Annotated in this window: 54 protein-coding genes (2 of these 54 running past the window's edge); 32 read left to right on the top strand and 22 right to left on the bottom strand. The window is 67.1% G+C overall.

The window, feature by feature from the left end; genetic code table 11:
• The 3 genes from AAG688_RS09390 to AAG688_RS09380 form a co-directional block, all read left to right on the top strand.
• On the top strand, positions 1 to 714 hold the 3' portion of the coding sequence (locus AAG688_RS09390; RefSeq protein WP_411834971.1) for a UbiD family decarboxylase. Its footprint begins 774 nt before the window's first position; 714 of the gene's 1,488 nt are visible here — the last part of the coding sequence; its start codon lies beyond the left edge, outside the window; it ends in the stop codon at positions 712 to 714.
• Positions 715 to 817: 103 nt separating this feature from the next.
• Positions 818 to 1,816, top strand: coding sequence for a peptidase U32 family protein (locus AAG688_RS09385; RefSeq protein WP_411832000.1), 999 nt, complete (start codon positions 818 to 820; stop codon positions 1,814 to 1,816).
• 4 nt (positions 1,817 to 1,820) lie between these two features.
• Positions 1,821 to 2,705, top strand: coding sequence for a U32 family peptidase (locus AAG688_RS09380; RefSeq protein ID WP_411831999.1), 885 nt, complete (start codon positions 1,821 to 1,823; stop codon positions 2,703 to 2,705).
• A gap of 78 nt (positions 2,706 to 2,783) precedes the next feature.
• Here AAG688_RS09380 and AAG688_RS09375 read toward each other — a convergent pair whose 3' ends face one another.
• The 5 genes from AAG688_RS09375 to AAG688_RS09355 all read right to left on the bottom strand — a co-directional run bounded on the left by AAG688_RS09375 (position 2,784) and on the right by AAG688_RS09355 (position 8,795).
• The gene (locus AAG688_RS09375) at positions 2,784 to 4,226 is read right to left on the bottom strand and encodes an L-aspartate oxidase (RefSeq protein WP_411831998.1); all 1,443 of its coding nucleotides are present in this window, start codon (positions 4,224 to 4,226) and stop codon (positions 2,784 to 2,786) included.
• Positions 4,223 to 5,248, bottom strand: coding sequence for a quinolinate synthase NadA (gene nadA, locus AAG688_RS09370; protein WP_411831997.1), 1,026 nt, complete (start codon positions 5,246 to 5,248; stop codon positions 4,223 to 4,225). Before nadA ends, AAG688_RS09375 begins: the two co-directional genes overlap by 4 nt.
• Positions 5,249 to 5,446: 198 nt before the next feature.
• Positions 5,447 to 6,286 carry an SCP2 sterol-binding domain-containing protein gene (locus tag AAG688_RS09365; protein WP_411831996.1) on the bottom strand — a complete coding sequence of 280 codons (840 nt, stop codon included), beginning with the start codon at positions 6,284 to 6,286 and terminating at the stop codon, positions 5,447 to 5,449.
• Between the two features lie 116 nt (positions 6,287 to 6,402).
• Entirely contained in the window at positions 6,403 to 6,819 is a 417-nt protein-coding gene (locus AAG688_RS09360; protein WP_411831995.1) for a putative zinc-binding protein, read from the bottom strand.
• Positions 6,820 to 6,821: 2 nt separating this feature from the next.
• Positions 6,822 to 8,795 carry a pyridoxal phosphate-dependent decarboxylase family protein gene (locus AAG688_RS09355; protein WP_411831994.1) on the bottom strand — a complete coding sequence of 658 codons (1,974 nt, stop codon included), beginning with the start codon at positions 8,793 to 8,795 and terminating at the stop codon, positions 6,822 to 6,824.
• 201 nt (positions 8,796 to 8,996) lie between these two features.
• Between AAG688_RS09355 and AAG688_RS09350 the strand changes: the two genes are divergently transcribed.
• From AAG688_RS09350 to AAG688_RS09305, 10 genes are all read left to right on the top strand, one after another.
• Entirely contained in the window at positions 8,997 to 10,010 is a 1,014-nt protein-coding gene (locus AAG688_RS09350; RefSeq protein ID WP_411831993.1) for a N(4)-(beta-N-acetylglucosaminyl)-L-asparaginase, read from the top strand.
• On the top strand, positions 10,007 to 10,768 hold the full coding sequence (locus AAG688_RS09345; protein WP_411831992.1) for a copper homeostasis protein CutC: 762 nt from the start codon (positions 10,007 to 10,009) through the stop codon (positions 10,766 to 10,768). The genes AAG688_RS09350 and AAG688_RS09345 overlap by 4 nt, the downstream gene beginning before the upstream one ends.
• A 449-nt stretch (positions 10,769 to 11,217) precedes the next feature.
• On the top strand, positions 11,218 to 14,544 hold the full coding sequence (locus AAG688_RS09340) for a GH92 family glycosyl hydrolase (RefSeq protein WP_411834970.1): 3,327 nt from the start codon (positions 11,218 to 11,220) through the stop codon (positions 14,542 to 14,544).
• 350 nt (positions 14,545 to 14,894) lie between these two features.
• Positions 14,895 to 18,041, top strand: coding sequence for a TonB-dependent receptor (locus AAG688_RS09335; RefSeq protein WP_411831991.1), 3,147 nt, complete (start codon positions 14,895 to 14,897; stop codon positions 18,039 to 18,041).
• Positions 18,042 to 18,331: 290 nt separating this feature from the next.
• Positions 18,332 to 20,764: a GH92 family glycosyl hydrolase gene (locus AAG688_RS09330; protein ID WP_411831990.1), complete on the top strand. Its 2,433-nt coding sequence runs from the start codon at positions 18,332 to 18,334 to the stop codon at positions 20,762 to 20,764.
• 76 nt (positions 20,765 to 20,840) lie between these two features.
• Entirely contained in the window at positions 20,841 to 21,986 is a 1,146-nt protein-coding gene (locus AAG688_RS09325; RefSeq protein WP_411831989.1) for a LacI family DNA-binding transcriptional regulator, read from the top strand.
• Between the two features lie 73 nt (positions 21,987 to 22,059).
• Entirely contained in the window at positions 22,060 to 23,352 is a 1,293-nt protein-coding gene (fucP, locus tag AAG688_RS09320) for an L-fucose:H+ symporter permease (RefSeq protein WP_411831988.1), read from the top strand.
• Between the two features lie 8 nt (positions 23,353 to 23,360).
• On the top strand, positions 23,361 to 24,356 hold the full coding sequence (locus AAG688_RS09315; RefSeq protein WP_411831987.1) for a carbohydrate kinase family protein: 996 nt from the start codon (positions 23,361 to 23,363) through the stop codon (positions 24,354 to 24,356).
• Positions 24,340 to 25,551, top strand: a complete 1,212-nt coding sequence (locus AAG688_RS09310) for an AGE family epimerase/isomerase (RefSeq protein WP_411831986.1) — start codon at positions 24,340 to 24,342, stop codon at positions 25,549 to 25,551. Before AAG688_RS09315 ends, AAG688_RS09310 begins: the two co-directional genes overlap by 17 nt.
• A 33-nt stretch (positions 25,552 to 25,584) precedes the next feature.
• On the top strand, positions 25,585 to 28,233 hold the full coding sequence (locus AAG688_RS09305) for a beta-mannosidase (protein ID WP_411831985.1): 2,649 nt from the start codon (positions 25,585 to 25,587) through the stop codon (positions 28,231 to 28,233).
• Between the two features lie 64 nt (positions 28,234 to 28,297).
• Here the strand turns inward: AAG688_RS09305 and AAG688_RS09300 are convergent, their stop codons facing one another.
• Positions 28,298 to 30,637: a GH92 family glycosyl hydrolase gene (locus AAG688_RS09300; RefSeq protein ID WP_411831984.1), complete on the bottom strand. Its 2,340-nt coding sequence runs from the start codon at positions 30,635 to 30,637 to the stop codon at positions 28,298 to 28,300.
• Positions 30,638 to 30,742: 105 nt separating this feature from the next.
• Positions 30,743 to 31,183 carry a helix-turn-helix domain-containing protein gene (locus AAG688_RS09295; protein ID WP_411831983.1) on the bottom strand — a complete coding sequence of 147 codons (441 nt, stop codon included), beginning with the start codon at positions 31,181 to 31,183 and terminating at the stop codon, positions 30,743 to 30,745.
• Positions 31,184 to 31,316: 133 nt separating this feature from the next.
• Between AAG688_RS09295 and AAG688_RS09290 the strand changes: the two genes are divergently transcribed.
• From AAG688_RS09290 to AAG688_RS09235, 12 genes are all read left to right on the top strand, one after another.
• Entirely contained in the window at positions 31,317 to 31,553 is a 237-nt protein-coding gene (locus AAG688_RS09290) for a hypothetical protein (protein WP_411831982.1), read from the top strand.
• A 214-nt stretch (positions 31,554 to 31,767) separates the two neighbouring features.
• Complete coding sequence (locus AAG688_RS09285; RefSeq protein ID WP_411831981.1) at positions 31,768 to 31,908, top strand: hypothetical protein; 141 nt, start codon at positions 31,768 to 31,770, stop codon at positions 31,906 to 31,908.
• Complete coding sequence (locus AAG688_RS09280) at positions 31,905 to 32,096, top strand: hypothetical protein (protein WP_411831979.1); 192 nt, start codon at positions 31,905 to 31,907, stop codon at positions 32,094 to 32,096. The genes AAG688_RS09285 and AAG688_RS09280 overlap by 4 nt, the downstream gene beginning before the upstream one ends.
• Complete coding sequence (locus tag AAG688_RS09275; protein WP_411831978.1) at positions 32,093 to 32,227, top strand: hypothetical protein; 135 nt, start codon at positions 32,093 to 32,095, stop codon at positions 32,225 to 32,227. Before AAG688_RS09280 ends, AAG688_RS09275 begins: the two co-directional genes overlap by 4 nt.
• Complete coding sequence (locus tag AAG688_RS09270) at positions 32,217 to 32,957, top strand: hypothetical protein (protein ID WP_411831977.1); 741 nt, start codon at positions 32,217 to 32,219, stop codon at positions 32,955 to 32,957. Before AAG688_RS09275 ends, AAG688_RS09270 begins: the two co-directional genes overlap by 11 nt.
• Before the next feature lie 58 nt (positions 32,958 to 33,015).
• Positions 33,016 to 33,297, top strand: a complete 282-nt coding sequence (locus tag AAG688_RS09265) for a hypothetical protein (RefSeq protein WP_411831976.1) — start codon at positions 33,016 to 33,018, stop codon at positions 33,295 to 33,297.
• A gap of 241 nt (positions 33,298 to 33,538) precedes the next feature.
• A complete protein-coding gene (locus tag AAG688_RS09260) occupies positions 33,539 to 33,805 on the top strand; it encodes a hypothetical protein (protein ID WP_411831975.1) in 267 nt (88 codons plus the stop codon).
• 599 nt (positions 33,806 to 34,404) lie between these two features.
• Positions 34,405 to 35,397, top strand: a complete 993-nt coding sequence (locus AAG688_RS09255; RefSeq protein ID WP_411831974.1) for a hypothetical protein — start codon at positions 34,405 to 34,407, stop codon at positions 35,395 to 35,397.
• Positions 35,397 to 35,714 carry a DUF2523 family protein gene (locus tag AAG688_RS09250; RefSeq protein WP_411831973.1) on the top strand — a complete coding sequence of 106 codons (318 nt, stop codon included), beginning with the start codon at positions 35,397 to 35,399 and terminating at the stop codon, positions 35,712 to 35,714. The genes AAG688_RS09255 and AAG688_RS09250 overlap by 1 nt, the downstream gene beginning before the upstream one ends.
• Positions 35,711 to 36,856, top strand: coding sequence for a zonular occludens toxin domain-containing protein (locus tag AAG688_RS09245; RefSeq protein ID WP_411831972.1), 1,146 nt, complete (start codon positions 35,711 to 35,713; stop codon positions 36,854 to 36,856). Before AAG688_RS09250 ends, AAG688_RS09245 begins: the two co-directional genes overlap by 4 nt.
• On the top strand, positions 36,856 to 37,509 hold the full coding sequence (locus tag AAG688_RS09240) for a TraX family protein (RefSeq protein ID WP_411834968.1): 654 nt from the start codon (positions 36,856 to 36,858) through the stop codon (positions 37,507 to 37,509). Before AAG688_RS09245 ends, AAG688_RS09240 begins: the two co-directional genes overlap by 1 nt.
• Before the next feature lie 128 nt (positions 37,510 to 37,637).
• Positions 37,638 to 38,048 carry a hypothetical protein gene (locus AAG688_RS09235; protein ID WP_411831971.1) on the top strand — a complete coding sequence of 137 codons (411 nt, stop codon included), beginning with the start codon at positions 37,638 to 37,640 and terminating at the stop codon, positions 38,046 to 38,048.
• 36 nt (positions 38,049 to 38,084) lie between these two features.
• Here AAG688_RS09235 and AAG688_RS09230 read toward each other — a convergent pair whose 3' ends face one another.
• Positions 38,085 to 38,426: a DUF3653 domain-containing protein gene (locus AAG688_RS09230; protein WP_411831970.1), complete on the bottom strand. Its 342-nt coding sequence runs from the start codon at positions 38,424 to 38,426 to the stop codon at positions 38,085 to 38,087.
• A 291-nt stretch (positions 38,427 to 38,717) separates the two neighbouring features.
• On the opposite strand from AAG688_RS09230, the gene AAG688_RS09225 reads away from it, so the two are divergent.
• Both AAG688_RS09225 and AAG688_RS09220 read left to right on the top strand, forming a co-directional pair.
• Positions 38,718 to 39,089: a DUF3653 domain-containing protein gene (locus AAG688_RS09225; RefSeq protein WP_411831969.1), complete on the top strand. Its 372-nt coding sequence runs from the start codon at positions 38,718 to 38,720 to the stop codon at positions 39,087 to 39,089.
• A 215-nt stretch (positions 39,090 to 39,304) separates the two neighbouring features.
• Positions 39,305 to 39,565 (top strand): hypothetical protein, encoded by a 261-nt coding sequence (locus AAG688_RS09220; protein WP_411831968.1) that lies wholly within the window; start codon positions 39,305 to 39,307, stop codon positions 39,563 to 39,565.
• Here AAG688_RS09220 and AAG688_RS09215 read toward each other — a convergent pair.
• The 11 genes from AAG688_RS09215 to AAG688_RS09165 all read right to left on the bottom strand — a co-directional run bounded on the left by AAG688_RS09215 (position 39,562) and on the right by AAG688_RS09165 (position 44,583).
• Positions 39,562 to 40,668, bottom strand: a complete 1,107-nt coding sequence (locus AAG688_RS09215) for a zonular occludens toxin domain-containing protein (RefSeq protein ID WP_411831967.1) — start codon at positions 40,666 to 40,668, stop codon at positions 39,562 to 39,564. The genes AAG688_RS09220 and AAG688_RS09215 overlap by 4 nt on opposite strands.
• On the bottom strand, positions 40,668 to 40,952 hold the full coding sequence (locus AAG688_RS09210; protein WP_411831966.1) for a DUF2523 domain-containing protein: 285 nt from the start codon (positions 40,950 to 40,952) through the stop codon (positions 40,668 to 40,670). The genes AAG688_RS09215 and AAG688_RS09210 overlap by 1 nt, the downstream gene beginning before the upstream one ends.
• The gene (locus AAG688_RS09205) at positions 40,945 to 42,168 is read right to left on the bottom strand and encodes a virulence factor TspB C-terminal domain-related protein (RefSeq protein WP_411831965.1); all 1,224 of its coding nucleotides are present in this window, start codon (positions 42,166 to 42,168) and stop codon (positions 40,945 to 40,947) included. The genes AAG688_RS09210 and AAG688_RS09205 overlap by 8 nt, the downstream gene beginning before the upstream one ends.
• Before the next feature lie 118 nt (positions 42,169 to 42,286).
• Positions 42,287 to 42,418 (bottom strand): major capsid protein, encoded by a 132-nt coding sequence (locus tag AAG688_RS09200; protein ID WP_411831964.1) that lies wholly within the window; start codon positions 42,416 to 42,418, stop codon positions 42,287 to 42,289.
• A gap of 7 nt (positions 42,419 to 42,425) precedes the next feature.
• Positions 42,426 to 42,629 (bottom strand): hypothetical protein, encoded by a 204-nt coding sequence (locus tag AAG688_RS09195; protein WP_411831963.1) that lies wholly within the window; start codon positions 42,627 to 42,629, stop codon positions 42,426 to 42,428.
• A gap of 3 nt (positions 42,630 to 42,632) precedes the next feature.
• Positions 42,633 to 42,911 (bottom strand): single-stranded DNA-binding protein, encoded by a 279-nt coding sequence (locus AAG688_RS09190; protein WP_411831962.1) that lies wholly within the window; start codon positions 42,909 to 42,911, stop codon positions 42,633 to 42,635.
• A complete protein-coding gene (locus AAG688_RS09185; protein WP_411831961.1) occupies positions 42,908 to 43,762 on the bottom strand; it encodes a replication initiation protein in 855 nt (284 codons plus the stop codon). The genes AAG688_RS09190 and AAG688_RS09185 overlap by 4 nt, the downstream gene beginning before the upstream one ends.
• Positions 43,759 to 43,944 (bottom strand): hypothetical protein, encoded by a 186-nt coding sequence (locus AAG688_RS09180; RefSeq protein WP_411831960.1) that lies wholly within the window; start codon positions 43,942 to 43,944, stop codon positions 43,759 to 43,761. The genes AAG688_RS09185 and AAG688_RS09180 overlap by 4 nt, the downstream gene beginning before the upstream one ends.
• Positions 43,941 to 44,111 (bottom strand): hypothetical protein, encoded by a 171-nt coding sequence (locus tag AAG688_RS09175; RefSeq protein WP_411831959.1) that lies wholly within the window; start codon positions 44,109 to 44,111, stop codon positions 43,941 to 43,943. Before AAG688_RS09175 ends, AAG688_RS09180 begins: the two co-directional genes overlap by 4 nt.
• The gene (locus AAG688_RS09170; RefSeq protein WP_411831958.1) at positions 44,108 to 44,362 is read right to left on the bottom strand and encodes a hypothetical protein; all 255 of its coding nucleotides are present in this window, start codon (positions 44,360 to 44,362) and stop codon (positions 44,108 to 44,110) included. Before AAG688_RS09170 ends, AAG688_RS09175 begins: the two co-directional genes overlap by 4 nt.
• The gene (locus AAG688_RS09165; protein ID WP_411831956.1) at positions 44,359 to 44,583 is read right to left on the bottom strand and encodes a hypothetical protein; all 225 of its coding nucleotides are present in this window, start codon (positions 44,581 to 44,583) and stop codon (positions 44,359 to 44,361) included. Before AAG688_RS09165 ends, AAG688_RS09170 begins: the two co-directional genes overlap by 4 nt.
• 141 nt (positions 44,584 to 44,724) lie before the next feature.
• On the opposite strand from AAG688_RS09165, the gene AAG688_RS09160 reads away from it, so the two are divergent.
• The 3 genes from AAG688_RS09160 (at position 44,725) to AAG688_RS09150 (ending at position 47,389) form a co-directional block, all read left to right on the top strand.
• Positions 44,725 to 45,315: a DUF3693 domain-containing protein gene (locus AAG688_RS09160; RefSeq protein WP_411831955.1), complete on the top strand. Its 591-nt coding sequence runs from the start codon at positions 44,725 to 44,727 to the stop codon at positions 45,313 to 45,315.
• 991 nt (positions 45,316 to 46,306) lie between these two features.
• Positions 46,307 to 46,813, top strand: coding sequence for a hypothetical protein (locus AAG688_RS09155; protein ID WP_411831954.1), 507 nt, complete (start codon positions 46,307 to 46,309; stop codon positions 46,811 to 46,813).
• A 120-nt stretch (positions 46,814 to 46,933) separates the two neighbouring features.
• Positions 46,934 to 47,389: a hypothetical protein gene (locus AAG688_RS09150; protein ID WP_411831953.1), complete on the top strand. Its 456-nt coding sequence runs from the start codon at positions 46,934 to 46,936 to the stop codon at positions 47,387 to 47,389.
• A 43-nt stretch (positions 47,390 to 47,432) separates the two neighbouring features.
• Here the strand turns inward: AAG688_RS09150 and AAG688_RS09145 are convergent, their stop codons facing one another.
• The 3 genes from AAG688_RS09145 to AAG688_RS09135 all read right to left on the bottom strand — a co-directional run bounded on the left by AAG688_RS09145 (position 47,433) and on the right by AAG688_RS09135 (position 54,322).
• Entirely contained in the window at positions 47,433 to 48,344 is a 912-nt protein-coding gene (locus tag AAG688_RS09145) for a 5'-nucleotidase (RefSeq protein ID WP_411831952.1), read from the bottom strand.
• A gap of 94 nt (positions 48,345 to 48,438) precedes the next feature.
• Positions 48,439 to 49,209, bottom strand: a complete 771-nt coding sequence (locus AAG688_RS09140) for an NAD kinase (protein ID WP_411831951.1) — start codon at positions 49,207 to 49,209, stop codon at positions 48,439 to 48,441.
• A gap of 100 nt (positions 49,210 to 49,309) precedes the next feature.
• Positions 49,310 to 54,322 carry an NAD-glutamate dehydrogenase gene (locus tag AAG688_RS09135; RefSeq protein ID WP_411831949.1) on the bottom strand — a complete coding sequence of 1,671 codons (5,013 nt, stop codon included), beginning with the start codon at positions 54,320 to 54,322 and terminating at the stop codon, positions 49,310 to 49,312.
• A gap of 366 nt (positions 54,323 to 54,688) precedes the next feature.
• On the opposite strand from AAG688_RS09135, the gene AAG688_RS09130 reads away from it, so the two are divergent.
• Entirely contained in the window at positions 54,689 to 55,336 is a 648-nt protein-coding gene (locus tag AAG688_RS09130) for a TetR/AcrR family transcriptional regulator (RefSeq protein WP_411831948.1), read from the top strand.
• 34 nt (positions 55,337 to 55,370) lie between these two features.
• Positions 55,371 to 55,971, top strand: the 5' end (the start) of a protein-coding gene (locus AAG688_RS09125; protein ID WP_411831947.1) for an efflux RND transporter periplasmic adaptor subunit. The gene runs 629 nt beyond the window's last position; only the first 601 of its 1,230 coding nucleotides appear in the window; it begins with the start codon at positions 55,371 to 55,373; its stop codon lies beyond the right edge, outside the window.

Here is a 55,971-nt window from a genome sequence, read left to right as displayed (position 1 = left end):
GGGCTGGACGCGCCGGCCGGCGCGGAGATCCTGCTGGAGGGCTTCATCCATCCCGGCGACACCGCGCTGGAAGGCCCGTTCGGCGATCACACCGGCTACTACAACGCGCAGGGCACCTTCCCGGTGCTGACCATCGAGCGCATGCGCCTGCGCCGCGACGCCATCTACCACGGCAGCTACATGGGCCGCGCGCCGTTCGACGAGCCCTCGGTGCTGTCGATGGCGCTGAACGACGTGTTCGTGCCGATCCTGCGCAAGGTGTTCCCCGAGATCGTCGATTTCTACCTGCCGCCGGAGGCCTGCTCCTACCGGGTGGCGGTGGTCAGCATCCGCAAGCAGTACCCGGGCCATGCGCGCCGCGTGATGATGGGGGTGTGGTCGTACCTGCGCCAGTTCACCTATACCAAGTTCGTGATCGTCACCGACGAGGACATCGACGTGCGCGACTGGGCGCAGGTGATCTGGGCGGTGTCCACGCGGGTGGACCCGGCGCGCGACAGCATGCTGGTGGAGAACACGCCGATCGACTACCTGGATTTCGCCAGCCCGGTGTCGGGGCTGGGATCCAAGCTGGGACTGGACGCCACCCGCAAGTGGGCCGGCGAGAGCGACCGCGAATGGGGCCGGCCCATCACCCTGGATCCGAAGGTCGAACTGCGCGTCGAGGCGCTGTGGACGCAACTGATGAAGGCGCATGCCGACGAAGCGGGGTAGGGGCCACCCGGCGATGCTGTCTCCGGAGCCGAGAGCAGCGGAGCAAGCTCCGCTCTACAAAGGCGGCGAATGGACCTGAAAGATTCGATCGAGGTGATGAACCATGCAACTTGTATGTCCCGCCGGTAACCTGCCCGCGCTGCGCACGGCCATCGACGCCGGTGCCGACGCGGTCTACGCGGGTTTCCGCGACCAGACCAATGCGCGCGCGTTTCCCGGATTGAACTTCGACGACGGCGAGATCCGCGACGGCGTGGCCTACGCGCATGCGCGCGGCCGCAAGGTCTACATGGCGCTCAACACCTACCCGGACAGCGCGCGGCTGGCGCACTGGCACCGGGCGGTGGACCTGGCCGCCGAGCTCGGCGCCGACGCCATCATCGCCGCCGAGATGGGCGTGCTGGACTACGCCTGCCGCACCCATCCGACGCTGGCGCGGCACCTGTCGGTGCAGGGTTCGGCCACCACCGCGCCGGCGCTGCGCTACGCCTACGAGCGCTTCGGCATCAGCCGCGCGGTATTGCCGCGGGTGCTGTCGATCCAGCAGGTCGAGCGTTTGTGCCAGTCCGCGCCGGTGCCGCTGGAGGTGTTCGCCTTCGGCAGCCTGTGCATCATGGTCGAGGGCCGCTGCCAGCTGTCCAGCTACGTCACCGGCGTGTCGCCCAACCGGCACGGCGTGTGCTCGCCGGCCAGCTTCGTGCGCTGGGAGGAACACCCGCAGCAGGAGCGCAGCGTGCGCCTGAACGGCATGCTGATCGATCGCTTCGCCAAGAGCGAACCGGCCGGCTACCCGACCGTGTGCAAGGGCCGCTACGACGTCGGCGGCGAGATCTTCCACGCGCTGGAGGAGCCGACCAGCCTCAACACGATGGACCTGCTGCCGCGGCTGGCGCAGGCCGGCGTGGCCGCCCTGAAGATCGAGGGCCGCCAGCGCGGCTCGGCCTACGTGGGCGCGGTCACGCGCGCCTGGCGCGAGGCCATCGATCGCCATGCCGCCGCACCGGAGGGATGGAAGACCGAGGAGTCGTGGCGCAAGGCGCTGGCCGCGCACGCCGAAGGCCAGCAGACCACGCTCGGCCCCTACCACCGCGCCTGGCATTGAACGAATGAAACTGAGCCTTGGACCCCTGCAGTATTTCTGGCCGCGCGAGCGCACCCTGGCGTTCTACCGCGAGGCCGCCGATTGGCCGGTGGACATCATCTACCTGGGCGAGACGGTGTGCAGCAAGCGGCGCGAACTGCGCACCCGCGACTGGCTGGCGCTGGCCGAAGAACTGGCCGGGAGCGGCAAGGAAATCGTGCTGTCCAGCCTCGCGCTGATCGAGGCCGAGTCGGAACTGGGCGCGCTGCGCCGGCTGGTGGAGAACGGGCGCTTCCTGCTGGAGGCCAACGACCTGTCGGCGGTGCAGCTGTGCCGCGAGCGCGGCCTGCCGTTCGTCGCCGGTCCCACGGTCAACGTCTACAACCACCGCGCGCTGGCGCTGCTGATCGAAGATGGCCTGCGGCGCTGGGTGCCCGGCGTCGAGCAGGGCAGGACGCTGCTGCAGGAAATGCGCGAGGCGCTGGCCGCCGACGGCCAGGCGATGCCGGAGCTGGAGATGCTGGCCTGGGGCCGGCTGCCGCTGGCGTTCTCGGCGCGCTGCTTCACCGCGCGTGCGCTGGACATACCCAAGGACGACTGCGGCTTCCGCTGCATCGACTATCCCGATGGCCTGCCGCTGGCCACCCGCGAGGGCGAGCCGTTCATGACCATCAACGGCATCCAGGTGCAGGGCATGGAAATCGTCGACATGGCGCCCGAACGCGACGAACTGGCCGCTTGCGGCGTGGACATCCTGCGGCTGTACCCGCAGGCGCAGGAAATGGCCGACATCGTCGCCCACTTCCGCCGCATGCTGGATTCGCCGGTGCCGCCGCCGAGGCTGGGCGCGCGCAACGGCTACTGGCACGGCAGGCCGGGCAAGGCGTCGCTGGCGGATCCCGCACCTTGACTTCTACCGTGGGAGCGACGTAAGTCGCGACGACGGCTTGGCGAGGACCACGGTCGCGACTCACGCCGCTCCCACCGGTCAACCGTCGCTGCGGTAATGCGCGCCCAGGCTGGATTTCCTCGCCAATGCGGCTGCCAGCATCCGCGTCGACAGTGCTCCCTGCCAGCTCGTGCGCAATGCCGGGTGGCAGGCGATTTCGTCCAGTGCCGCCTGCTGGCCGGCGCCGTCGCGCAGCGGGCCCAGCGCGCGCCAGTTGAGCTCGCGCAGTTGTTCCAGTGCCTCGGGCGTGGCCGCCGGGCCGCGTTCGATCAGGCGATGCGGGCCGCCGCCATGCACGCGCGCCGGCATGGCGGCCAGCCGTTCGCCCAGCAGGCGGCCGAACACCACGCCTTCCAGCAGCGAGTTGCTGGCCAGTCGGTTGGCGCCATGCACGCCGTTGCAGGCGACCTCGCCGACCGCATGCAGGCCGGGGACGCTGCTGCGGCCGTCGATGGCGGTCGCGATGCCGCCCATGTGGAAGTGCGCCGCCGGCGTGACCGGGATGCGCTGCCGCCGCGGATCGATGCCGTGCGCCAGGCAGATGGCGTGCACGGTGGGAAAGCGCTGCGGCCAGTCCGGCGCCAGCGCGGTGGCGTCCAGCCAGGCGTGGCCACCGGCCTGCAACGCCTGCCAGACCCGCCGGGCGACCACGTCGCGCGGGGCCAGGTCGGCGAGCGCATGCACGCCGGCCATCAACGGCTGCCCGGCATCGTCCAGCAGCCGGGCGCCGGCGCCGCGCAGCGCCTCGGTGATCAGCGGCAACGCGCCGGGACGCCCGCTGGCGAGCGCGGTGGGATGGAACTGCACGAACTCCAGGTCGCGGACCCGCGCGCCGGCGGCGATCGCCAGCGCCAGCCCGTTGCCGTCGGCGCCCGGCGGATTGGTGGTGGCGGCGAACAGCGCGCCGATGCCGCCGGTGGCCAGCACCAGATCATCGGTTTCGATCGTTTCCCCGCCGCCCTCGGCGTCGTGCGTGCGCACGCCGGCAACGCGGCCGCCGCGCAGCAGCAGCGCATCCACCTCGCAGGGATCGCGCCAATGCACATGCGCCGCCTGTCGCGCCGCATGCGCCAGCGCCTCCAGCATCCGTGCGCCGCTGGCGTCGCCGCCGGCATGGACGATGCGGTGGCAGCGATGGCCGCCTTCGCGGCCCAGCACCAGGCCGTCGCCGTCGCGATCGAAGGCCACGCCCTGCGCCTGCAGCCACTCGACCGCATCCGCCGCGTGCTCGACCAGGTAGCGGATCGCCGCGCGATCGTTGTGGCCGGCACCGGCCTCCAGCGTGTCGCGGGCATGCGCATCGGCATCGTCGCCGGGGGCGAGGGCGGCGGCGATGCCGCCCTGCGCCAGCGCGGTGGTGCAGCCAGGATCGGCCTGCGCGCGCCCAATCAGATGCACCGGACGCGGTGCGGCCGCCAGCGCGGTAGCCAGCCCGGCGACGCCGCAGCCGACGACGACGACCGGAGACGGCGCGCGGTTCACGCGCGATCGCGCCGACCGACCGCCAGCATGCGTTGCAGCGCGCCGCGCGCGCGCGCGGCCACGTCGGCGGGCACGCTCACCTCATGCTTCAGATCCAGCAGGCAGGCGTGGATGTTGGGCAGGGTGATCTTCTTCATGTGCGGACACAGGTTGCACGGCTTGATGAATTCCACCGCGGGGAAGCGCGCGCGCAGGTTGTCGGCCATCGAGCATTCGGTGATCAGCGCGACCCGCTCGGGCTTCTCCTTCTCCAGCCAGGCGCCCATCGCGGTGGTGGAGCCGACGAAATCGGCCTCGGCCTGCACTTCCGGCGGGCACTCCGGGTGCGCGACCAGGCGCGCGTCGTAGCGTTCGCGCGCGTGCCGGGCCTGCTGCGCGGTGAACTGCTCGTGCACCTCGCAGCGGCCGTCCCACAGCACCAGCTCGATGTCGGTCTGCGCGGCGACGAAGCTGCCGAGGAAGCGGTCGGGCAGGAAGATCACCTTGTCCGCGCCCATCGCCTCGACCACCTCGACCGCGTTGGCCGAGGTGCAGCAGGCGTCGGATTCGGCCTTCACCGCCGCGCTGGTGTTGACGTAGCTGACCACCGGCGCGCCCGGATGGCGCGCGCGCAGGGCGCGCACGTCCTCGGCGGTGATCGAGGAGGCCAGCGAACAGCCGGCTTCGGGATCCGGGATCAGCACGGTGCGGTGCGGGGCGAGGATCTTGGCGGTCTCGGCCATGAAGTGGACGCCGCACAGCACGATCAGTTCGGCGTCGCAGTCGGCCGCGGCCTGCGCCAGCGCCAGCGAGTCGCCGGTGACGTCGGCCACGCCGTGGAAGATCTCCGGCGACTGGTAGCTGTGCGCCATGATCACCGCGCCGCGCTGGCGCTTGAGTTCGTTGATGGCCTCGATCCAAGGCAGGTGCAGCGGCCATTCCAGGCAAGGCAGCAGCGGTTCCAGGCGCTGGCCCAGTTCGGCGTATTTCTCTTCGAGTCCGGGCTGCCATTGCGGGCGGGCCGGGGAGGCGGCGGATGTCATGGCGTCGGCTTGTCCGTGTTGCGGTGCGTGTGGGTTGAGCGTGGTGCGACCGGGTGGCGTGGCACCGGCAGAAGGGAAACCCGCGCCGGCCAGGCGCCTGTCCCGGCATGCGGTCCGACCGCCATGCCGGGGATGCGGCTTGCCGCGGCCTTCCGGACCGGCTGGGAAACGGCAGGCGGTCAGGGCGCGCGGGCGTGTTCAGGCATGGCCGTGGTAGGCGTCGCGCGCTTCGCTGGCCAGGCGCCCGCCGCGGTGCAGGATGATGCGCAGGCCCAGCGGCACCGTCTCCCACGGCATGCGATCGAGCAGGTTGCGCACCAGCAGGCCGAGTTCGGTGTCGCCGGTAAGCATGAGCCTGCGCTGGAAGAACAGCGTGTCGGCGTCCTCCAGCCGGCTCGCCAGCAGCAGCAGGTCGGTGGCGCTGCCGCATACGGTCGCCTCGGCCGGTTCGCGGGTGGCGTGCAGCCGGCCGTCGCGCAGCTGCAGCACCCAGTGCAGGCCGAGATCGCTGATCTCGATGCCCAGCCTGCGGCCCTGCACCGGTTCCAGCGCGCGGTCCTGCAGCGGTGCGGCGATGGCGCGCGAGAGGACACGCTGCAGCGCCGCTTCCTGGAACTGGACCGGCACCAGCGACAGCAGCGGCCGCCAGCGGTGAGGCGGCGGGATCAGCCGCAGCAGGTAGCGGTAGGCGGTCGCGGAGCGGTCGGTCGGGGCGGGCATGGGCATTCCAGGAGCGGGCGTCGGGGTGGAGGAGGGCGCGGCCAGGCCCTGCTGGTGATGGGCTTCGGCAATCAGCAGGGTGACCAGCCGGGTGGCGCAGTCGCCCGGCAGGCCCAGCCGGAAGGCCAGGGCGTGGGCGCGCTGCATCACCTGCCGTTCCCGCTGTTCATCGCGGGAGGGCAGGCCGGCGCCGCGCTTGGAACGCGCCGCCGTCGAGACCAGCGCGCGCCGCGCGGCCAGCAGCGCGACCATCGCATCGTCGATCCGGTCGATGGCCGCGCGCGCGCCGGACAGCGTCAGCGCGGCGGGCACGGGCATGGCCACGCGCGCAAGGGTGGCGCTTTCGTCGTGTAAACCTGTTTCAACACGTCACCCGGGCAGGACGGATCCGCAGGGATGCTAGCGTGCGCCCGCATGGCGGCCATTGACGCAGATCAAGCCTCGTCCGCTGTGCCGGCATCCGCCGGCGGGAGCGAATCCGCCTGCGGCAGCGCCGCGGCGATGCCCGGCAGTATCGCCTCGGCATACACGCTGCGCGCCTGGTCCGCATCGAAGTCGGCATGCCGGCGCTTCCTGACGCCGTAGTCGGACAGGGTGAAATGCGCGTCGGCATGCACGCCGGCCTGCGACAGGCAGGCCTTGACGCAGTGCAGGATGCAGCCGTCCAGCGCGACGATCGGCCGGCCGGTGCGCGCGGTGCGCACCAGCCCGGCCACGCCGCCGCCGACGCCGGCGATGCACGACATCTCGGCGCGGCCTTCGCGGTCCAGCCACAGCGCCATCTGGTTGGCCATCTGCGCGGCGCTGGAGCAGCCGGAGCAGGAATAGACCAAGGGCAGCTTGGCGGACATGCTCAGTCGCGCCCGGTCCGCGCGTCGGCGAGGGGCCGCACGCGCAGGCGGCGGGCGAGGTGATCGAAGTAGAGGTCGATGTAGCTGATGCCGTTCTCGGTGTCGATCAGGTAGGGATTCATCAGCGTGTGGCGCAGGATCACCAGCCGGTCGCCGTCGGCGCCGTCGTGCATGCTGTCCGGATCGATGCCCAGGTCCTCCAGCGCGCGGCGCATCTGCGCCTCGCCCAGCAGGGTCCGCTGCAGCGTGGTCATGGAGGCGAAGAACTGCTTGACCTGCAACGGCTGGCGGGGATCGCAGCGCAGTTCGTCGTGCAACTGGCGCATGAAGGCGTTGGCCTGGGCCAGGTCGCGGTTGCCGGCCGGGTTGAGCGCCAGGCAGACCAGGTTGCTGTCCGGCGCGATCGGCACCGTCGCCACGGCCACGTCGGCGACCTGCCGCGCGAAACGCTGCGCGCCTTCGAGGAAGGCCTCGGCGGCGAGCACGGTCTGCCGCGGCAGCAGGCCGAAATGGCGGTGATCCAGCGGCAGCACGCGATGGGTCACGTAGACCGCCGCCGCCGCCGCGCCCGACTTGGAGCCTTCCAGCACCAGTTGCCCGAGCTGGCGGTGGCGCTCGTGGTAGTCGCCGCCGCCCGCGGCGTTGAACACGTAGTCGGCGCACTCGGCGAGCAGGTCCATCACCCGGTGGTCGCGGCAGACGAAGGCGCCGGCGCCGTAGGGCAGGTAGCCCAGCTTGTGCGGATCGATGGTCACCGAGTCGACCGCGGCCAGCGCCGCGAACGCCGCGTGCACCGGCGCGCTGGGGAAGTGGCGATAGCCCGCGTGTACTTCCTCGCGGCCGCGCAGGCTGCCGTCCTCGTTGCGGAACAGCGTGGCCAGGTAGCCGCCCCACGCCGCATCGACGTGCACGCTGAAGCCGAACCCCTGCGCCTGCGCGCGATCGCGCGTGGCCAGCATCGCATCGAGCGGGTCGATGGTGCCGTACTCGGTGCTGCCCAGCACCGCGACCGCCATCAGGATCGGCTGGCGCTCGCGCAGGCAGCGTTCCACCGTCTCCTCGAAGGCGCCGGCGTCCAGGCGCATGCCGGAAGTGGCGACCAGCTCCAGGTGCTGGCGGCCCAGGCCGAGCAGCTTCAGTCCCTTGCTCCACGAATAGTGGGCGGTGATCGGGGCCAGCACCTTCGGCGCCTGCAGTTCCGGGTGGCGGGCGAAGAACCCGACCTGCCCCAGGTGTTCGATGCGCTGCTGGTCGACCCGTGCGCTCCAGTACTGCCGCTCGGCCGGCGCCAGCGCTTCCAGCCAGTGCTGCCATTGCAGGTACAGCGCAAGATCGTCGGTGGTGGAGAGGTTGAACGCCTGCCAGTCGTCGTCGGGCAGATCCGGCAGGGGAACGCCCGCGCTGCGCAGTGCGACCGGGAACGCCTTGCGCGCCAGCGCCAGCCGCAGCGCCTGGTAGTTGGCGGTGGTGCCGCCGGAGGTCAGGTGGCCCATCGCGCAGGCGGGCTGCGCCGGATCGGCGGGGAAGCCGAGCATGCGCGCCAGCTGCAGCCCGACCTGGATCTCCAGCTGCATCGTCACCGGCGCGGCGTCGCCGCTGACGTTGTTGGGGTTGTACGGTAGCGTCAGCATCTGCGCCGCCAGCCCCGGCAGCAGCAGGTCCGAGGCCATGTGGCCGATGTAGCGCGGGCTGTGGAACGGCACCGACTGCTTCAGCGCGGCCGAGAGCTGGTGCAGTTCGCGGCGCATCCGCGCCTCGAACGCCTGGTAGGCGGGATGATGGGTGGCCGCGGTCGGGATCGCCGGCGGATCCTCCGGGTGGAAGTTGCGCCGCCAGTGGACGTGGTCGCGCAGGAACTCCAGCACCAGCTTCTCCAGCAGGCTGTCGTTCTCGCCATAGGGGCCGAGGAAGCAGGCGTCGAGCGTGCGCCGCTCGGCGCCCGCGTCGGGCAGATCGTTGCGCAGGGTATTGTGCATGCGGGGGAGCCTAGCCAAGAACGCCGCGCGGGTTACTGATCCAGATCAATCGGGATGCTGGCGCGGATTGCCGCCTCGGGCCGGCCGAATCCGCCGGCGGGTCCGGCCGGACGCTTGTGGAATTGGTTTGTACCGATTCAAATCCCCAACGGGGAGAGCCCCTTTGGGCATGCACGATTGGCACGGGAGCGAGGAACGATGATGAATGGCAGAAGGCGATTCCTGCGCGGCGCGGCACTGGCCGCGGGCGCGGCGGCGTTGCCGGCGCTGGCGTCGGGCGACGCGGCAGGCGCGGCGGCCGCGGGTGCGCGGGTGGTCTCGACCTGGGACTTCGGCGTGCAGGCCAACCAAGCGGCGTGGCGGGTCCTGCAAGCCGGCGGCGATGCGCTGGACGCGGTCGAGCAGGGCGCGCGCTGGGCCGAGGGCGAACTGTGCAACCCCACCGTCGGCCGCTGCGGCAATCCCGATCGCGACGGCGTGCTGAGCCTGGACGCCAGCATCATGGACGGCGACGGCCGCTGCGGCGCGGTGGCGGCGCTGGAGGACATCGCCCATCCGATCAGCGTGGCGCGGCGGGTGATGGAGCGCACCCCGCACGTGATGCTGGTCGGCCAGGGCGCGCAGCAGTTCGCCGTGCAGCAGGGTTTCGAGAAACGCCGCCTGTTGACGCCGCAGGCCGAGCAGGCCTGGCGCGAATGGCTGCGGACCGAGCGCTACCAGCCCGAGATCAACGCCGAGCGGCGCAGTCGCCCCGGCGACAAGGACAACCACGACACGCTCGGCATGCTGGCCATCGACAGGAACGGCAGGCTGGCCGGCGCCTGCACCACCAGCGGCATGGCCTGGAAGATGCGCGGCCGCGTGGGCGACAGCCCGATCGTCGGCGCCGGCCTGTACGTGGACAACGACGTCGGTGCGGCCACCGCCTCCGGCGTCGGCGAGGAGATGATCCGCAACGCCGCCAGCTTCCTGGTGGTGGAACTGATGCGGCAGGGACGCTCGCCGGGCGATGCCTGCCGCGAGGCGATCGAGCGGGTGGTGCGCAAGCGGCCGGAAGCCAGCAGGAACCTGCAGGTGTGCTTCCTGGCGCTGAACCGACACGGCGAGGTCGGCGCGTTCGCGCTGCACCGCGGCTTCGTCTACGCGGTCTGCGACGCGGGCCGGCAGGACAACCTGCGCGAGTCCGGTTCGGTCTACGCCAGCGAGCAGGCATGAGCGGGACCGGGCTGGCCCTGGAAATCGCCGCCGGCTCGCTGGCCTCGGCGCTGGCCGCGCAAGCGGGCGGCGCGCAGCGGGTGGAACTGTGCGAGAACCTGGGCGAGGGCGGCTGCACCCCGTCCTACGGCACGCTGGCGCTGGCGCGCGAGCGCCTGCGGATCCCGCTGTACGCGCTGATACGGCCGCGCGGCGGCGATTTCCTCTACGCGCGGCCGGAGGCCGAGGTGATGCTGCGCGACATCGAGATCTGCGTGCGGCTGGGGTGCGACGGTGTGGTGATCGGCGCGCTGGATGCGGATGGCGGCATCGACCTGCCCCTGTGTCGCGAACTGGTGTCCGCCGCCGGCGCGCTGGGCGTGACCTTCCATCGCGCCTTCGACGCCGCCGCCGACCCGGCGCGCGCGCTCGAGCAGATCGTCGCGCTGGGCTGCGAGCGGGTGCTGACCTCCGGCGGTCGCGCCAGCGCGGAAGCGGGCAGGGACGCCATCGCCGCGCACGTGCGGCGGGCGGGTGGGCGACTGGCGGTGATGCCCGGCGCCGGCATCGATGCCGGCCACCTGGCCGCGCTGGCGCGGCATACCGGGGCGCGCGAGTTCCACGCCTCGGCCAGGGCGCCGCGCGCGTCATCGATGCGTTTCCGCAATGCGGCGCTGGCGGGTCTTGCGGCGGACTGGTCCGAGACCGAGCCGGGGCGGGTACGCGCCCTGCGCGCGGTGCTGGACGAACTGGAAGCGACCGGCACCGACATCGGATAGGGCGGCTGCGCCGGATTGGCGCCTTTCCTTGCCTGGCTTTCCCTGCATCGCGAAATGCGAATGCCCGCGGGCAGGAATCCCCCGGTAGCCGTCGAGAGGCGAGCGGGGAGGCCGTCGACGCGCACGGCCGTCGCGCAGCGGCAGCCCTGCTCAGTCTTCTACGGACTGCTGCGCAGCAGCATGCGCCACGGTGCGCCGCGTGTTAAATCTTGCGAATTGAATCGATTCAATTCGCATTGGGGCTGACGCGACCACATCGCGCAGCCGCACTGCGCATTCGATCGTCCCCCATCTTCGACCTGACCCCCATGTTCCATGCGCAACGAAAACAACGATTCCGCCGGAACGACCGCTTGCCAACGAAGGGATCCGCCATGACGTCCTGCCAGTACCGCGCACGGGAGTCCGGCGCGCCTCGCATCCAGAGCCGTTCCACGCTCGTCTTCGCCATGCTGCTGCTATCGGCTTCCGGCATCGCGGCAGCGGGCGATGCGCGCTTCGCGACGTCGTTCGAGCCGGGCGAGCCGTTGCCCGCCGTGGTCGCGGAAAAGGATCTCCACCTATCGCCCGGGAGCGGTCCCGAAAAGCCGTACGCGGCCAGGCGCGGCATGGGCTACAGCGGCCAGCGCGCCTTGCACTATCGCGCCGATGCGGCCGGTCGCGTGCGCCTGTTCACGGTCGACATCGCGATCGACGCGGACACGACGCTGTCGTGGAGGGTGCTGCCCGAGATCGCCGGAGGCGATACCTACACCTCCACGGGCGTGTCGCTGGACCTGGTCTTCGACGACGGGTGGCGCCTGTCGGAGACGGATGCGCGCGACCAGCACGGCGCGCCGGTTGGCGCGGCCGGGCAGGCGGAATCGAAGACGCTGTATCCCCAGCAATGGGCGCACAAGCAGGTCCGCCTGGGCGACGTGCCCGCGCTGCAGGGGCGGCGCATCGAGGCCATCGAACTGGAAGTGCGGCCCACCCCGGGCGCCGGCGCAAGCGGCTGGATCGACGACATCGCCATCGAACAGAAGGCGCGCATCGCCGCGCAGCGGCCGAGCGACTACGTGTCGACCCCCCGCGGCACGCAGTCCAACGGCACGTTCTCGCGCGGCAACAACATTCCCGCGACCGCGATGCCGCATGGGTTCAACTTCTGGGTGCCGGCCACGGACGCGGGCACGCTGGGCTGGCTCTACCGCTGGAACGAGCACAACGACGCCGACAACCGGCCGCGCCTGCAGGCCTTGTCGATAAGCCACCAGCCCAGCCCGTGGATGGGCGATCGGCAGACCTTCCAGGTGATGCCGTCGGCGACGCGCGGGGTCCCCGAGGCCGATCGCGAGCGCCGCGCCCTGTCGTTCTCCCACGACCGCGAACTCGCCCGCCCCCACGCCTACCGCGTGGACTTCGACAACGGCATCCGCGCCGAGATCGCGCCCAGCGAGCGCGCGGCGATCTTCCGCTTCCGCTTCCCGCGCGGCGGCGACGCCAACCTGCTGTTCGACAACGTGGACGCGCGCGGCGGGGTGACGCTGGACGCGGCCACGCAGACCCTCCACGGCCATACCGACACCCGCAGCGGGCTGTCCAACGGCGCCACCCGGATGTTCGTCTACGCGAGCTTCGATCGGCCCTGGATCGCTAGCGGATCGATCGAGACCGGCCGTCCCACCGGTTACGTCAAGTTCGCCGCCGGCGACGGCGGCGAGGTGAACATGCGCATCGCCACCTCGCTGATCTCCGTGGAGCAGGCGCGGCGCAACCTGGAGCAGGAGATCGGTTCCGACGGCTTCGACGCCGTGCGCGAGCGCGCGCAGGCGGCGTGGGACGCGCTGCTCGGGCGGGTCAGGGTGGAAGGCGCCAGCGACGACCAGCTGACGACCGTCTATTCCAATCTCTATCGCCTGTTCCTGTATCCGAACGTCGCGCACGAGAACGTCGGCAGCGCCGACCGGCCCGACTGGCGGCATGCCGACCAGAACAGCTGGTCCAAGGACAACGCCGGCGGCGACGCGCAGCGCACGTCCGCGCCGGTGCGCGCCGGCAAGGTCTACGTCAACAACGGGTTCTGGGACACCTTCCGCACCAGCTGGCCCGCCTACGCGCTGCTGGCGCCGGAGCGCGCGGGCGAGATGATCGACGGCTTCCTCCAGCAGTACCGCGACGGCGGCTGGGTGGCGCGCTGGTCGTCGCCGGGCTACGCGGACCTGATGGTCGGCACCAGTTCCGACGTCGCGTTCGCCGACGCTTGGCTCAAGGGCGTGCGCGGCTTCGACGCCGGCGAGGCCTACGAGGCCGCGCTGCGCAACGCGACCGTGGTGCCGCCCGTCTCCAACGTCGGCCGCAAGGGGCTGGCGCGATCGATGTACCGGGGCTATGCGGATGCTTCCGTGCACGAGGGACTGTCGTGGACGCTGGAAGGCGCGCTCAACGACTTCGGCCTGGCGCAGATGGGCCGGGCGCTGGCCGCGGGCGAGGGCGACGCCGCGCTTGCGCGGCGCTACCGGGAGGAAGCCGGGTACTTCCAGGCGCGCGCCGCCGACTACGTCCATCTGTTCGATCCGGCCACCCGCTTCTTCCGCGGCCGCGACGCCAGCGGCGGCTGGGCGCGGCCGGCCGCGGACTTCGACCCGCGCGTGTGGGGCGGCGACTACACCGAGGCCAATGCGTGGACGTTCGCCTTCACCGTCCCGCACGACGGCGAGGGGTTGGCGACGCTGCTCGGCGGACGGGAGGGCCTGGCGCGGCGGCTCGACGAATTCTTCGCCACGCCGGAGACCGCGGAGGGCCGGTTCGCGGGCAGCTACGGCGGCATCATCCACGAGATGACCGAAGCGCGCGACGTGCGGATGGGCATGTACGCGCACAGCAACCAGCCCTCGCACCACATTCCCTGGCTGTACGTCGCCGCCGGCCAGCCGTGGAAGACGCAGCGCATCACCCGCGAGGCGATGCGCAGGCTCTACCTCGGCAGCGAGATAGGCCAGGGCTACCCGGGCGACGAGGACAACGGCGAGATGTCGGCCTGGTACCTGTTCGCGATGATGGGGATCTACCCGTTGCGGATGGGGGCGCCGGAGTACGTGATCGGATCGCCCGCCTTCGGGCGCGTCGATGTCAGCCTCGAGAACGGGCGCACGCTCACCGTCGTCGCCCACGACAACGGGGCCGACAACGTCTACGTGCAGTCGCTCAAGCTCAATGGCCGTCCGTGGGATCGGGCCTGGCTGCGCCACGACGACATCGCCGGGGGCGGCGTCCTCGAATTCGTCATGGGCAGCACGCCGTCCGCCTGGGGAAGCGGGGCGGACGCCCTGCCGCCGTCGATGACCCCGCCGGGCAGCCATCCCGCGGGCCTGGTGGACGCTTTGCCGGAGGCGGAGGCCGTCACGCTGGCCGGGCATCCCTCGGCGGCGGACCTGATCGACGACGACGCGTCCACTTCGCAGACGCTGCCGGCGCGGGCGACGGTCGCCTTCCGCTTCCGCGCTCCGGCCCGCGTCGGCCACTACACGATCACCAGCGGCGGCGAGCCGCTGGCGGGCCTGGCCTGGACGCTCCAGGGCCGCAATGGAAGCGGAGCCTGGATCACGCTGGACCGGCGGCACGACGAGCGCTTCGCGTGGGCGCGGCAACTGCGGCCCTTCCTGGTCGAGAAGCCGGACGAATACCGGGAGTACCGGTTGCAGTTTTCCGGCGAGGCGGCGGTCGATCTGTCCGAACTGGAATTGCTGCGTTCCGGAACCGACCGGGCGCTTCCAGTGCCGGCGGGATCGCGATGAGGCCGCGCCTGCCTGCTTTCCCGTCAGCGGGCGCGCATTGGCAGTCGCGTGCCACGAGGCTGATTTGCCGGCGTTGCCGGGTTGGCAGCGCACGGGATGCGGCGGGAATGCTGCGCAGCAGCATGCATGCAAAACAGGTCGTGGTATATCTTTCGCCGTCGAATTAGAACGATTCAATTTTCACGAAATCGTTCGCCGATGGAGCAGGGATGGACGGAAGGGATGGAGTCGCGAACAGGCGCGAGTCCATCCCATTCCTCGAAGAGCAGTTTTTTCGGTCTAGATTTAGAACGATACAAATCCAATTCCGCGTCAGCAGCCGATTCAATCTTTGAGAGAGGACGATTGAAATGAAACGCACGCCACACGTACGCATCCGCAGTTCGTTGTCCACCGCCATCGCCGTCGCGCTGGCCACCGCCGCGACCTTGCCGGCAGGCGCTTTCGCCCAGCAGGCGAATCCGGGGCAGGGCGGTACGCCGGCCGCGACCGACCTGGACAAGGTGGTCGTCACCGGCTACCGCTACTCGATCGAGAAGAGCCTGGATCAGAAGCGCAACGCGAACGCCGTCGTCGAGGTGATCACCGCCGAGGACGTCGGCAAGTTCCCGGACAAGAACGTGGCCGACGCGCTGCAGCGCGTGCCGGGCGTGGTCATCACCCGCAGCGGCGGCGAGGGCAAGAACGTCAGCGTGCGCGGCCTGGCCGCCGGCCTGACCCTGACCCAGTTGAACGGCAACTACATCGCCACCTCGGAGACCAACAACGAGGCCACGCGTTCGTTCAACTACACCCTGCTGCCGTCGAACATGCTGTCCAGCGCGGAGCTGTTCAAGACGCCGGAAGCCCGCATCGACGAAGGCGGCATCGGCGGCACCGTGATCCTGCGCACGCGCCGCCCGCTGGAGATGGAAGCCAACTCGGGCTTCGTCACGCTGGAAGGCACCTCGTCCGACACCAGCAGCGGCGTCGATCCGCAGATGTCGGCCCTGTATTCCTGGCACAGCCAGGACGAGCGCTTCGGCCTGCTGGTCGGCGCGACCAAGCAGAAGCGCACCAACCGCAGCATGGAGGTCAGCACCGAGGACTGGCAGTGGTATAGCGACCGCGTCGACGCCAACGGCAACATCATCAACGATTTCGTCTGGAACGTCCCCGGCAGGACGCGGGATCCGGCGACCGACGTGAACGGCAACCTCCTGACCGGCATCTCCAATTTCTGGGGCCGCTCGGGCATCTACGATCAGAACGGCGGGCACTATTCGGGCTTCTTCATGCCGACCTCGGTCAACTTCGCCGTGCGCGACGAGCAGCGCGAGCGCAGCGGCGGCCAGCTGACCTTCCAGTTCAAGCCGGTCGACAACCTGACCCTGACCGGCAACTACTTCCGCTTCGAACTGGAGGGCAACTACATCCAGAACATGCTGAAGGTGCCGGAGTGGAACCTGGCCCGCGTCGCCGGCGACGGCAACTGGACCGGTGGCCGCCTGCTCAACGGCTTCACCTTCGACCGCAGCGGCACCATCGTGACCGGCGCCGAGTACGAGAAGCAGGCCGGCAAGACCTACTATTGCAGCGAGGCCGAGGCCGCCGCGGCCGGCCTGCCGCCCGGCGGCTGGGGCCCGGACGACTGCACCATCCCCACGCCGCAGATCACCGGCAACTACAGCCGCGAGAAGGCGCTGTCGCAGACCGCCGACCTGGCCATCGACTGGGATATCAGCCCGTTGTGGAAGGCTTCGTTCGCCGGCGGCCGCACCTGGTCCGAGGGTGGCCCGTCGATGAACTTCCGCATGTCGGCCAAGCCGCGCCGGCAGGTCAACGGCGCATGGCAGTCCGGCAACACCTACAGCGCCTGGGATCTGACCGGCACGCCGTCGGTCACCTTCTCGCCCGATCTGCAGGAACAGCTGATGGCCGGCGTGGCCGAGATCGACACCGGCTCGACCGACTCGTCGTGGATGGAAACCAGCATCAGGCAGAACCATTTCCAGTCCGACTTCACCAAGCTGTTCGAAACCGGCTGGCTGGATTCGATCCAGTTCGGCGCCAAGTACAGCGACGGCGAGGTCCACCGCAATACCGGCAACACCTACTGGGTGTGCCAGGGCGCCGATCCCGGCGACTACAGCAAGCGCTACCAGGCAGGTTGCGATTCCACCGCCGGCATCGCGCAGCCCGGCTTCTTCCTGTCCAGGCCGCTGGGCGACATCGCCGGCGGTTTCAACGCCAACGTGTTCCCGGGCATCAACTACCCGGCCTACATCGAGTACCTGAACGACCGCTATGGCGGCATGCAGAACCGCCGCGAGGACGATTTCGTCTACAACGTCGGCGAGAAGGTCTACTCGGGTTACTTCCAGGCCAACTTCCGCACCGAGCGCGTGCGCGGCAACATCGGCCTGCGCGTGGCGCGGACCCGGCAGCATGCGGAGTCGAGCGATTCGGTCGAGCGCTTCAACGACTACTTCGTCGACAACGCCGGCGGTGCGCCGATGTCCTGCACCGATCCCGCCGCCGACGCGCTGCTCGGTTCGAACAGCGGCTACAGCTGCGAAAGCGGCTTCGTGAGGCTGCCGGACGCGATGGCCCGGGAAAAGAGCTACGAGATGGCCTCGCTGGACAAGACCTACACCGACGTGCTGCCCAGCTTCAACATCGCCTGGGACATCACCGGGAACCTGGTGCTGCGCGGCGCCGCCTCCAAGGTCATCGCGCGTCCCAGCTACACCAGCATCGCCTACCCAGGCGGCCTGAGCTATTACTCCGACGAATACAGCAACGACCGCCGCGTCGCCGGCGGCACCACCAACCCCGGCTGGTACGGATCGGGCAGCAACAAGGGCCTGGAGCCGTTCGAGGCCAACCAGTACGACCTCGGCCTGGAGTGGTACTTCCGGCCGGGCGCGGTGGCGGGCGTGGGCCTGTTCCGCAAGGACGTGAAGAACTTCACCGTGCCGGTGGTGCGCGACGTGGAGATGGTGGTCGGCGGGCAGCAGGTGACGGTGCAGAACTATTCCACCCAGGCCAACGGCCAGGACGGCGTGTCGCAGGGCGTCGAAGTTTACGGCCAGTACACCTTCGATTTCGGCCTGGGCTTCCAGGCCAACTACACCTACAACGACACCAACCTGGCCTCCATCGTCATCGACGGCCGGACCATCGGCTCCTCGCCGCTGGTGGGCAGCGCGAAGAACCAGGCCAACTTCACCGTGTTCTACGAGAACGCAGGGTTCCTGGCGCGCGCCTCGTACAACCGCCGCGGCGAGGTCGTCGGCGGCCTGAACAACGGGTTCACCGTCTACACCGAGCCCTACGACCAGTTGGATCTGAACGCGGCCTACACCTTCACCGACAGCCTGACGGTCACCGCTTCCGTGCTCAATGCGACCCGGTCGGAGCAGCGGGCGCACCTGGGCAACGACACCCGGGACCGCTTCTTCTCCAATGTCTACTCCGGCCGGCAGTTGTACCTGGGCCTGACGTACAAGTTCTGAAATGCTTCTCCCTGGAACCGGGGGGCATGATCCCGCCCGTGAAGCATTGCGGACGGAAAGGATGCAGCGGTCGATGCCCCTCGGATCCATGAGTTCGCTCCGTGTCTCTCCCCACGGAGCCTACGGCCCGGCCTTGGCCGGGCCACTTTTCCACGCCATGCGGGCGGCAGGGACGCCGCCCTGCCAATTTCCCGCATGCGCAGGAATACTGCGCACGCCTCGCGCCCGCTTGCTGGTCGGCGCGAGCCCATCGGTGAACCGCGATGACCCGTGAACGCATGAGACGCGACATGACCCGAGCGATGTTCAGTTCCCTGTGCCTGCTGCTGGCGCTGGCGGCGCCGATGGCCGAGGCCGCGCCGCGAACGCTGGCCGCGGAGGTCAACACCTTCATCGGCAGCAAGGACGACGGCAACACCTTCCCCGGCGCGTCGGCGCCGTTCGGCCTGATCCAGGTCAGCCCGATCGGCTCGCACTACTCGGGCTGGCGCTACGACGATCCGCAGATCCGTGGCTTCGGCCATTCCTTCGTGTCCGGCGCCGGCTGCTGGGAGCAGGGCGGGCAGGTGTCGGTGCTGCCTGTGATCGGCCGCATCGGCCGCGGCGGCGATTTCGACACCGCCGATCCCAAGGCCTTCGATCACAAGCGCTACGGATCGCGCTACGCGCACGAAGGCGAGGTGGGCCAGGCCGGCTACTACAAGGTGCGCCTGACCGACTACGGCGGCATCGACGCCGAGGCCACCGCGCTGACCCGCGCCGCGGCCGAGCGCTACACCTTCTCCACCGACGGCGAGGGCCACGTGCTGGTCAACGTGGGGCAGGCCAACGAGCGCCACTCGGTCACCGGCAGCGTCGTCGACGTGGTCGGCGACCGCGCGGTGGAAGGCAAGCTGGTCACCAAGAGCTTCTGCGGCGGCCACCAGTACACCACCTGGTTCCGCATCGAGTTCGACCGCTCGTTCAAGGCGTTCGGCACCTGGGGCGAGGGCGGCGGCATCGCCGGCGCGCGCCACAGCATGGAGGGCGAGGCCAAGCCCAACGGCGCCTGGCTGAGCTTCGACCTGGGCAGGGACCGCTCGGTCACAGCGACCAGCGCGATCTCGCACGTCGACGCCGAGGGCGCGCGCAACAACCTGCGCAGCGAAGGCATGCAGGGTGGCAGGCCGCTCGGCTTCGACGCGATGCGCGGGCGCGCGCAGGCGGCGTGGGACCGGGAACTGGCCAGCGTGCGCGTGCACGGCGGCGGCGCCGACGACCGCACGGTGTTCTACACCGCGCTGTACCACGCGCTGCTGCAGCCGATGACCGGTAGCGACGCCGACGGCCGCTACCGCGGCTACGACGATCGCATCCACCGTGCCGACGGCTGGACCTACTACGAGTACTTCTCGCTGTGGGACACCTACCGCTCGCAGAACCAGCTGATCGCGTTGCTGCGGCCGCAGCGCGCCGCCGACATCGCGCGAACGCTGCTGGCGATCCGCGAGCAGGGCGGCTGGCTGCCGCGCTGGGGCTACGCCAGCTTCGAGACCAACATCATGACCGGCGATCCGGTGACGCCGTTCCTGGTCGACCTGTGGCGTTTCGGCGCGCTGCAAGGACGCGAAGTGGAGGCCTACGCCGCGCTGCGCGAGAACGCCTTCGGCGTGCCGCCGCTGAATTCGCGCCATGCCGGCCGTTCCGGTAACCCGAACTACCTCGAGCACGGTTTCGTGCAGTACGACCGCGCGTTCCCGTCCAAGGGCATGGACGTGGATCCGCACCACGGCGGTTCGGCGACGCTGGAATACGCGCTGGCCGACTGCTCGCTGTCGCTGATGGCCGGCGCGCTGGGCCATGCCGACGACGCGGCCGCGCTGAACCGGCGCGGGCGCAACTGGCGCACGCTGTGGGATGCGGACGTGCGCGACGGGGAGGCCGGCTTCCGCGGCTTTCCGCGCCCGCGCACCGGGGACGGCCAGTGGTACACGCCGGCCGATGGCCGCTACAGCCCGCGCTCGCACCACGGCTTCCACGAGGGCACCGCCTGGCAGTACCAGTGGCTGGCGCAGCAGGACGTGCCGGGGCTGGTGGAGGCGATGCACGGGCGCGAGGAGGCCGCGCGCCGGCTGGACGCGTTCTTCGCCTACGACGCGCTGCTCGCCGACCCGGCCAACGCCGCGCGCAGGGAATGGGTGGTCGGGCCGTACAGCTACTACAACCAGTTCCGCTACAACCCCAACAACGAGCCGGACCTGCACGCGCCGTGGATGTACACGCTGATCGGCCAGCCGTGGAAGACCGCCACCGTGCTGCGCGCGGCGCAGCGGCTGTTCACCAACGCGCCCAACGGCGTCACCGGCAACGACGACCTGGGCACGATGTCGGCCTGGTACCTGTTCAGCGCGATGGGCCTGTATCCGGTGGTGCCGGGCACCGGCCAGTTCGTGCTGCACGCGCCGCGCTTCGCGCGCATCGACGTGGACCTGGGCCAGGGCCGCACGCTGCGCATCGAGGCGCCGCAGGCCGACGGCGGCAAGCTGCAATATGTGCGCGGCGCGTCATGGCAGGGCCGGGCGCACGAGGCGGTGTGGCTGGACTGGGAAAGCCTCCGCCAGGGCGGGCGCCTGCGCTTCGATCTGGCCGACGCGCCGCCGGCGCAGGGCTGGGGCACGCGTCCGCGCGACTTGCCGGCCTCGCCGTGCGCGGCCGGGGCGGCGCTGTCCCCGGAGGGGCGATGAGTCACGGGCGGTTGACGGTTCGGATGCCGGAGCGATGGTTTAGGCTGGCGGTCTTCGTCGGTATGGATCGATCCACATGACCCAGAAGCGTTCCTCCAGCGACAAGCCTGCGGCCAAGGCCAAGACCCGGGCCGCCAAGCCCAAGGGCAAGGCGGCGGACAAGGCCGGCGACAAGGCGCCGGCGCCGCAGCGCAGGCGCGGCGACCCGCGCGTGGTCACCGTCACCGACATCGCCAACGCCATCGGCGTCTCGCGCGCGACGGTGTCGCTGGTGCTGCGCGGCAGCCCGCTGGTGCATGCCGACACCCGCGCGCGCGTCGAGGCCGAGCTCAAGCGCCAGCGCTACGTCTACAACCGCGGCGCGGCCAACCTGCGCCGGCGCACCTCCTCCAGCGTGGCGCTGGTGATCAACGACCTGGCCAACCCGTTCTTCGCCGAGTTCGCCGCCGGCGTGGACGAGGCGCTGGGCGAGAAGGGCTACGTGACCCTGCTCGGCAGCACCGGCGAATCGCCGGTGCGGCAGCAGGCGGTGCTGGCCTCGCTGATGGAGCACACCCCGGCCGGGATGATCCTGTCGCCGGCCGAGGGCAGCGACGCGGCGCAACTGCGCAAGGTGCTGGACGCGCGCGCCAACGTGCTGCTGTTCAACCGCGAACTGGCCGGCGCCGACGAATGGGATTTCCTGTCGCTGGACAACCAGCGCGGCGCGCAGATGGCCACCGAGCACCTGATCGGACTGGGCCATCGCCGCATCGCCTTCTACGGCGGCCACGCCGATTCCAGCTCGTGCCGGCAGCGACGTGCCGGCTATGCGCAGGCAATGGCCAAGGCCGGCCTGGCGGTTGAAGCGGGCTGGATGATCGAGTCGGCGCCGAACCGGCTGGAGGCGGCCGCGCGCACCGGCGAACTGTTCGGCGACGGTCCGCTGCCGACCGCGGCGGTCTGCTACAACGACACCGTCGCGCTGGGCCTGATGCTGGGCCTGATGTCGCGCGGCATCCAGCCGGGCAAGGGCTTCGCGGTCACCGGCTTCGACGACATCCCCGAGGCGGCGGTGACCACGCCGCCGCTGACCACGCTGGCGGTCGACCCGCGCGAGCGCGGCCGCCAGGCCGCCCGGCTGCTGCTGCAACGGCTGGAAGATCCCGACGCCGCGCCCATGCGCACCATCGCGCCGGTGCAGTTGCGCGTGCGCGAGAGCAGCGGGGCGCCGCTGCGATGAGCCGATCCTCCTCCGCCCGACGGCGTTGCGCCCGCGCGTGCGGCTTCCTCCTTTCTCCTTCGACTGACGCCCGATGAATACAGCCGCTACGGCCACGGCTCCCGTGGTCCGCACCCAGGTCGCCCTGACGGTCGCCACCGCGATCTTCTTCATGTGGGGCTTCCTGACCAGCCTCAACGACGTGCTGATCCCGCACCTGAAGGCGCTGTTCGATCTGAACTACACGCGCACCATGCTGATCCAGTTCACCTTCTTCGGCGCCTACTTCGTGATGTCGCTGCCGGCGGGGCGGGTGGTGGCGAAGGTGGGCTACAAGCACGGCATCGTCATCGGCCTGCTGGTGGCCGGCTTCGGCGCGCTGCTGTTCCTGCCGGCGGCGCAGGTGCGTTCCTACGATCTGTTCCTGGGCGCGCTGTTCGTGCTGGCCAGCGGCATCACTCTGCTGCAGGTGTCGGCCAACCCGTACGTCAGCCTGCTCGGCGCGCCGCAGACCGCGGCGAGCCGGCTCAACCTGGCGCAGGCGCTGAACTCGCTGGGGCATACGGTGGGACCATGGATCGGCGGTATGCTGATCCTGTCGGCGACGGTGCTGGGCGCCGAGCAACTGGCGGCGCTGGCGCCGGAGCAGAAGGAAGCCTACCTGCAGGCCAAGTCGCAGGCGGTGCAGCTGCCGTACCTGGGGCTGGCGCTGGCGCTGTTCGCGCTGGCGCTGCTGGTGTGGCTGTTCCGGCTGCCGCCGCTGACCGAGGCCACCGAACAGGCCGACACCCGCAGGCACGGCTTCGGCGAGGTGCTGGGCCTGCGCCACGTGCGCTGGGGCGTGCTGGCGATCTTCCTGTACGTCGGCGCGGAAGTGGCGATCGGCAGCTTCCTGATCAACTACCTGGCCGAGCCGCACATCGGCGGCATGGCCGAGGCGACCGCCGCCGGCTACCTGTCGCTGTACTGGGGCGGGGCGATGGTCGGCCGCTTCATCGGCTCGGCGCTGCTGGTCCGGTTCGACGCGCGGCGGATGCTGGCGCTGTACGCGGCCGCCGCCGCCACGCTGCTGCTGGTCACCGTCTCCAGCAGCGGCTGGCTGGCGGTGTGGAGCGTGCTCGCGATCGGCCTGTTCAACTCGATCATGTTCCCGACCATCTTCACCCTGGGCATCGAGCAGCTGGGGCCGATGACCGAGAAGGCGTCCAGCCTGCTGGTGATGGCCATCGTCGGCGGCGCCATCGTGCCGCTGCTGCAAGGCGTGCTGGCCGACAGCGCCGGCGTGCAGCTGTCGTTCCTGCTGCCGGTGCTGTGCTACGGCTACATCGTCTGGTACGGCTGGTCCGGATCGAAATTGCCGGCGCAGCTGGCGGGCCGGGACGCATGAGGCCGCCGATGCGCAAGATCGTCTGTTTCGGCGAAGCCCTGATCGACCTGCTGGCGCAGCCGCCGGCCACGCCCGAAGCGCCGCGCGCGTTCCTGCAATACGCCGGCGGCGCGCCGGCCAACGTCGCGGTGGCGGCGGCGCGGCTGGGCGCGGACGTGCACTTCGCCGGCATGCTGGGCCAGGACATGTTCGGCGACTTCCTGTTCGACAGCCTGTCGGCGGCGGGCGTGGCCACCGACTGCATCGTCCGCACCGAAGCGGCCAAGACCGCGCTGGCCTTCGTCGCGCTGGACGCGCACGGCGAGCGCAGCTTCAGCTTCTACCGGCCGCCGGCGGCCGACCTGCTGTTCCGCGGCGGCGATTTCCGCCCGGCCTGCTTCGACGGCACCGGCACCTTCCACGTCTGCTCCAACAGCCTGACCGAGGCGGAGATCGCCGAGGCCACCTACGAGGGCATGGAGCGCGCGCGCGCGGCCGGGGCGATGGTCAGCATCGACCTGAACCTGCGGCCGGCGCTGTGGCCGCAGGACGGGGATCCGTCGCCGCGGCTATGGCGGGCGCTGGCGCAGGCCGATCTGGTCAAGCTCTCGCGCGACGAACTGGACTACCTGGCGCGCCCGCTGGGCGGCGAGGCGGCGGTGATCGAACAGCTGTGGCAGGGCCGCGCGCGGCTGCTGCTGGTCACCGACGGCGCCGCGCCGATCCACTGGCATGCGCGCGCGGGCGGCGGCGGCCGCATCGACAGTTTCCGCGTATCCGCGCTGGACACCACCGCCGCCGGCGACGCCTTCGTCGGCGGGCTGCTGTTCCGCATCGCCGAATGCGGCGGGGACGGCGAGGCTTTCGCCGGCTTCGTCTCGCGCCAGGACGCGGTGACCGACGCGATCCGCTTCGGCGCGGCCGTCGGCGCGCTGGCGGTCACGCGCAAGGGCGCGTTCGCGGCGATGCCGACCCTGGCCGAAGTCCGACACCTGCTGCAGGAACAACATGAACACTCGACCTGACTCCCACGCTCCCGATTTCCGCTCGCCGCGGTTCCTGCGCGACCACATCGCCCACACGATGGCGTTCTACCATCCGCACGCGATCGATCCGCAGGGCGGCTTCTTCCACTACTTCCTCGACGATGGCCGCGTCTACGAGGCCGGCCACCGCCACCTGGTCAGCAGCACGCGCTTCGTCTTCAACTACGCGATGGCGTTCCGCGAGTTCGGCGACGCCGAGTACCTGGAAGCGGTGAAGCACGGCCTGGACTACCTGCGCCTGGCGCACCGCAACCCCGCCAGCGGCGGCTACGCGTGGACGCTGCGCGACGGCCGCGTCGAGGATGCCACCCACCACTGCTACGGCGTGGCCTTCGTGCTGCTGGCGTATTCGTGCGGCCTGAAGGCCGGCGTCGCCGAGGCGCGCGGCTGGATGGACGAGACCTGGGATTTGCTGGAGCGGCGCTTCTGGGAGCCGGCCCACGGCCTGTACAAGGACGAAGCGGACGCGGACTGGAACTTCAGCGGCTACCGCGGCCAGAACGCCAACATGCACATGTGCGAGGCGATGCTGGCGGCGTTCGAGGCCAGCGGCGAGCGCCGCTATCTGGATCGCGCGCTGCTGCTGGCCGACAACATGACCCGCCGCCAGGCCGCCAAGGCCGCCGGGCTGGTATGGGAACACTACGATCGCGACTGGAACGTCGACTGGGAATACCACCTCGACGATCCCAAGCACCTGTTCCGCCCCTGGGGCTTCCAGCCCGGCCACCAGACCGAGTGGGCCAAGCTGCTGATGATCCTGGACCGCCACGTCGACGCGGACTGGCTGCTGCCGACCGCGCGCCACCTGTTCGACACCGCGGTCGCGCGCTCGTGGGATGCCGAACGCGGCGGGCTGTACTACGGCTTCGCGCCGGATGGCCAAATCTGCGACGACGACAAGTATTTCTGGGTGCAGGCCGAATCGCTGGCCGCCGCCGCGCTGCTCGCGCAGCGCACGGGCGATGCCGGCTACTGGGACTGGTACGACAGGCTGTGGGCGTACTCGTGGAAGCACATGGTCGATCACGCGCATGGCGCGTGGTACCGCATCCTCGACGCCGACAACCGCAAGTATTCCGACGAGAAGAGCCCGGCCGGCAAGACCGACTACCACACGATGGGCGCCTGCCACGAAGTGCTGAACGTGGTGCGCGCGGACGGATCCGGCTGACGCCCGCCAGCGGCGTTGATGAGGAAGACACACATGGCGCGATGGCATATCGGGCGGCATCTCGGGTTGGTGCTGCTGGCCTGGCTGGTCGCGGTCCCGGCGCTGGCGGTGCATGTCCAGCCGCTGGCCAAAGGCTGGGAGTTCCGGCTCGCGCCGGACGACGCGCAGGCGCAGGCCCAGCCCGCCGCGACGCAGTGGCGCGGCGCGACGGTGCCGGGCTTCGTCCACACCGACCTGCTGGCGCACGGATTGATTCCCGATCCCTACGTCGGCGCGCCCGAAGCCGGGCTGCAATGGATCGGGCTGGCGCAATGGGAATACCGCGGCCGCTTCGACGTCGATGCCGCCACGCTGAAGCGTCCGCGCGCCGAACTGGTGTTCGAGGGGCTGGACACCTTCGCCGACGTGCACCTCAACGGCGAACTGCTGCTGTCGGCCGACAACAGCCACCGCACCTGGCGGTTGCCGGTGCAGGGGAAGCTGCGTGCGGGCGGCAACGAGTTGCGGGTGGTGTTCCACTCGCCGATCCGCCGCCTGCTGCCGCAGGTGCAGGCGATGCCGCACAGGATCGCCGGCAATTATCCCTCGCCCTACGGCGACGAGCCGAAGGACGCGATGGTCGGCAACTTCGTGCGCAAGCCGGGCTACCACTTCGGCTGGGACTGGGGGCCGCGCTACGTCACCGCCGGCATCTGGCGCGAAGTGCGGCTGGAATCGTGGGAACGGCTGCGGGTGACCGACATGGCCGTGCACACGCTGGCGCTGGACGCCGATGCCGCCGAGCTGAAGACGCGGGTGGAGATCGAAAGCGAGCAGGAGGGCCGCGCGCGCATCGAACTGGAAGTGCTGGATCCGGACGGCCGCCGCGTGGACCGGTTACGCCGCGAGGTGGATCTGCGCGCCGGCCTGCAACGAGTCGACCTGCGCACCGCGATAGAGAAACCACGCCATTGGTGGCCGGTCGGCTACGGCGAGCAGGCGCGCTACCGCTTCCGCCTGCGGGTGGAGCAGGGCAGCCGCACGCTGGCTACCGCCGAGCGCCGCACCGGCCTGCGCAGCGTCGAACTGCTGCGCGAGACCGACGCCGAAGGCGGGCAGGGCTTCGCCTTCGTCATCAATGGCGTGCCGATCTTCGCCAAGGGCGCCAACGTGATCCCGTTCGACGCCTTCCCGACCCGCGTCGACACGGCGAAGCTGCGACAGGCGCTGCAGGCCGCGCGCGACGCCAACATGAACATGCTGCGCAACTGGGGCGGCGGCTACTACGAGAGCGACGCGTTCTACGAGATCGCCGACGAACTGGGCCTGCTGGTCTGGCAGGACTTCATGTTCGGCGGCGGCATGCAGCCCGGCTACGATCCGGCGTTCCGCGCCAACGTGGTGGCCGAGGCGCGCGACAACGTCCGCCGCCTGCGCCACCACCCCAGCATCGTGCTGTGGTGCGGCAACAACGAGGAGGAGACCGCCTGGAAGGACTGGGGCCATCGCAAGCAGCTGATGGCGGCCGATCCGGTCTTCGCGGAGAAGGTCTGGCAGGGCTACGTGGACCTGTTCGGCCGCGATCTGCGCCAGGTGGTGGCGGAGGAAGGGCTGGGCGTGCCGTACTGGTCCAGTTCGCCCGGCAACGATCTGGATGAGAAAGCCAACGACTCGCGCCGCGGCGACAAGCACTACTGGGACGTGTGGGGCGGGCCCAGCCTGCCGGTGCAGGCGTACCTGGAGGAAACGCCGCGCTTCATGTCCGAGTTCGGCCTGCAATCCTGGCCCTCGCTGCGCACCATCGCCGGCTTCGCGCGGCCGGAAGAGCAGGGCATCGATGCGCCGGTGATCCGCGCCCACCAGAAGTTCCTCGCCGGCGAAGGCAACCAGCGCCAGTTGCTGTACATCGAGCGCGAATACGGCACGCCGCGCGACTTCGCCGATTTCGTCTACCTGGGCCAGGTGATGCAGGCCGAGGGCATCGAACTGGCCGCGCTGCACCACCGCGCCTCGCGCCCGTACACGATGGGAAGCCTGTACTGGCAGTTCAACGACGTCTGGCCGGGCGCGTCATGGTCCAGCCTGGACTACCACGGCCGCTGGAAGCCGCTGCACCATCACGCGCGGCGCTTCTTCGCCGAACTGGCGGCGGCGGCGCTGCGCCGCGACGGCGTCACCCGGCTGACCCTGCTGTCCGACCGCACGCGCGAGGCGCCGGTGCAGTGGCGCCTGCGGGTGATGGATTTCGACGGCCGCGTGCATCGCGAGCAGGGCGGGGCGGCGACGCTGCCGCCGCTGTCCGCGCATCCCGTCGCCGAGTACGCCGATGCCGAGCTGCTGGGCGGCGCGGATCCCCGCCACAGCGTGGCGGTGTTCGACCTGATCGAGGCCGGCGAAACCGTATCGCGCCAGTGGGTCTATTTCGACGCCGCCAAGCATCTGCATCTGCCCAGGCCAACCATTCATGCCGAGCTGCGCGCCGCAGCCGATGGCTACCGGCTGCGCCTGCTCAGCGACGCCGTGGCGCGTGCGGTGTGGATCGATTTCGGCGAAGTGGACGCCACGCTGTCCGACAACGCGTTGAGCCTGCTGCCCGGCGAACCGCTGGACATCCACCTGCGCTCATCTGCCGGCCTGGACGCGCTGCGCGCCGCGCTGCGGGTGCGCTCGCTGGCCGATGCCATCCGGCGCGATTCCCGCTGACCCTTCAAGCCGCGCAGGGAATCCGTGCCCGGCCGCGTGCTGCGCGCGGAAGGCGTCTGCCTGCCTAGCGCGACATCGAATAGGGCGCCTGCGCATTCATGCCTGGCCACTCCCGGTTCGGGGCATCCTGCATCGTGAAACGCAATTCGCCGCCTGCCAGGATTTCCTCATGGGTCAGGTACGCGCGCCGCAGCGGCTTGCCGTTGAGCGTGACGCCGGCGATGTAGGCATGCGCGTCGTCCAGGCCTTCGGCAACGATGGTGAAGCGCTTGCCGTTGTGCAGGTTGAGCGTGGCGCGCGGCAGGAACGGGCGGCCGATGATGTACTCGTTGCTGCCAGGCGTCACGGGATAGAAGCCCAGCGCCGTGAACACGTACCAGGCCGACATCTGGCCGAGATCGTCGTTGCCGGCCAGCCCATCCGGGCGGGCTGCGTATTGCGATTCCATGATCTGCTTCAGCCGTGCCTGCGTGCGCCACGGCTGGCCTGCATAGGCATAGAGGTAGGCGACGTGGTGGCTGGGCTCATTGCCGTGCGCGTACCAGCCGATCAGGCCGGTGATGTCTTCCATGTGCGCGAAGATGGAAGGGTCGACCCTGGCGTCGAACACCTGGTCCAGCCTGTCCAGCAGCTTGTCGGCGCCCCCGTGCGCGGCGGCCAGGCCGGCCACGTCCTGCGGCACGTACCACGAGTATTGCCAGGCGTTGCCCTCGGTGTAGTCGGTGCCGTAGCCGCTGGCCGCAGGATCGAAGGGCTCGCGGAAACTTCCGTCGCGCTTGCGCGCGCGCATGAAGCCCGTGGAGGGATCGAAGGCGTTCTTCCAGTTGGCCGCGCGCTTGTCGAACTCGGCCGCGATCGCACGATTGCCCATCGCCTGCGCCATGCGCGCGATGGTCCAGTCGTCGTAGGCGTATTCCAGCGTCTTGCTGGCCGCTTCGCCTTCCTCGTCGATCGGCACGAAGCCCAGTTCGCGGTACTGGGCGATGCCGTCGTAGGGCCCGTAGTTCGCGCTGGCGATCATCGCCGCCAGCGCCTCGTCGGCGTCGTAGCCGCGGATGCCCTTGACGTAGGCGTCGGCGATCACCGGCACGGCGTGGTAGCCGATCATGCACCACGTCTCCAGGCCGTGGAACGACCACACCGGCAACATGCCATAGGGACTTTCGCGGCGCGCTGCGAGCAGCGAATTGACCATGTCGCTGGTGCGCTGCGGAGGTTGCAGCAGCGTCATCAACGGATGCAGCGCCCGGTAGGTGTCCCACAGCGAGAAGGTCGAATGGTTCGTCCAACCCTTCGCCTGGTGCACGGCGTTGTCGGGGCCACGGTAACGGCCGTCGCTGTCCATGAACAGGGTAGGGCCGAGCATGGTGTGGTACAGCGCGGTGTAGAAGCTCTTGAGCTGTTCCGCGTCGCCCTGCGCATCGACCACGCCGAGCGCCTCGCCCCATTGCCGCTTCGCCGCCGCACGGATGCCATCGAAGTCCCAGCCCGGCACCTCGGCGTCGAGGTTGGCGATGGCGTTGTCCTCGCTGACCGGCGAAATCGCCACCTTCACCAGCAGCTGCCTGCCGGCGGCCTGGTCGAAGTCGAACGCTGCGACGACCTGGCGTCCCTCGATCTGCGCACGTTGGCGCGGATCCTTTTCGCCCGGCGGCGGGAAGCCCTTGTACGCCACGTCCTGCTCGGTATCGTGCAACTGCCGGCCGCTGACCGGCTGCGAGAAGCGCAGGGCGAAATGCAACTGCCGCCCCGGCGCCCAGCCGCGGGTTTCGCGGAAGCCGGTGACGGTGCCGTCCTCGCGCACGCGCAGGCGCGACCACAGCACCTTGCCGGGATAGTCGTACATGCTGGTGCGCAGGTCGATCAGCACGTGCGCGGGCTTGCCGGCGGGGAATGCGTAGCGGTGCAACCCGACCCGTGCGCTGGCGGTCAATTCGGCGCGCACGCCGTAGTCCTCCAGCGTGACCGCGTAGTAGCCAGGCTGCGCGGTTTCGCTGTCGTGGCTGAAGCGCGAGGTGTAGCCGCTGCCGGGCCGGTCCGCGTCGCCGCGTTCCAGCTTCACCTCACCGCTGATCGGCATCAGCAGCACGTCGCCGAGATCGGAATGCCCGGTCCCGGAGAAATGCGTGTGCGAGAAGCCGACGATGCTGTCGTCGTCATGGCGATAGCCGGCGGCCCAGCCATAGGCCAGCTTGCGCGGCTGGATGCGGGTGTCCGGCGAGAGCTGGATCATGCCGTGCGGCACGGTGGCGCCGGGGAAGGTATGGCCTTCGCCGCCGGTACCGATGAAGGGATCCACCGCGGCATAGGCGCGTTCATCGACGGTCGCCTCCGCGGCCAACGCACCCCCGGTCCCCAGCGCCGTTCCAAACGCCGCCACCATCAACGCCCCAAATCTCACCATCGCGCACCTGCCGGGTCGGAGTCCAAGCGAAAATAGCATCCACCCGCAAGAAGCGCTCGGTGACGGCAGAGATGGCAGGGGCAAGCCGTGGAAGCAGAAAAGCCATCAGAGCTTGCAGTAGCTGTTGCCAGGGCCGGGCAATCGTCTCAACAAGATTGTTTCGGTTTTTACATAATATACAGAATATCCGAACTCGGATTTCGTAACGGCTTGATTTGCAAGTGAAATTCCTGCTTTTGCCGTAGGGAATGTAAGCAAAATCATCAGCGCTGCAGCGGTTGCTGCGAGACGTTTTGCAAGGGCGCTCCATGCCTTGCCTGCTTTCCCGTCGGCTCGCACGGCTTTGATGGCCACAAGCCATTGAACGGGGTCATCGCCTGCCATTTCTGCTAGCTCTGCGATGTTTTCTTCGCTTGGGTAGCTGTCTCCGTGCCTCCACTGGCTAATTACCTGTCGGTTGGTCTTCAGGTGTGCGCCTAGCGCGTTATCTGACGTGATTCCTTTTCGCGCCCTTGCCTTGTCTAGGAGCGTCGCAACGATGCTCATGTCATGTATCCTCTTGACAGGTGTCCGGTAATCAGCTTACATGCGCCTTGTCATGTAACCACATGACACCCGCCCACCCGGTGCCCTAGCCGGGTCGCGGCGGGTTCTAGGGCGCTAGGGCAGGGGACATTCAATGAATCGACAGCAGTGGCAGGCGGATTACCGCCGTAACCGGGCAACCGTGCGGCTCATCGATGCGTTCCGCCGCAAGACCGGCCGCGAGATTGATGTCTACGGCGGCGTGTCAAATGAATTCTGGGAACGCTGCTTCTATGCGCACGACCGTCTGAATTATCCCAGCGTAGTAGGTAAGTCGTGGTCCGACCTCAAGCTGCGGCACCTGCGCGAGCGCGTGAGGTTGCCGGCATGAGCGTCTCTGTCAATGCGCCGGGGGTGAACCGGGTCGTTCGTTTGGTGCGCGACGGAAGGTTCATCGTCGCTTTCTACGCTGACGGTTCACGCATGGCGTGGTGCAACTGCGCTACTGAACGGGGTGCGAAAGCCCGCTTTAGCTATCACGCAAAGCGCCTGGGCTTGTTCGTGAATGGGAGTGTCGCTCTTGCCCGCGTGCAGGGGAGGGCGGAATGATGCTTGTCCACGTCTTTGCGTTCTTCGTCTGCCTTGCCTGCGGTTTCATGATTGGCGTCGGCATTGTTCGCATCGTCACCTGGTCGCATCGCCGCGCCAGCCATAGTCGTGTAGACGAAGCGGGGTGGGGCAGGTGAGCCGCCCGACCAACACTCTGCGCGGCGCCCGCATCGCTTTCGAAGTGGCGGAAGACCGCTATATCCAGCGTGAACTATTCGCCAGCGATGGCCCCTCGCCGGGATTCTGGTGGGAAGTCGCCCGCGCCGCTCATCGCGTCATTGAGGAAGAAACCGCCTGCATGCAGGCGAAGCGGGTGGCGTTATGACCTCCAAACCGCTGCACCAGCTGTACGACGAACGCAAGCACGCCAAGACCGACGAAGAACGCGCCGAGCTAGACCGACTGATTGAGGAACGCATCAGGTGGGTTGGCTCGGGGCAGGGCCATGCCGGATGAACGCGGCGAGGCTCAATCCGCATTGCAATCGTCCGTGCTTCCACTGCGGCGGGGAGACGGTCTCGATGGTCGATGCCCTGGACAACCGCATGAAGTGTTGCCGGACGTGCGGCCTGCTGGTGTCCATGCAGCGGGCTATGCCGAGCTACTACGGCGCATCCCGTGGCAACAGTTCTGGACGCTTACCTTCCGCGTCAGCAAGTCCGGCCGCAACGGCGGCGTTCACGGCGAGGCGGCTGACAAAGCGTTTCGCTACTTCGTCAGCTGCATCAATCGCGAGGTCTACGGCCCCAAGTGGTCAACGCGCTGGCACGGCGGCATTCAGTGGGCGAGGGGGCAGGAATTCCACCGCGACGGCCGCCTGCATTTCCACGCCGTCGCAGCTGCCGCTACCGATGACCTCAATCGAGTCATCAACCGCTACGACTGGCATGAGTTCTGGTATCGCGAGTTCGGGCGCAACCGCATCGAGCAACCGCGCAGCCAGGCAGACATTACCGGTTACGTATCGAAGTACGTGACCAAGGGCGGGGAAGTCGATTTCAGCCGGAATTTCGGCGCGTGGTTGCCACCACCCATCGACTACACCGCCCGACCCGAGCAACACGGCCTCATCCAGCCGAACCAGCAACACCGGATGCCCAGGCGGACTGATGCAAGCATCGCGCAGGGGTCAAACGAGCTACTCCGCCGCACTCCCTTCGGGGGGGAAGGGGGGGACTTAGCTTGACCCCACAGTACCGCCCGGAATTTGCGACCAACCCAACCGAAGAGAAGAGAGAACAAACATGGCAACTATCACCATCAAGTCCGAACCGCTGAATCGCTATGTCACCACCAAGAACGGCCAGAAGCAGGTGCACTTCCAGAACGCGCAGCTGGAAACCTCGGAGATGCGCGTGCAGGTCGAAGTGGAAATCGACGGTCCGCAGCAGGCATACGTCAACGGCAAGAGCTATCAGTGGGACGTCGAGAAGGACGTCATCCCCGGTCGTTTCGGCCCGGAGTTGGCCCGCCGCTATTCGCTGCGCGACATGGCCGAGCCGACCAAGCGCGCGGCGGCGGCCTGACCCATGTCCGCGTACGTCCTCAAATGCCGCGAGGAAGATTTCGACGCGCAGACGGGGACGTGCGCGGACCCCTATTACGGCCCGATGCCCACGGTCATTCCGGAGTTGTCCATCGAAGACGGCACTCTGATTGCGGTAGCAATCGCCTCCATGTGGACATTGGGCCTAATCGCTCGCGTTCTCATCCGCGCGAGTCGTCAGCAAACAGGATGAGCCTTCAACCTGCCTAAAGGAGGCAACTGTGAACCGCAACAACAAGCAGTCCCTGCTGTACCAGGCCCGCGACTCCGTTCGCGGTGTTTTCAACCGCTCGCGCGGTGCTGTGGCCGCCGGCCTGACCGCCATGCTCGCCGCACCGATGGCGATGGCTGGCGGCGGTGGCTCGCTCGGCTCCGAGGTGCTGACCAAGCTCGGCAGCCTGGAATCGGACGTGCAAGCCATCCTGCTGGTGCTGGTGGGCGTCGTCGCGCTCTTCATCCTGTACAGCTTCATCAAGCGGGCCAAGTAACAGGCCGCACAGGTGTTCCAGTGGGGGAGTGCGGCCGCCTCCCCCTTTTTATTTCCGGAGGCAGTCATGGGCGGTTATTGCATCATCATCGGAGTGCTGGGGGCGCTGTGGCTCGCGTACGAAGCGGTTTAGTCTCGGGTCGCGTATGTGTTGACGCGCCCTCTGTTCGCTCTGTCTGCGCACTATTTTTTGCAGTGCTGGCTTGGTTGCTGTGTGCCGATGATGTGAGGGCGCAGTCTTGTGGCGTCAATTCCTGCTCGTATTCGAGCCAGGGTGCAGCTTATGCGGGCTGCATGTTGCAGGCGTCTTCTGCGGCTGCTGTCGTTACATCAAATGGGCTGACACATGGGAATCCTCGCTGTACGCATCAGCCGTCGCCGTCAAATCCGCGCTATGTTTGCCAAGTCTCGCGCTATAACAATAATGGTTCGCTTAACTTATCCGCTCTTGGATGCAACGCCGTTCCCGGTGGTTTTGTTGAATACCACGCTTATCCGCCGGAGCAGAGTTGTTCTTCACGGCCATCGCAGTCGACCACCTTCCTGCCGCCCGGTGGCTCCACGCGCTGCAACGGCGGTTGCGAAGTTCGCTATACGTCGATGGGTGCCGACGCCAACGGCCAGCAGTCATCAATGGCGGACTACACCGGCAATGTGTGCAACCCCGACACCGAGCGGCAGGATTGCAACGCCAAGAACCCGGGCGGAAGCTCGCCGCCAACCCACGTTTGGAACGCCGCGCTGCGCGTGTGCCAGCCGGTTGATATTCAATGCCCTGAGGGGCATAGCCCGATAGGCGGTGTCTGCACGCTCAACGATTCCTGTCCTGTGGGTTTCGTGCTGGCGCACAACGGAGCCTGCAAGAAAAGCGACGACGAGTGTCCGCCGGGAAATATCAAGTCCCCTAGTGGTCAATGCTTGCCCGGTGAAGGGCAGTGCGCCCAGGGCGAGGCGCGTCGTCCCAACGGCACCTGTGGCAAGGATGACGATGGCGACGGGAAGTCCGATGACGATGACGACAATCCCAACAACGATTCAACCAAGGAAACCTTTGCGGGTGGCGACACCTGCAATGCTCCGCCTAGCTGCTCGGGCTCGCCCATCTTGTGCGGTCAGGCGCGCATTCAGTGGCGTATCGAGTGCAATACGCGCAAGAACCGCAACATTAGCGGCGGGGCCTGCGGGTCGGCTCCGGTTTGTACTGGTGAGAAGTGCGATGCGATGGAGTATTCGCAGCTGATTATGCAGTGGCGCACGGCCTGCGCCCTTGAAAAGCAGTCGGGCGACGCGGTTGTCGGCGGGCAGCCCGATTGGACCAAGGTCACGGGCGACGGCACGGATGGCGCAGGCAACGACCCCGAAGGCCCGCTCAAATCCAAGAGCTTCAATCCCGGTGAACGCCTGGACTCGGGCGGTTTTTTCAGCGGTGGCGGCACGTGTCCCCAGCTGGGGACGTTGAACCTTCCGTTCGGCAAGACCTTCGATATGGATAGCGTGCCGTGGTTCTGTGACCTGCTCTTTATGACGCGCATGTTTCTGACGCTGCTCGGCAGCTTCATTGGCATCGGAATTCTTCTGGGGTGGAGGCTGTAATGGACAGCATCATCGTCAAGCTCGCGGGCAAGATTGTTACGCTGCTCAAGCTCGCCATGTCCTCGCTGTTCGGGCGATTGATGGCCGGTGCCGGCCTGTCGCTGGTGACCTTCACGCTGGCCTATCCGCAGGTCAAGAACTTCCTTCAATCCAAGTTCCTCTCACTGGCTGCGAATGCGCAGCAGCTGTTGAGCTATGCCGGCGTAGATGTGTTCATGACCATCGTCATCAGCGCTGTTGTCGCGCGCGCCGGCATGCAAGTGTTCACCGTCGCCACGTCCAAGCTCGATGAGTTCATCACCGGAGCATCCGCATGATTTTTTGGTTCACCGGGCAGCCCGGCCACGGCAAGACTGTTTTTGCTATTGACAAGTTGCTTGAGTACAAGGCGCAAGGCCGCCTGTGCTACGTGTGCAACGTCAAGGAATTCGACTACGCGGCGACCGGCTGCATCGAAATGAAGCCGGAACAGTTCTGCGACTGGATGAACTTTCTGCCTGATGGTGCCGTCGCCCTGGTCGACGAAGCCTACGAGCACGGCATGCTGCCCAAGCGCGCCTCCGGTTCCAAGGTGCCGGCGCACGTTGAACAACTCGCCAAGCATCGGCATCGCGGCTTGGATTTCATCTTCGTCTGTCAGTCGCCATCGACGCAGGTGGACAGCTTCGTCCATGATCTCATTGAAGAGCATTACCACGTCCGCCGCCGGTTCGGCCTGCCGCTCGCGCACATTCGCCGTTTCGACCGCTACGAGCGCAACCCCGATAAGGCCGCGCCGCTGACCACCACGCGGCGCAAATACCCCAAGAAGCGCTTTGCGCTCTACAAGTCCACCAGCATCGACACCAGTGAGAAGCGCGTGCCGTGGTTCTATTGGGCAACCGCCGCGCTGGTGCTCTTCCTGCTCGGCTGGACGTGGTACACCGTGAGCAGGGTGCAGGAACGGTTGACGCCGCAGGAACAGCAGGACGCCGCCCAACGCATCGGAACGAGCGACGGAGCGTCAGCGACGGCGCGAGGACCGATGCAGGGCAAGGACCTGGGAACTGCGCTGGAATACGCGAAGCTGCACTTGCCACGCTTTGAGACGATGCCCTGGACCGCGCGCGCGTACGACGACCGTGGCATCACCGCCGACCCGCATTTGTATTGCATGTCCTCGCAGGCCGGTCCCACTGCGGCCGATGCGTGGGTGGACTTCACCTGCACTTGCTTGACCGAGCAGGGGACGCGCTACGAGATTGACTTGCACTCGTGCAGGAAGCTCGCGCGCAGCGGCCCCGAGTACAACCCTTACCGCAAGCCGCCGGAGCGTCAGCCGCCGCAGTGGGGTGTAGGGGCGCAAGCCCCTACGGTGGAAGCGACCGGCGGGAGCGGGCCTTCGGGCGTTGTGGTGCCTGGCGATGTCAAAACGGTGGGCTCTCCCGCCGGAGCCGGGGCAGGGAAGTCCGCCCCATGATGACCAGCTTCTCCCGCGAGCTCCTGAAATGGTTGGCGCTGGTGCTGATGACCCTGGACCACGCCAACAAGGCGATGCACCTGCATTTGCCCGGCGTACCGGAAGCCTCGCGCATCGCGTTCCCGCTCTTCGCCCTGGTGCTGGCCTATGGGCTGGCGCAGCCAGGCGCGCGGCTACGGCCGGCGCTGCTGCGCCTGCTGGCATTCGGCGCGCTGGCCCAGCCGCTCCATGCAGTGACCGTCGTTGATGGCTGGTTGCCGCTGAACGTGCTGCTGACCTTCGCCGCGGCTGTGGCCGTCATCATGCTCTGGATGCGCGGCCAGCGCTTCGCAGCGGCCGCGCTGTTCGCTCTTGGCTCCCCCTGGGTCGATTACGGCTGGGCGGGCGTGGGCCTCACGCTTGCGGCCTGGTGGTGGTTCCATGTCGAGGCGCACGGCGTCATTTTCGGCCGCTGCGCTCGCTGGGCGGGTGGGGCGCTTGTACTGGCCGCATTCGCGCTGCTGTGCGCCCAGAACGGCAATCTGTGGGCCTTGCTGGCCCTGCCGCTGGTCGCCGCGCTGTCGCGGCTACCGGGGCGCTTCCCGCGCTGGCGCTGGGCTTTTTATGGCTACTACGTTGGCCACCTTGCTGTGTTGGCATTTGCGGCCGGATAGGGTGCAGGTATACCATCATGCCGCGGCCCAAACTTGCCGCCGCCTAGCATAATCGACACGGAAATGTCTATAGGGCAAGAATCGTGCCAGTTATCTAGCATTCATATATCGTTTGGGGACGATTCAGAATGCGATACTTCAGCGTGTTTTTCCTGCTTTTCGTCGCGCTTCCGGCGTCATCGCAGACGATGAGGGCGCAGGGGCCGAGGGGATCCAACAAGCCCCCGCCGACGGCGCCGCGTCAGCCTTACAACTCAATGGCGCGCGACACCACGCCGCTGAACTGCGAGCGTTACCGCACGCATCCGCATCCGGGCATGAAGCCGCTGTGCGAGCGCTGGGAGTCGCGCATGATTGACGATGAGGCCCGGCGGCAAGGTCGGCCAGGCGCGTCCACTGAAGTTGTGAATCTTCCGCCGCTGGGTACGCCTGGCGCAGAAACTGTCTGCATCGGTGGCCAGGCCATGCGGAAGATTTCGGGCGGATGGCAGCAGGTGCATTCGCCGCGCGGCGGCTGGCAGCGTTGCCGCGGCGGTTGACCGGGGTGTAGGGGCAGCGCCCCTACGGCAAACGCCTCACACGCGGCCTACGCGCTTCCGCGCCATCGGCAGTGATAATCCTTCGCCGGTTCCGCACCGGCTCGCATCCACCCCCTGCAAAACCCGCTTTTCGTAGTGTTCGCGCAGCACGTCGCGCAAGTAGATGACGCCGGGGACTTTCACGTCGCCGGCTTTCGGCCGACCGCGCTTGCGGGGTCGGGTTTCGCCCATCATTCGCCGCCATTCGCGGGCAATGGTGCAGGTCAGTCCCAGATAGCGCAGTTGCTCCGGGCCGACCGCGCGGCCCTCCGGCGTGATGATGTGGTCGTTACGAATCTCGAAACCGGCCCAGCTGCCGGTGAGCTTGCGGTTACGCATGAATGGCGTTCCTTGCTTGAGTGATGCGCGAACCCGGCAAGAGTTGTGCCAACAATTCCTTTAGCTGCGCCAGGGCCAGACTGGCCGCCGCCTTTGCAAGTTGGACATAATATACATTATGCGAAATTACATATCCAAAGGCTTGGGCGCTTGGCGGCGGCGCGACTGGGCTACTACGGTCGCCTTTTGCGGTTGGCTCTGGAACGTCTTTTGCACCGGCCGAAGGCTTCACCCGAGAACATGGAGGCTTTCGCATGCCTGTAGACCCGCGTCCCCGGTCGAGCATTCCGTATGCCGAACGCAAGCGTGCACAAAAAGGCGCTGGATGACCTTCGCCGGCCACCGTGCTGGCCGGAGGGCATCCAGTGCCCCAGCGCCTGCGCCAGCGCGTTCTGCGAACGCACCATCCACAACCACACACCATTGCACGGCCCCTGGGCTGGATGGCGAATGGCTGGCAAGGAACTAGTGTCACCCAATGGCCTACGGGTCACCCCTCAACGGCTGATGGGGCTGGCTTGGCGCGCAGGCATGATTGACCTGCGGGAAAGCCTGATGGCCCGGAAAGTTCGCAGCAAAGAGGTTCGGCAGCAGTCAGTGAAAGTCGTCGTGGTGGACCTTGCAGACTGGCAGGCTCGGCACTTCGGACGACGTGCAGGATGAAGCGGTCACCGTAGGGGCGCCGCCCCTACACCCCGGTAGACTGTCACGGCAACAATACTGAATTCTGAATCATATCAGAACGAAATATGAATTTAAGATAAATGGCATGATTCTTGCGCTATTGACAGACAGACTAATTTCATGCTTGGAAATTGTAAGAAATGGCAGCCAAAGTCGCTAGCCGGCTATGATTCCCCGAAACGAACGGAGGAATCATGGCAAACGCAGATGCCGATATCACGGCCGCCTACATTGATGGACTTGCAGATGCTATCGGCATCGTTGCATTCGTGCTGGGAAACGACAAGGGTCTAGCGGCCATCATTAGAGGTATGACAGAACTTGCGCGAAAGCCTGATTTCCACAAGAGCAGACAAGCCGTGCTGCGAAACATTGCAATGCAGTTACACGACAACAGGACACTCAATGTCGAGTGGAAAAAGAACCTGTTAAAGGACATTGAGCAAGCTAGCTAAAGCGTTGTCGGCAATGCAGGTGTTTCCGGAAACGATGCGGCAGAATTGGCGCCCGAACCGATAACGGCGCCCGCAACCGTACTAGCAGATGCGCGGGTTTCTTGGGTCGATTTTTCCTTGTGCTGCTGAACTCTACCCCCTCGCCCGCCGTATTCATGGGCGATGTTGAAGGGCAGCGGGTTGTCAAGAAGAATCTCACAATCCATGCGCGTCATATCAATCTGAAATCCATCGGTATTGAAACACCGACAGGAGCGGTCGGATTTAACGCACCCCATCAGCGCAGGTGCAGGTGCGGTTGAAATCGCCACATACGTGCCAGTGCCGGGATTGAGCGGTGTTTCCGAGAGTCCAGCAGGCGCGGCCGCCGGCAAGCCGGCTTGGCCTTGCGCCTGCTGCTGGTCGGCCTTAGGCGGTCGTTGAACCTTGTCTTTGAGGACGAAGGCCCAGACGCCCCAGCAGAGCAACAACAGCGCAACGAGCATCGACAGCGCAGACCACACCTTGGCCGGAATCCTGAACTTATGGCTGGCAGTGTGCAGCGTGCTCGATTTATAGAGCGCGTATCGACCCTTCGGAAACTTCCAGATTTCCTCCTCTGCCTTTTCGCGCTGGCGCTCATCGTATGGGTCGGCTTGCACCCTGCCCCAGCGATACAGGCCTGCCGATTCCAGACCCATTGCACGATGCAGATGGACGTGCTCGCCAACAAGCTGGCGCAGTTCATGGTGGACCTTTGATGGCCACTGCGTGATAAACATCATGTCATAGCCGCCGTGGCGATGCGTGTCCATCTGATTCACGCGCGCATCTTCCGAGCGCCCTGGCTTGCCGGTGCTAGGAAAGCGGCGATGTGCTTCATCATAGACGATGACGCTACCTACAGGCGTAGCGCGCCAGTCGTCCGGCGCAGATTGAACCCGGCGACCGGTCAGCTTTTCGACAGCATCAAAGTCGAACCCCTCGATATCGGTAAAGAAATCGCGCGGCGCGGTTCCTTTCGACTTCACCAGCGCCGCATCGGTTTCAATCTGACGCAGCAGCCAGTCAACCGCGTAGAGAGTCTTTCCATTGCCGGGCATTCCAGTGACCAAGTACAGCATTAGTTAGCCGCCTTTTTGACGCCGACCGTTGCGGACGCGATTGTGACGCGCGTAAGCATGGCCGAGCCGAGAATGGAGAGGGCTTCGCCGAAGCCGAACAGATTGATGACAGAAAGCATATCGCCCGGAACGCCACTCATTGCAGATGCAGCCATATCGAGAGCGCCCGTTACCAGTGGAATCAGTACGGCAGCACTAACCAGCGAGAGGCCGGCGCCACCGAGGACATTGGCGACAGCATCACCAAAGAGGTTTTTCAAGAGAGTTGATAGCCAGCTACGCACCTTTATTATTCCTCAATCCAGCAATGATGAAAGCAGCAACCACTAGCGAGATTGCAATCACCAGTGGGCGCAGGATGCTCGCTAGGTCGCACAGGGGTTGTAGGCTTATTTCAGGATTTGCGGTTGTACCGCCAATGCTGACAGAGAAGGACCACGGCGCGGGACACGCTCCGCTGCCCAAACCGCTACTCCATTCGACAGGCTCTGGCGGAAGCTCCTCAAACGGCACTTCCGGTTTCTCATAAGGCTTGTCATCTGCTTTCACCCAGTCGATGAAGTCGCAAACCACGTCGGCCCAAGAACAGAAGGTGGGCCAGTCAGAAAGCTGCGGCTCACCATCTTCGGGATATTCGGTTTCATCGGGCACGGTTACGTCAGTGCCATCAGTTACGTTTTTTCCGCCACGCTTTAACGCATCCTCAATTGACTTGCGCAGCTTGTTGAGCGCGTCAGTCAATTCTTTCGTCCTGATGGGCTGGCCGGTTTCGGGGTCAACCAGCACCGCCTTGATGACCTCCGGGCCGGCATTAAGAACAAGGTCGCCCATCTGCTGGTCAGTGACCGGCGTTCCCGGATACGCCTCCGGGTTGGCGTTATTCCACTGTTCCCAGCCACCAGCCGGCATGGATTGCAGGGTTTCGCCTGAAAAAATATCCCCGCCAGTATTGGCATTACGGCACTTATAAACAGCGCCACCGCTGCCAGACGTGCTAGAAAAGGAGCAAGGCTGGGAGGCATTGGGGTTATTCAAATGCGCGGCATGTGAAAGGTTGCCTGGCGAATTTGAGCATCGGCGATTCTGCCCCGAGCCAACACACCACGCAGCAGAGTTGAGAGAGGCTTGGTCGCGCGCATCATTCAAGAACCACTGCGGCCAGTTCTGACCTTCGGGCGTTTTCTGAACCCAGTCCGCAAGCTCGGCAAGCTCTTTGATTGTGGTGTAAGCGCCGTAATACGGAAGCCCTTTGCGGACAAGCTGGCCCGCCGCCCCCTTCGCCAGCTTGCCGAGAGCCGCGCCGCCTATCTTGTAGGATGCAGAACCATACTTTGTTTCGGTTACCGTCCCTTCAATAATAGTTCGCGCGCCTTGATTTACCAACGCCTCATTGCCTATGACACGAATCACTTGCGGCGCGCCGTGCGGGTTAGGCTGGTGAATTTGATAGTTTGATGCGAGGGCGAGCGATGGCAGCAGAAGAAGCGCCAGTGCCGTCAATCGTCGAATACAAGATAAAGCGCGAGCGTGCCGACCCATAAGCAATACCATCCAAGCATGTTGTTTTCTCCGAAAAGAAAGGGGCTTCCGTAGAAGCCCCGTTTCCCGCCATCTGCGATTAACCGAAGATGGCACCCTTGGCCCACTTCCAGCCGACCGAGATGGCGGCGGGAGCGAGCTTGGCGGCACCGATAAGACCGATGGCGGTACCGATGCCGGCGAGGGTGGCAACTGCGTCTGCGACGTCCATTTTTCTCCTAGTCACGAGTTGTCCGGCCGAGAAGTTTTCCGCCAAACGCCAAGGCAAAGACCACTGCCGTAACGCTAAGCAGCGCCGCCACTTCGGCCGGTTCAAGTGGCGGCAAGAGAGAGGGTGCGGGCAGCCACGCTTGCTGCGTGCAAGTATTCGTCTGCGCATCGAATTCGATGCATTGCAAGACGTGGCTGGCCTGCGCGGTCATGGATTACTTCGTCGACGGCAGCGGCAGCAGCGCGATGCGGCGCGCGATACGCAGCGCATTGAAGTCGCCGACTTCCAAGCTGCTCACGTCGAGCATGTAGCGGCCCGGCGGATACGGCGGTTGGCCGTCGCCAAGCGTGATGGTGAACGGCGTGGGGAAATCGTCACCCTTTTCGATGGCGGCCTTTTGTTCGTTGAAAATGACCTGCGTTCCGTCCTTGCGCTTGATGACGCGCGGGGCGGACGTGCCGGACTTGATGACGATGCAGTTATTCGGGTTCATGCGATTGGCTCCAATTTCCATGCGATGGTTTGGCCCTGATGGAAGAACACCCGCCACGGCGAGGGCCAGAATTCGCCGGTGAGCTTGTCCACGTAGCCCCCAAGGGCTTTACGTATGTCGGCCAACGGGCCGAGGGCGTCACGGGCATCCTTCGGGGCTTTCCACCACCGCAGTTCCCGCTTGCTTTCGTTGTCCAGTCCGCCAACGCCATACGTGCGAAAGCCCTTCGGGAAGGCCTCGGCCATCGCGGGGCAGAACTTTGAGGCGTACTTCGCCAGATAGCCCACCGCGTTGCGGGCCTTCTGGATTTGCGTCATGCCGTGCGGCCACCACCCACGCTTATCAGCCTTCGGAATGAAGATGCCGCGCGGAATCCAAACTAGGATGTGGTAGTGGGGAACGAGGGCCTTAGTGAGTTCACCGACCCATAGGTAACGGAGACGCGGACGGTAGCCCCGGTAGCGAATTCGTATAGCTCGATTGAAGAAGCCCCGGATTCGTTTAAGAAGCTCGCTAACGTCGCGAGGGCTTCGCTCGCTTCCCTTTCGGTAAGTCGTCGTGAGCATGTACCACGCTCCACGCATGGAGCCTTTTTGCGCTTCCTGTTCATGGAGCCTCGCTCCGGTGATGATGGATTTTTTTAGCCGCATCGACCGGATGCGGTTCGTATCGAGAGCGATGGACACGCGTCGCGTGTCACTTGTTGAAGAAGGGACAAGCCCAAGGCTCGCTACGCTCGCCTTCGTGATTCCGTGACTGCCGAGAGTGCGCGCGGCCTGGTCGGAGGCGCGACGCGAAGCGGCCGCGATGGCGGCCTGTTCCAGATGGCAGAAGGCAACGGCGGCCGTCACTGCAGCAGCACCGAGACCGCATCGCCGAGTTGAGCGACGACGCGGTATTGAATGCGACCACAGCCCAGCGCATTGAACCAGCGCGCATTACGCATGCAGGCGTCCAGGTCGAGGCCGTAATTGGATTTGTGCACCCAGGCATCGCCATCCAGGCGCTGGATGCAGTAGCGAAGTGTGGTCACCTGCCCCGCTCCGCTTGTGTGGCGATGGCATGCCACATGCGCAGTTGCGCGCGTTCGCGCTCGATAGCGCGGTGGTGTGTCCAGGCGACGATGCGGACGATGCCGAGGCCGGCCAGCAGACCGCAGACGGCGATGATGGTCAGGGCGAGGGCGTGGGCGAGCATCATGCTGGCAGCCTCGGACGGAGGCGCAGTTCGCACATGCGCGCACGATGCTTGGAGACGGTCACGCCCGGGTAGAAAGTGGAAAGTCTGTCACCGTGCAGGCGGCAGATATCGAACCCCGGCGACAGCCCGGAGTGCAGCATGTCCGGGTAGTTGCCGGTCTTGACGCGGAAAGCGGAAACCAGCCGATACGTGGTGCGGTCCCGGCGGTAGGCTTCGCGGAACGCCTCGCGGGCGGAAAGAAGGGCGCTCATGCGCCCTTCCCCTTTCCCTTGGCGGTGTCGGTAGCGGCCGGGGTTTCCGGCTTGGCTTCCGGCTTGGACTCGGCCTTGGCCGGCTTGATGCGCATTGCGGTCATACCGGCCTGCATCAGCAGACGGGAGACCTTCAACTCGTCCAACTCGGCGAACACCAGCGCGAGGCGCTGAACGTCAACGATGCGCGGTTGAAGCAAGTTCCACTGTTCCAGATTCATGCGATTTACCCCTTGCCCGATTCCCGGTTGCCCCTGCCCTGCCCGGCACCGGGCGGGCCGGGAGGGAGGGAGGTTCGCAGTCTGCGAACCGGGAATCGTTGTACGCTGGGTGCGAACTAAAGTCAACAGGGTGCGAACTAGATGGACGTAAATTTTCTACTTGACAGGTGCAAGGAGGTATGCGGGGTGCGAACTGACCAAGAATTAGCAGCCCGACTTGGAATCACCAAGCAGACAATTTCCGGTTACAGGAACGGCGCGCGACTGCCAGACGCAGTAGTGTGCGCAACCATCGCCGGGCTATCCGGAATGCCCCTAGCACAAGTAATTGGAATAGTCGGCGAGCAAAGAGCTATCAGCCGAGAAGAAAAAGCGGTGTGGCGAAAGTTAGCGGCTACCGCCACCCTACTTTTAGTGGGCTTTTTAGGCGGTTTTTCGCATGACGCGCACGCGAAATCAGAGCCGGTTTTTGCGAACCAAACTATACATTATGCGAAATTTCATAGCAGGGCGGCCGTGCTTCTGGGCTACTACGGCCGCCTTCTGCGACTGGTGATTGCCGCAGTGGACTTGCCCCACCTACGCCCAGCAAATGCCTCAGTTGGGTCCAACAAATGCCCCAGATTCATTGAGGGTCCAAAAACATCCCCCGTTCTCGACGAACCGCCCAACAAGTCGCCCCAAACCTACGTGCGGCCGGTTGTTGCGCCAGCTGGTCCCGGCTATGACTGAAGCTCCTCAGCTGACTTCAGTAGGAGTATGCACTTTCCAGTCTCGCCATTTAAGACGCCTGCTATCAGCCGGATATGGCTTCTCCCTACGCATCTCCAAGTCCTCGACTGGATGAGCTCGATTCCGCCCATGCGCGCGCGCCGCCTGTGGCCGAGCCGACATACCGATTTCGGCTGCCCGATAGGTCGACTTTGCCGGTCAGGTCTTGAACGCGCAGCGGAAGAATGACGGCTGCCAAAGCAGATCGGCCCTACCCCCGATAACGCCCCCTAATCACTCGATGATCAAGTGCGGACAGGTAAGCGTTAAATGGGTAAGGCGGCCTTCTAAAAAGTCTTGGCGGCATCAGGCGCCCATCAGTAGCTGGCGGCCCATCGTTTCTGTACCGGTCACATTGATGGCGGGCCGTCGCTGCTACCCGCATCAATGTGCCCTGAATACTTCTCATTGACAACTCAAGGGGAAGCGCTTGACCATGCGACACTTCCACTCGGAAGCAGGTTCCGGCGCGCTCCCATCTTTGTCTTCCGGCGCCGCATATTGAAGACTCGGTCCATGCTTGATGTCCGCAATCCCGATTCTCGGAATAGTCGTAGCACACCATTCGATCGGCACCACGATACGAAGTGATTCACCACGACGTCAGGAGCAATGTCCGGCATGGCGATGATCGGCAGTGGGACGGGGGCCTGGGGAAAAAATGGAATCCGGGCCGCCATCGGGAGCGCAAAGGGATTGCATCGGGCCACAGTCATCCATCTGCGCGGACATGGGCGACACGCGGATCACGTGGCGATCCAGCGGAGGTCGCGTCGCGGGGCGATACCGGTCGCGCGGGCTTACGATACGTCCGCGTGGCCCTGAGGGTCTAAGCAGTTGGTGGTTCTGATTCGGGCGATCCAGTCCTCGACCGGCTCACCCTGGAACCAGATCCACTCCGCATGATTCATGCGCCAAGCAACCCGGGCAACATCAACCCAAAGGACGACACATGGGACAGGAACGCACGAATGCAATGGTCTCGGCCGCAATCCTCAATTTTCTTTTTGGCGGGATGGGCATCCTGAGCTGCCTGCATGGCCTGATGACACTCAACCGCCATATGGCCGACAACGCGTGGCTGACGCTCGCAGTGATGGGTACGGGGATCGGCATTCTTCTGGTGACGCAGGCGCTGATCCTGTTGCCTCCTGCCGCCGCCGCGATCGTTTCCGCCATAGGCATCCTGAAGCCCGCGCCCTGGGCCCGCGCCTGGATCCTCACCTACGCAATCCTGTCGATATTTGGAACCTGCCTTGGATTCCTGCTGGGCGGGATGCTCAACGACGTCCAGATCAAGATCAACTTGGTCAGCATCCTCAGCGCCATCACTCCACAAGCGCAACATGCCAATCCAGCGCCAATCTTCATCATCGGCTTCATCTACCCCGTAATCCTGTTTCTTCTCACCAATACGAAGTGGAAGGATGCATTTCGCAAGCCTGCCGCTGCGGGATGAATCCAGCTCTCCGCCTGGCCACGGCACCGTGATGACGCAGGCCTTGCCGTGCGCCGGCGAGACGCTTTTGTTCCGCATGGGCTTCATCGACTGGACTCACAAAACCCGACAGGACATCACATGGACAAGGAACGCACTGGTGGCATGACCGCGATCGCTGTTCTCAACTTCACCTTCAGCGGGATGAGCATCTTCAGTTTCATCATCGTCCTGCTGACGGCATCCTTCTACCTCACCCATCCATTGATGACCCTTATGTCCATGGGGAAAGGCCATGATCCCTGGATGATCCTGCTGGCGACAGCATTGCTCTCGCTGCCTGCCGCCGCAGCCGCCATCGTCTCTGGCATCGGCATCCTGAAGCTTGCACCCTGGGGACGCACCTGGACTTTCGTCTATGCAATCCTGGGCATCCTTGGCGCCGTCCTCGGATTGTGGCTGAATTCCCGCCTGGTTACGGAAATGAAGCAAGTCAGTCTTGCGCTGAGCTTCATCATCAGCTGCATCTATCCGGCGATCCTGCTTTACCTCATCAGTACGGCAAGATGGAAACAGGCGTTTATTTCCCGTCCGTGACAGCGGAGACGGCGCAACCTGCGAAGGGCATCCGCCGCTTCGACTAGGTGTTGGCCACCCCATGCGGCACATGCCCGGCGGCGACGTGCTGGCGGGCGCTGTCGATGTTGTGCTGCGAGTCGTCGAAGAAGATGTCGGCGCCGAAGGCTTCCAGGAACGGTCCCTTGTGGCGACCGCCCAGGAACAGCGCCTCGTCCAGGCGCACGCCCCACTCGCGCAGGGTGCGGATGACCCGCTCGTGCGCCGGCGCAGAGCGCGCGGTCACCAGCGCGGTGCGGATCGGCGAGCGCTCGTCGGCCGGAAACGCCTGCTGCAACTGGTGCAGCGCCGACAGGAAGTTCTTGAACGGGCCGCCCGACAGCGGTTCCTTGGCGCGCTCGCGCTCGTGGCGGCCGAAGGCCTCCACGCCCTGCTCGCGCGAGATGCGCTCGCTCTCGTCGCCGAAGACCACCGCGTCGCCGTCGAAGGCGATGCGCAGCTGGTGCTCGTGGCGCTGCCGCTGCGGCGCGCCGGCCGGCAGGATGGTGGCCGCGGCGATGCCGTGCTCGATCGAACGCCGCACCGATTCCGGATTGGCCGACAGGAACAGATCGGTGCCGAACGGCTTGACGTAGGGCCAGGTCGCCTCGCCGGAGGTGAAGGTGGCGCGCACGATGCCCAGGCCGTAGTGCTGGATGGAATTGAAGATGCGCAGGCCGGTGTCGGCGGAGTTGCGCGACAGCAGGATCACCTCGACCCGCGGCGCCTCCGGGGGCGCGCCCTCGTTGAGGGCCAGCAACTTGCGCACGACCGGGAATGCGATGCCCGGCGCCAGCACGTCGTCCTCGTGGGTGCGCTGGTAGGCGCTGTACGCCTCCACGCCCTGCTCCTCGAACAGGCGGTGGCTCTCCTCCAGGTCGAACAGCGCGCGGGAGGTGACGGCGATGGTCAGCAGGCGGGGGGTGTTATCGGACATGCGTACAGTATCGGCGATGGCGGTCACAGCCGCTGAGACATCCATGCCGGGCCGGGCTTGCGCACCGGCGGCCCGGCGGCGAGGCGGCATCGCGTCAGACCATGAACTGCTCGCTGAGGATGCGTTCTTCCAGGTTGTGCTCGGGGTCGAACAGCAGCGTCACCATGCGATCGCGCGACTCGCCGATGGTGACCTCGACCACGTCGCGCACCTCGTGCGAGTCGGCGGTGGCGCTGACCGGGCGCTTGTACGGGTCCAGCACGCGGAAGCGCACCTCGGTGTCGGCCTTGAGGATGGCGCCGCGCCAGCGGCGCGGGCGGAACGGCGCGATCGGCGTCAGCGCGATGGTCTGCGAGCCCAGCGGCAGGATCGGACCGTGCGCGGAGAAGTTGTAGGCGGTGCTGCCGGCCGGGGTGGCGATCAGCACGCCGTCGCAAATGAGCTCGGGCAGTCGGGTCTGGCCGTTGAGATCGATGGACAGGTGCGCGGCCTGGCGAGTCTGGCGCAGCAGCGACACCTCGTTGTAGGCCAGCGAGACGACGCTGGCGCCGGACTCGGTGATGGCGTGCATCTCCAGCGGGCGCAGCTTGGCCGGCTCGGCGGCGGCGATGCGCTCCAGCAGGTCCTCGGCCCGGTACTGGTTCATCAGGAAGCCCACCGTGCCCAGCTTCATGCCGAACACCGGTTTTCCCAGCGCGCCGTGGCGGTGCAGGGTCTGCAGCATGAAGCCGTCGCCGCCCAGCGCGCACAGCACGTCGGAGTCTTCCGGCGCGTGCACGCCATGATCGCGCTGCAGCACGGCCAGCACCTGCTGGGCCTCGGGCGTGGGGCTGGCGAGGAAGGCGATGCGGGGCGGCGAGGACATCCGGGGCTCCGGGGCGGCAAAACGAAAGGGGCGGCCCGAAGGCCGCCCCGATTGTAACGACGGGCGATGGCCGGCGCGCAAGCCGGCCATCCCGCACCCCTCACTTCTGCGCGGCGAGCTGGCTCAGGCGCTGCACCGCGACCGAGGCGGTCGGATAGTCCAGCGTCTTCTGCGAAGCCAGTTCGGCGAGCATGTTGAGGGTGAAGCGCAACGCGGCATCGTCGCGCTGCAGCCACGCCTGCACCTTGGCCGCGGCGTTGCCGCCGGGCATCGACAGCACCTGCCCGGTCAGCGTGCGCAGGTGGCTGGCCAGTTCGTCGCGCAGCACCCCGCGCGCGACCGCGTGCCAGCGGCCATCGACCTGCAGCGCCTCGATCTGCTGCTGCAGCCACGGCGTGTGCAGCACCTCGCCCAGCCGGTAGTGGACCTTGGAGACCTCGACCGGCTTGAGGCGGCGTTCGCGCGCCAGCTCGATGATGTCGGCCGAAGGCTCCAGGTACGGCAGCGCGGCGATCTGGCCGGCCAGCGCATCCGGCAGGCCCTTGCCCTTCCATTCGCGCAGGCTGGCCTCGTAGGTCGGGCGCAGCGAGTCGGGCAGCACGCCATCGGCCGCGCGGATCTCGTCGAAGCCGTCGTGGTAGCGATCCACCGCGGTGGCGATGGCCGGGATGGCGCCCGGCCGGGTCAGCAGCCAGCGGGTCAGGCCACGCTGCGCCTGCCAGATCACCTGCAGGGCATCGACCTGCACCGACTCGGGCACCTTGCCGTCGAGCGCGTCGATCTGGCTCCACAGCGCGCGCGCGTCCAGCGTCTCGCGGGTGATGGTGAACGCCTTGGCGACCTCGGCCACGCTGCGGCCGGTGTCCTCCTGCATGCGCAGCAGGAAGGTCGCACCCATCCGGTTGATGGTGGTGTTGGTCACCGCGGTGGCGATGATCTCGCGCTTGAGGCGGTGGTTCTCCATCTCCGCGGCGTACTTCTTCTGCAGCGGCTGCGGGAAGTAGCGCTGCAGCTCCTTGGACAGGAACGGATCCTCGGGGATGTCCGAGTCCAGCAGCTGCTGGAACGCCACCAGCTTGGAATACGACAGCAGCACCGCCAGCTCCGGCCGGGTCATGCCCTGCCCGCGCGCCTTGCGCTCGGCCAGTTCGGCGTCGGACGGCAGGTACTCGATCTGGCGATCCAGCAGGCCCTGCGACTCCAGCGTGCGGATGAAGTGCTGCTTGGAGCCCAGGCGATGCGCGCTCATCCGCTCCATCAGGCTGATCGCCTGGTTCTGGCGGTAGTTGTCCCACAGCACCAGTTGCGCGACCTCGTCGGTCATCGCCGCCAGCAGCTTGTTGCGCGCGTCGACGGTGAGCTTCTTCGACTGCACCACGGCGTTGAGCAGGATCTTGATGTTGACCTCGTGGTCTGAGGTGTCCACGCCGGCGGAGTTGTCGATGAAGTCGGTGTTGAGCAACACGCCCTGCCTGGCGGCCTCGATGCGGCCGAGCTGGGTCATGCCCAGGTTGCCGCCCTCGCCCACCACCTTGCAGCGCAGGTCGCGGCCATCGATGCGCAGGGCGTTGTTGCCGCGGTCGCCGACGTCGGCGTGGCTTTCGGCGGACGACTTGATGTAGGTGCCGATGCCGCCGTTCCACAGCAGGTCCACCGGCGCCTTGAGGACCGCGCTCATCAGCTCGTTGGGGGTGAGCGACTTGACGCCGTCGGCCAGGCCCAGCGCGGTGCGCACTTCCGGGGTGATCTCGATCGACTTGGCGCTGCGCGGATGGATGCCGCCGCCCTTGCTGATGAGCTTGGCATCGTAGTCGGCCCAGCTCGAGCGCGGCACCTTGAACAGGCGCTCGCGCTCCTTGAACGACGCGGCCGCGTCCGGATTCGGATCCAGGAAGATGTGGCGATGGTCGAACGCGGCCACCAGGCGGATGTGCCGGCTCAGCAGCATGCCGTTGCCGAACACGTCGCCGGACATGTCGCCGATGCCCACGCAGGTGAAGTCCTGCGTCTGCGAATCGCGGCCGAGCGCGCGGAAATGCCGCTTGACCGACTCCCACGCGCCGCGCGCGGTGATGCCCATGCCCTTGTGGTCGTAGCCGACCGAGCCGCCGGAGGCGAACGCGTCGCCCATCCAGAAGCCGTGCGCGATGGCCAGCCCGTTGGCGATGTCGGAGAAGGTCGCCGTGCCCTTGTCGGCGGCGACCACCAGGTAGGGATCGTCCTGGTCGTGGCGCACCACGTCGGCCGGCGGCACGATCTTGCCGCCGACGATGTTGTCGGTGATGTCGAGCAGGCCCTGGATGAACAGCTTGTAGCAGGCGATGCCCTCGGCCTGCACCGCGTCGCGGTCGCCGCCGGCGGGCGGGCGCTTGACCACGAAGCCGCCCTTGGCGCCGACCGGCACGATGACGGTGTTCTTGACCATCTGCGCCTTGACCAGGCCCAGCACCTCGGTGCGGAAGTCCTCGCGACGGTCCGACCAGCGCAGGCCGCCGCGCGCGACCGGGCCGAAGCGCAGGTGCACGCCTTCCACGCGCGGGCCGACCACGAAGATCTCTCGGTACGGGCGCGGCTTGGGCAGGTCCGGCACCTTGGCCGAATCGAACTTGAAGCTGATCGTCTGCGCCGGCTGGCCGTCCTTGCCGAGCTGGTAGTAGCTGGTGCGCAGGGTGGCTTCCATCGCGCCGATGAAGGCGCGCAGGATGCGGTCGTCGTCCAGGCTGGAAACGCGATCCAGCAGCTTCACCAGCGTCTGCAGCGCGGTGTCGATGCGCGCCTGGCGCGCCTGCGCGCGCGCATCGACGATCGGCTGCAGCGCCTTCAGCGTGGCCTCGTCGCCGCTGGCCAGCGCGGCCAGTTGCGCCTGCAGGTGCTGCTGGTCCTGCTTGATCTGCGCCTTCTGGCCAGCGGCCGGGTCGAAGCGCGCCTCGAACAGCTCGACCAGCAGCCGCGACAGCAGCGGGTAGCGGTTGAGGGTTTCCTCGATGTAGCCCTGCGAGAACGGCACGCCGGTCTGCAGCAGGTACTTGCAGTAGCCGCGCAGCAGCGCGACCTGGCGCCAGTCCAGGCCGGCGCCGAGCACCAGCCGGTTGAAGCCGTCGTTCTCGGCGTCGCCGCGCCACACGCGCGCGAACGCCTCCTCGAACGGCGCGGCCAGCCGGTCCACGTCCAGCGCGCCGAGGGTCGATTCGACCTCGAACTCCTGGATGTAGGCCACGCCGTCGCCGGACTCCAGGCGGAACGGATGCTCGGACATCACCCGCAGGCCCATGTTCTCCATCAGCGGCAGCGCGTCGGACAGCGGGATGTCCTGTTCCTGGCGGTACAGGTTCAGCCGCAGCCGGCCCTGGCCGGGACGCTGGCGGCGCGACACGTGCAGGCTCAGCCGCAGGTCCTGCGGGCCGGTTAGCGCGGCCAGGTGGGCCACGTCGCTGGCCGCGCCCTCGGGCGAGACGATCTCGATGTAGCCGGCCGGCAAGGCGCGGCCGTAGCTGCCGGCCAGCTTGAGGCCCTCGGACTCGCCGTGGCGGGCGATCAGCGTCTCGCGCAGGTCGTCCTGCCAGTTGCGCAGCAGGTGGGCGATGTCGGCTTCCAGCGCGACGGTGTCGACGTCGATGCGCTCGCCGGCCTTCGGGCGGATGGTCAGGTGCAGCTGCGCCAGCGGCGATTCGCCGAGCTGGACGGTGCTGTCGACGTACTCGCCGCTCAGCGCGTTCTTCAGCAAGGCCTCGATGCGCAGGCGCACGTCGGTGTTGAAGCGCTCGCGCGGGATGTAGACCAGCGCCGAATAGAAGCGCCCGTAGCGGTCGCGGCGCAGGAACAGCCGGCTGCGCACGCGCTCCTGCAGGCCGAGGATGCCCATCGCGGTGCGGTGCAGTTCCTCCTCGCTGGACTGGAACAACTCCTCGCGCGGCAGCGTCTCCAGGATGTGGCGCAGCGCCTTGCCGCTGTGGCTGCTGGGCGACAGGCCGGACTTGCGCATGACGTATTCGTGGCGCTCGCGCACCAGCGGGATTTCCCACGGGCGGCGGTTGTAGGCGCCGGAGGTGTACAGGCCGATGAAGCGCTGCTCGGCGATCGGGTTGCCGCCGGCGTCGAACTCGAGCACGCCGATGTAGTCCATGTTGCCCGGGCGGTGCACGCTGGAGCGGCGGTTGGTCTTGGTCAGGATCAGCGCATCGACCGAGCCGGACTGCGGCAGGTAGTGCGCGGCCAAGGTCTTGATGTTGCGCGGCGGGGTGGTGTCCTGGTTGCGCAGCAGGCCCAGGCCGCTGTCCTCGACCGCGCGCAGGACGCCGGTGGACTTCTCGACCCGGTATTCGCGGTAGCCGAAGAAGGTGAAATGGTCGTTGGCGGCCCAGCGCAGGAACTCCTGCGCCTCGCGCCTGCCGCTGTCGTCCACCGGCAGGCGCCGGGTGGCCAGGTCGTCGGCCAGCGCCAGCATCTTCTCGCGCATCGGGCTCCAGTCGCGCACGATCGCGCGCACCTCGCCGAGCACGGTGCGGATGCGCTGCTCGATGGCGGCCATGTCCTCCGGCCGCTGGCGGTCGATTTCCAGCGCCATCAGCGATTCGGCCTTGCCCTCGCCCACCGCGGTGATGCGGCCGGCCTTGTCGCGGGTGATGCGCACCAGCGGATGGCCCAGCACGTGCACGCCGATGCCCATCTCGGCCAGCGCCATGCTGACCGAATCGACCAGGAACGGCATGTCGTCGTTGACGATCTGCAGCACCGTGTGCGGCGATTCCCAGCCGTTGGCCTTGGTGGTGGCGTTGAACACCTGCACGTTGGCGGTGCCGGGCTTGCGCACGCGGGCGAATTCGAGGATGTCCAGCGCCAGCGCGGCCCAGGACTCGGCGCTGTGGTAGGGATATTCGTCGCCCTCCATGCGCTTGTAGAAGGACTCGGCGAAGGCGATGGCCTCGGCCTGGCGCGCGGCCGGCACGCGCTTGCGCAGCACGGCGCGGATGGGCTCGAGCGAGAAACCGGTGGCCGCTTGTTGCGGCTTCGCCACCGCACCGGCCTTGGCGGTGGAAGCCCCGGCGGGGGCCTTCTTGCCGGCGGTGGCGGTCTTGCTTGTCGGTTTCTTCTTGGGTTTTCGAACAACGTTCATGGCGGGCGATGACTCGACAGAGGAAATCAAGCCGCCATTGTAGCTCCGCGGTCGCAGGCAACCTTGCTGCGAGGCATCAAAAACCGCTTTTTTTCCCGGATTTCCGCAAACCCGCGCCCGATGCCGCCATCCCCTGCGACCGTTCGCCGGCGTGTGGGGTTCCAACGCATGCGGGAGCGCGCCGGGTTCCGCCCTGCATTGCCACACTGCACATCGCGCAAAATCCGGCGCGCGCCCCTTTCGCCAACCGCCGTCACGCCACCGTGCAGGATCCGAGGAGGATGGCCGCCCTGCCGCGCGGTGCAGATTTCCGCACGCCGCACAAGCCTGTTCAAATTCTGTACTGGACGGTATAGTCCAGCCCCTATGAATGCGATAGCCAGCACCCTGGCGACCAACCGCCGCCAGCGCGCGCACCAGGCCGTGCGCGAACTCATGGCCGAACAGGGCTTCCGCATCAGCATGGAGGCGGTGGCCGCGCGCGTGGGCTGCTCCAAGCAGACCCTGTACGCCCAGTTCGGCAGCAAGCAGGCGCTGCTGCGCAGCGTGATCGACTCGCACCTGGACGTGGCGACGGCGCCGTTGCGGCTGGAAGGACGCAGCGTGCGCGAGAGCCTGCTCGGGTTCGCCCTCGAACACCTGCAGCGCCGCGGCGACCCCGCGGCGATGGCGGCCTGCCAGTTGCTGGAGGCCAGCGCGCATGAATTCCCGCGCGAGGCACGGACGCTCTACGAGGACGGCCATGCCGCCCTGCAGCGCCATTTGGCCGAATGGCTGGCCGCGGCGATGCGGCGCGGCCAGTTGCGGCATGACCATCCGCACTGTGCCGCCGAACTGCTGCTGGGCATGCTCGCCGGCCTGGACGCCGAGCGCCAGCGTTTCGCCGTGCCCCATCGCGCCGCAGCCGACGAGCGCAGGCGCTGGGCCGAATACGTGGTCGATGCCTTCCTGCGGGCCTTCACGCCCGCTGATCCCGCGGCTGCAGAACCTGCGCCGGATCCCGCCGGTCGATAACCAACAACAACGATACTGACAACGGAGCCCCTCCATGACCTCCCCCGCCCGTTCGCTCGCCCTGGGCTGCGCCATCCTCGTCGCCCTGGCCGCCTGCAAGCAGGAAGCCCAGCCCCCGCAGATGCCGCCGCCGGAAGTGGGCGTAGTGACCGTCAGCCCGCAGACCGTGCCGCTGCAGCGCGACCTGGTCGGCCGGCTGTCGCCGTACCGCAGTTCCGACGTCCGCGCACGCGTGCCCGGCGTGCTGGTCAAGCGCGTCTACAAGGAAGGCAGCGACGTGAAGGAAGGCCAGGCGCTGTTCCTGATCGATCCGGCGCCGCTGCAAGCCTCGCTGAGCGCCGCGCAGGCCAACCTGGCTTCCGCGCAGGCCACCCACGCCAACGCCCGCACCGCCGCCGAGCGCGCCCGCCAGCTGGCGCCGCAGCGCTTCGTGTCGCGCTCGGACCTGGACAACGCCGAGGCCGCCGAGCGCAGCGCCGCCGCCGCCGTGCAGCAGGCGCGCGCCAACGTCGAGAGCGCGCGCATCAACCTGGGCTACGCCACCGTGACCGCGCCGATCTCCGGCCGCGCCGGCAAGCAGCAGGTCACCGAGGGCGCACTGGTCGGCCAGGGCGAGGCGACCCTGCTGACCACCA

The organism is Pseudoxanthomonas mexicana (assembly GCF_046736355.1).
GTDB lineage: Bacteria > Pseudomonadota > Gammaproteobacteria > Xanthomonadales > Xanthomonadaceae > Pseudoxanthomonas_A > Pseudoxanthomonas_A mexicana_B.
Note: the sequence above shows the minus strand (reverse complement) of the source record. Positions and strands in the feature narration are given on the sequence as shown.

What these genes read in the sequence shown, in the direction of transcription:
- AAG688_RS09365 (WP_411831996.1), bottom strand. Translation starts at nt 6,286, where the DNA reads ATGCCCGTGCCCGCCGCGCTGACGCTGTCCGGCGCGCGCGCGGCCATC.
- AAG688_RS09150 (WP_411831953.1), top strand. Translation starts at nt 46,934, where the DNA reads ATGGACAAGGAACGCACTGGTGGCATGACCGCGATCGCTGTTCTCAAC.
- AAG688_RS09345 (WP_411831992.1), top strand. Translation starts at nt 10,007, where the DNA reads ATGAGCGGGACCGGGCTGGCCCTGGAAATCGCCGCCGGCTCGCTGGCC.
- AAG688_RS09160 (WP_411831955.1), top strand. Translation starts at nt 44,725, where the DNA reads ATGGACGTAAATTTTCTACTTGACAGGTGCAAGGAGGTATGCGGGGTG.
- AAG688_RS09255 (WP_411831974.1), top strand. Translation starts at nt 34,405, where the DNA reads ATGGGTGCCGACGCCAACGGCCAGCAGTCATCAATGGCGGACTACACC.
- AAG688_RS09325 (WP_411831989.1), top strand. Translation starts at nt 20,841, where the DNA reads ATGACCCAGAAGCGTTCCTCCAGCGACAAGCCTGCGGCCAAGGCCAAG.
- AAG688_RS09235 (WP_411831971.1), top strand. Translation starts at nt 37,638, where the DNA reads ATGCGATACTTCAGCGTGTTTTTCCTGCTTTTCGTCGCGCTTCCGGCG.
- AAG688_RS09145 (WP_411831952.1), bottom strand. Translation starts at nt 48,344, where the DNA reads ATGTCCGATAACACCCCCCGCCTGCTGACCATCGCCGTCACCTCCCGC.
- AAG688_RS09170 (WP_411831958.1), bottom strand. Translation starts at nt 44,362, where the DNA reads ATGAGCGCCCTTCTTTCCGCCCGCGAGGCGTTCCGCGAAGCCTACCGC.
- AAG688_RS09225 (WP_411831969.1), top strand. Translation starts at nt 38,718, where the DNA reads ATGCCGAACGCAAGCGTGCACAAAAAGGCGCTGGATGACCTTCGCCGG.
- AAG688_RS09245 (WP_411831972.1), top strand. Translation starts at nt 35,711, where the DNA reads ATGATTTTTTGGTTCACCGGGCAGCCCGGCCACGGCAAGACTGTTTTT.
- AAG688_RS09355 (WP_411831994.1), bottom strand. Translation starts at nt 8,795, where the DNA reads ATGCACAATACCCTGCGCAACGATCTGCCCGACGCGGGCGCCGAGCGG.
- AAG688_RS09285 (WP_411831981.1), top strand. Translation starts at nt 31,768, where the DNA reads ATGATGCTTGTCCACGTCTTTGCGTTCTTCGTCTGCCTTGCCTGCGGT.
- AAG688_RS09155 (WP_411831954.1), top strand. Translation starts at nt 46,307, where the DNA reads ATGGGACAGGAACGCACGAATGCAATGGTCTCGGCCGCAATCCTCAAT.
- AAG688_RS09220 (WP_411831968.1), top strand. Translation starts at nt 39,305, where the DNA reads ATGGCAAACGCAGATGCCGATATCACGGCCGCCTACATTGATGGACTT.
- AAG688_RS09305 (WP_411831985.1), top strand. Translation starts at nt 25,585, where the DNA reads ATGGCGCGATGGCATATCGGGCGGCATCTCGGGTTGGTGCTGCTGGCC.
- AAG688_RS09175 (WP_411831959.1), bottom strand. Translation starts at nt 44,111, where the DNA reads ATGATGCTCGCCCACGCCCTCGCCCTGACCATCATCGCCGTCTGCGGT.
- AAG688_RS09165 (WP_411831956.1), bottom strand. Translation starts at nt 44,583, where the DNA reads ATGAATCTGGAACAGTGGAACTTGCTTCAACCGCGCATCGTTGACGTT.
- AAG688_RS09130 (WP_411831948.1), top strand. Translation starts at nt 54,689, where the DNA reads ATGAATGCGATAGCCAGCACCCTGGCGACCAACCGCCGCCAGCGCGCG.
- AAG688_RS09240 (WP_411834968.1), top strand. Translation starts at nt 36,856, where the DNA reads ATGACCAGCTTCTCCCGCGAGCTCCTGAAATGGTTGGCGCTGGTGCTG.
- AAG688_RS09140 (WP_411831951.1), bottom strand. Translation starts at nt 49,209, where the DNA reads ATGTCCTCGCCGCCCCGCATCGCCTTCCTCGCCAGCCCCACGCCCGAG.
- AAG688_RS09360 (WP_411831995.1), bottom strand. Translation starts at nt 6,819, where the DNA reads ATGTCCGCCAAGCTGCCCTTGGTCTATTCCTGCTCCGGCTGCTCCAGC.
- AAG688_RS09335 (WP_411831991.1), top strand. Translation starts at nt 14,895, where the DNA reads ATGAAACGCACGCCACACGTACGCATCCGCAGTTCGTTGTCCACCGCC.
- AAG688_RS09215 (WP_411831967.1), bottom strand. Translation starts at nt 40,668, where the DNA reads ATGCTGTACTTGGTCACTGGAATGCCCGGCAATGGAAAGACTCTCTAC.
- AAG688_RS09350 (WP_411831993.1), top strand. Translation starts at nt 8,997, where the DNA reads ATGAATGGCAGAAGGCGATTCCTGCGCGGCGCGGCACTGGCCGCGGGC.
- AAG688_RS09310 (WP_411831986.1), top strand. Translation starts at nt 24,340, where the DNA reads ATGAACACTCGACCTGACTCCCACGCTCCCGATTTCCGCTCGCCGCGG.
- AAG688_RS09330 (WP_411831990.1), top strand. Translation starts at nt 18,332, where the DNA reads ATGACCCGAGCGATGTTCAGTTCCCTGTGCCTGCTGCTGGCGCTGGCG.
- AAG688_RS09315 (WP_411831987.1), top strand. Translation starts at nt 23,361, where the DNA reads ATGCGCAAGATCGTCTGTTTCGGCGAAGCCCTGATCGACCTGCTGGCG.
- fucP (WP_411831988.1), top strand. Translation starts at nt 22,060, where the DNA reads ATGAATACAGCCGCTACGGCCACGGCTCCCGTGGTCCGCACCCAGGTC.
- AAG688_RS09290 (WP_411831982.1), top strand. Translation starts at nt 31,317, where the DNA reads ATGAATCGACAGCAGTGGCAGGCGGATTACCGCCGTAACCGGGCAACC.
- AAG688_RS09200 (WP_411831964.1), bottom strand. Translation starts at nt 42,418, where the DNA reads ATGGACGTCGCAGACGCAGTTGCCACCCTCGCCGGCATCGGTACCGCC.
- AAG688_RS09380 (WP_411831999.1), top strand. Translation starts at nt 1,821, where the DNA reads ATGAAACTGAGCCTTGGACCCCTGCAGTATTTCTGGCCGCGCGAGCGC.
- AAG688_RS09270 (WP_411831977.1), top strand. Translation starts at nt 32,217, where the DNA reads ATGCCGGATGAACGCGGCGAGGCTCAATCCGCATTGCAATCGTCCGTG.
- AAG688_RS09275 (WP_411831978.1), top strand. Translation starts at nt 32,093, where the DNA reads ATGACCTCCAAACCGCTGCACCAGCTGTACGACGAACGCAAGCACGCC.
- AAG688_RS09385 (WP_411832000.1), top strand. Translation starts at nt 818, where the DNA reads ATGCAACTTGTATGTCCCGCCGGTAACCTGCCCGCGCTGCGCACGGCC.
- AAG688_RS09250 (WP_411831973.1), top strand. Translation starts at nt 35,397, where the DNA reads ATGGACAGCATCATCGTCAAGCTCGCGGGCAAGATTGTTACGCTGCTC.
- AAG688_RS09135 (WP_411831949.1), bottom strand. Translation starts at nt 54,322, where the DNA reads ATGAACGTTGTTCGAAAACCCAAGAAGAAACCGACAAGCAAGACCGCC.
- nadA (WP_411831997.1), bottom strand. Translation starts at nt 5,248, where the DNA reads ATGACATCCGCCGCCTCCCCGGCCCGCCCGCAATGGCAGCCCGGACTC.
- AAG688_RS09340 (WP_411834970.1), top strand. Translation starts at nt 11,218, where the DNA reads ATGCTGCTGCTATCGGCTTCCGGCATCGCGGCAGCGGGCGATGCGCGC.
- AAG688_RS09230 (WP_411831970.1), bottom strand. Translation starts at nt 38,426, where the DNA reads ATGCGTAACCGCAAGCTCACCGGCAGCTGGGCCGGTTTCGAGATTCGT.
- AAG688_RS09190 (WP_411831962.1), bottom strand. Translation starts at nt 42,911, where the DNA reads ATGAACCCGAATAACTGCATCGTCATCAAGTCCGGCACGTCCGCCCCG.
- AAG688_RS09295 (WP_411831983.1), bottom strand. Translation starts at nt 31,183, where the DNA reads ATGAGCATCGTTGCGACGCTCCTAGACAAGGCAAGGGCGCGAAAAGGA.
- AAG688_RS09195 (WP_411831963.1), bottom strand. Translation starts at nt 42,629, where the DNA reads ATGACCGCGCAGGCCAGCCACGTCTTGCAATGCATCGAATTCGATGCG.
- AAG688_RS09265 (WP_411831976.1), top strand. Translation starts at nt 33,016, where the DNA reads ATGGCAACTATCACCATCAAGTCCGAACCGCTGAATCGCTATGTCACC.
- AAG688_RS09300 (WP_411831984.1), bottom strand. Translation starts at nt 30,637, where the DNA reads ATGGTGAGATTTGGGGCGTTGATGGTGGCGGCGTTTGGAACGGCGCTG.